Source organism: Pseudoalteromonas sp. K222D (assembly GCF_017653575.1).
GTDB lineage: Bacteria > Pseudomonadota > Gammaproteobacteria > Enterobacterales > Alteromonadaceae > Pseudoalteromonas > Pseudoalteromonas nigrifaciens.
Genome location: NZ_JAGGDL010000005.1, coordinates 1 through 57,671 on the forward strand (window position 1 = coordinate 1; position 57,671 = coordinate 57,671).

Here is a 57,671-nt window from a genome sequence, read left to right on the forward strand (position 1 = left end):
CTACTGGCTAGACAAAAACGTGTACAAATTGAACGATACCATTCAAGCCGATCACTCAATACCATTTTGACCGAAAAGTGATCGGCATCGATGGTATTGAGTGATCTTGATGGATGGTATTAGGTGATCGGCTTAGATAGTATTAGGTGATCGCGATGCATGAGAATATGCATCTCGCTTTCCTTATTTTTTTATCGACTTTTATAGCTAGATTTTTCATTTTGGCTAATTAATGTTAAAATTGTAGTGGCATAGTTAATTTTTCGGGGGGATTACCCTTCCTATTGGTTAAAATTTCTATAAAGTTTATTTTTTATGAATTTAAGAGAAGCTATACATAATAACACCTTAAGTTATATTTCCTCGTGTAACTTAAACCAATGTTACCTTTAGGGTTCTACTTGAGGCATTAGATTCTAGCGTATTTACCTCAATTCACTTAACCCCAAAGCAATAGCCTCCTGTTGAAAGCGACCTGATATATTAATTATTCGCTCATAGGCACTGGTTAAAAAATGTTCCTCTGTCGCTTCAGGTCTATTGCTCATAGCTGGCTGCTCAAAAAAGTCAGCAAAGTTATCAAAATCAAACTGAGCTTTGGAAGGTTTTTTACTTTGTTTATTAAAAGTAATATCGCTTGAATTTGTATCTACGGTGTTTTTTCCAGCAGGAGTTTCAATCTTTTCAAACTTAACTACATCAGCTTCTAATGGAACATCTTGATTAACCCTATACGCGTATTCTAAAAGCTTAGGCTTGGCAGGCATATACATTATAGCTTCTTGGTTTTTAGAGTTAGTTGCTCTTAATATGCGGCCCAATATTTGTCTAAAATGCATTTCTGTTTTTATGTTTGTAAGGTGGCAGCAAACCTGCAAACGAGGGATGTTTGTACCTTCGCTAATCATACCAACAGAAATAATCCACTTACTGTGCGCATGCCTAAACTGCTGAATAATACTTGTAGGTTCACTCTCTCGGTAGGTCACTACAACGCTATCCTCGTCAAAGTAAGTTCGCATTAACATAGAGATTTGATGGGCATGCTCAACAGATGCCGCAACAATTAACCCCGCTGCATCAGGGTTTTTCAATCTAATTGAAGTAAGCTTTTTTTGAGCTGAAGAAATTATGTATTTTATTACCTCTTCATTTTCAATAATTTCTTGATAAGAAACGCCGGAGTTGTCTAATAACGCTTTAAAGCTGTTAAATGTTTTGGTTTCAGTGTCATGTACAACTGTAATACGGCTATTATCAACAGCTACTATTAGTGGGACCCGACAAACATTATCTCCAATAGCCTCTGAAAGCCCATAAACGTAGTCACACGCGATTTTTTTGCTAGGCTGCTTATAAGATGAAAGAACAATAGGAGCAGCGTCAGAGCGCCAAGGGGTGCCTGTTAAGGCTAATGTGCATTGTGCTTTATTTTGAATGTTAAGTATTATCTGCTCACCCCATGCATTAGCATTGTCAATACTAGAGCCAGCACAATGATGAATTTCATCAAATATTACCAAAACACGATATCGTTCAAATAGCTGCCAAAAGTGAACATCTAAATACTGTAAGCTTTGATAGGTTAAAGCTCTACCTTTAGCGCCAATAAGCCCATCAAATCGTTCATTCGTTTTTAGCTGTAAGCTTTCCTTAAAGTCTTGAGAAACAATAGACGACGGGGAAAAACAAATAATCAAATCGACCATATTGCTTTTTAATAACTGGTTAGCTAATTCCGAAGCCATTAAAGTTTTACCCGCCCCAGGAGTTGCCAAGGCTAAAAAGTGCCTATCGCCATTCTGGTATTGTGTAAGCGCTAAATTAATACATTCAGCTTGCCATAGTCTTAGTTTCATATTTTATCTAATACTTCGTTTTGCTTCAGTAAGCTTTCAATCGCTCTAATTTTGCCAAGTATTCTTGTATTGTTGTCTCTAGCTTTGTTGTATTGTGGCTGTAGTTCATCTACTAGTTCGGGTGACTCCAAATAAAGCTCTTTATATGCCTCAGACTCCCCCATATTTAATAATAACTCGGCTTTATAATGATTTAACTTACCAAGCAACAGTGCGTGTTTATTATCAGCTTTTTCAGGGGTAGTAACAGGCATTGCACTAGCTAAGTGAGTAATTACCTCAACGTTAAAGCTCTCTGTTTTATTGAATCGCGTAAATCCTTTTTTATTTGATATCACCTTTTTCAACCAGCCTTTTTTAACAAGCTTGATTAATTCGGCATATATACTTCGTCTAACTGCTGTAGGCACTAAAGAAGAATCACTTTTTAATGCTAGGTACGCTGAGCGTACATCACTTGTTGTAAAGTTATCAAAATTTGGTGCAACAATAATTTGAGCTACGAGGGGGTCAAATTTCAAAGTAAATCCTAATAAACTTCTTATAATAATGGGTATTATAGGGCGTGGTGGTTAAGCGCTCAACATGAAAGTCTAATCATTTTGCCTTGAGGAAAATCAGGTGAGTGATTTAGTTAAACATTTTGGTGAAAAGCTACGAGAAAAACGCAAAGAAGCTGGCTATTCGCAAGAAGGTTTTGCCGCCTATGTCGGTATAGAGCGCGGTAATTACGGAAAAATGGAAAGAGGAAATGTTAATATTAAACTCGAAACCTTATATAAATTAGTAAACGCATTAAATTGCGAGTTTGAAGAGATACTGCCGGCAAGGCAAAAGTATAAAATTGACCTAGATTAACCAAAAACTACTTGATACTAATATATTATTAATTTTTTAATTGATTAGGGTATATTAATCACTATTCCCTCAGGAGTAAAAATAAGCTAGTGAGTTGTTTTTAGTAAAAACAAATCACTTTAAACTTACTTGCTAACAAGGGCTTAATTTACATGTTTGAACAAACCTATAAGAGACAGTAGCTTTATATCTTAGTGAATTAAAATAATCGCTAAAGTTTAGTGTCGCCGGCGTTTTACCTATGTATTATTTAATGATTGAACATATTTACTATGAATAGATACAATATGAATAAAGCTGATTCTGATATTGATTTTATGAAAATAGTTACAGGCCGAAAGATAACTTCTAACTCGAATCCACTGGATGAAATAAAAGTTATTAGTTTTGGCGTAATGCCTAGTGACGCGACTCAATTTAGAGAAATCTTGGAGTGGAATGTAATTTTGTTTGGAGAGGCCTCCGGAATAAGCGTTAGGACAATACAGCGACATCAAAAGAGCAGTAAACCTTTTGGCTTATCGACAAGCCAGACCATATTAGAGTTAGCAAGACTCTCATTGATTAGCGTTTCTTATTTTGGTAGCGTAAATAGATGGAATGATTGGTTAGTGACCCCACATATCCAATTCAATAACGATAAACCTTTTTCAGTTATAAACACCATACGTGGACGTGAGATAATTAAACGGATTGTTTGTGGTCTTGGGCAAGGTTTTGCGACATAAGCTTGAAGGCCTTTGCCATAAATAAAGCTTTCATATTGGTGAAAATAGTGTTGTTCGAAATTTAGCTTATCAGTTTGAATTATTGACAAAGATAAGCACGGAAAGTTGGCTTTATCTGCAAAAAGCATGATTTGTTATTAAAGTAGCGTGACTTTCTTTGGGTGACAAATTCTCTAATAAAAGCTATGAAATTCTCCTTCATAAGTCAAATTAAGGTTTATTTGTAGTAGCACATATCCGATCTTTCAGTTTAAAAGTACGGGTTTAGACACAGGCGGCTTTGAGCGAGAAGCAGACGGTCGGTTAAACTCGTTTTTGGACAAAAGTTACTTAGAGGTTCAGAGCTTCTATTTGTATTCGGATAATGTCTAGTAATGCAAATGGCTAGAGATCGTCATCGCTCAAATCTAACAAAGTGACTAAACTCACCGTACCACTACATATACACCTCCTAATACTTTCCTAAATTCTGTTTGCCACTACAAAATAAGTTCACTGTAAGCCATTAAGCTTTTTTATTGCCCTTACAATTAGTTAGAAGAAAATCTTTAAGTCACGTAAAATGAAAATATAAAACTATTTACTTAGCTATTTGTTAGACTTCCATATGCAACTATGAAGATAAGGATGTAACGTGAGAATCAAGATGTATCCCGCTGAGAACGGGGATGCTTTTCTAATAAGTTCAGAAAAGACGAATATCCTTATAGACGCTGGATATGCCAGAACTTTCAACTCATACATACGACAAGATCTAGAAGAGATCGCAAGTAGAGGTGCATGTTTAAATTTAGTAATCGTTACCCACATTGATGCTGATCACATTGGAGGTATCATTCGCTTTCTTCTATTAAACAGCCATTCAGAAACAAACAATATTGTTTCTGTTGAAGGTATCTGGCACAACAGCCTTCGAAGTCTTACATCATTGAACGAAACTGAATTATCACCTCAAGATTGTGAGGTCATAAATGCAATTAATAGACGAGGTCACCCCAAAGAGCTTAATGCAACGTCAAATTACGACGAAATAAGCGCACGTCAAGGCTCAACATTAGCATCTTTGATTCATGCTGGAGGGTATGTTTGGAATGGCGGCGATGGAAGTGAAAGCGTTTGTATCAATCATGTGCAACACAAGCGATTTCAGGATGGTTTAGTAAAGGTGCTAACACCATCAAAAGAACGATTGGATGGCTTAATAAAGTCATGGAAGCGGGATTTAAGACGCTATGGCTTTGTCGGTTCTATAGGTTCTAACCAGGCAATCGACGATGCTTTCGAACTTAATTTTGAGTACAGCAGTGAAGGGCAAGCTAGAGGAAAAAAACTCATATCTGCAGGACGTAAGAAAAATCTCGAAGACGCATACAAACCAGACAACTCACCGACTAACGGAAGCTCTATTGCGACTGTTATCGAACTCGATGGTCTTCGAGTATTAATGCTTGCAGACGCGTGGGCTGAGGAGGTTTTGAAAGAACTCCTTAAAATGAAGTCACAAGGTGAGTCCATGATGTTTGATGCAATTAAAATATCTCACCACGGAAGCAACTATAATACTAGCCCAGAACTACTTAGCACTGTAGATGCTCCAATGTATTTCATTTCCTCGAATGGAAGTAAACATAACCACCCTGATATTGAGCTTCTTTGGGCAATAGTCGACAGAGAAGCGAGTTTTACGAGGACTCTCTATTTTAACTACTCGACTCCAGAATCGAGAGAAATTAAAGATTTCCAAACAACTACAGGCGCTACTTTCATTGTTGAAGAAGACGCTACTAACTGGATAGAAATCACCAAGGAATAATCATGTTAGATACTGAAATGAAAGTGGCAACTTGTATGGTTGAATGTGGTGAAGAGACAGGTACAGGCTCACTAATTACATCGGAAATCGTATTAACTGCTTACCATTGCGTAGCCGAAGCAATTGAAAGTGATTCAGAAGTAAGTGTCACTTTTAATTTTAGTTCCTCCCCTTCAGTACTGAAAGCTCGTGTTATTGGACATGACGCAAAGTTAGACATTGCTTTAGTACAGTTAGAAGCTGTGTGTGAAATCTCTCCAATCAAGCTTAGTGACTTATTACCTTTAGGTGGAAACCGCTTTTATTCCTATGGATGGCCTGCTAGCAAGCTGACTATGGGACATCGGTTAGAAGGATCGATTGTTCAAACTTTCGAAAGCCTTAAGTTAGGCTCAGATATAGAAATAAGCATAGATGAACCGATATCTTTAAGCGACTATCAAGGCTTGTCTGGAGCGGCACTAGTTTGCAATGATGTTTGCGTTGGTGTTATTCGAGTTTCTGTAGAAAAAACCATCGGTGTTATATCTATATCTAGGCTATGTGACTTTTTGAACAGCTTTGGCATTGCTATTGAAACGAATAAAAAACATTCAACAAGTCAACGCTTAGCCTCTAGGAAGGCATTCACAGAACAATTCGATGATTTTATCTCTGCACAAACCGGTAGCTATATTTTCATTAACGGGGCTCATGGTATTGGTAAATCAACGTTTTGTGAGGCCTATTCACCAGAACTCCCTTCTTTAGAACACTTCGGAACATACAGCTTTACTCCAAGAAAAAGCACCAAAAATGCAACTCGATTAGCTCAACCTCAAGAGTTTTTCAACTGGCTAAACATGCAAGTTTCGATGTTCATCACAGGCACTCCTGGACGCAAAGAAACGCTCGATTACCCAGAGCTAATAAATAAAACAGAGCAGCTATTGTTACAGTTAAGTGGAACTTACTCTTCTAATGGGAAAACCGGGATATTATTTATTGACGGACTTGATGAAGTCGAACGACAAGATGCTGACACCTTAACTAAGTTCATTGGTCTATTACCTATGAAACTACCATCAGGAGTGGTAATTGTTCTTTCTGCACCAAACTATGAACAGTTTGCGACTCGATTAGGTAATAGGCTAAACCGCGAATCATGCATCTCTATACCCTCTCTCAGTGATAGTGCAGTTCAAAGTTTTTGTTATAGTGCTCTTACTGCAGAGCACTCTAACTCAACAACTGTAAGTCTGATTTGCGAACGAGTGCAAGGGCATCCACTATATCTTCGTTACTTAATCGATCTCGTGAACTCAGGTACTAGTAATGACGAACTAAAAAATTTGCCATTAATCGACGGCAGCATTCGAAAGTACTATGACTTGTTGTGGCTAAAACTGAAAGAGGATAACGACGCTGTAAACTTGCTAGCAATAGCAGTTCGTTTGCGTTGGGGGATTCCTATCAGTCACTTTATAGAGATTTTGAACCCAAATGAACAGGCCATACTTTTAGGCACTCTTGGAAGAATACAACACTTGTTGTTGAGCCCAACTGAAACAGCGATATATCACTCTTCTTTTTCTGATTTTCTTCTTGAGAAGACAGTATTACGAGAACAGGATCTCCAGTTGCGGTTAGCTGAACACTGTGAGAAGCAAATACAAAAAAAATACTGCTTGCTCAATTTGATCTACCATGGTCTTAAAGCTGAAGGCACTGACAAAGCACAAGTGGTAGCTCTATGTACTCAAAAATGGATTGACGATTGCGTGTATCAAGGCATCGAGCCTGATACTCTCCTAGAAGATCTTAAAGATGTTTTGAAAGCGGCAACAGAGCTTGGTAGCCTGGTTGAAGCGGTTCGCATCCTTTTACTTTGCCAAAGAATTCAATTCCGGTATGACACATTGTTTGCTCAATCTGCTGATTTAATGGCGAGTGCTTTGATCTCTATTGGGAAAGAACAGGAAGCTTTGCAGCATGTAAGTCGATATGGACAGTTAATTATACCGTTACAAGAGGCACTTATCGTTGCATTGAAGCTTGTAGACTCAAACAGCCATGAGAAAGCTTTAGAGTTGTTAGGTATAGTAGAGAAGTACTTAACAGAAGCTCTTGAACAGGTATCTAACGAAGATGGACTTTCTTATAGAGAGTTTCTAGATATTTATAACCTTCAAATCCAGCAATTCCTTCTAAAAATTCGCGCAGGGGATGATAACTCGCGATTATTACTTGCTAATTTCCAGTTTTATTGGATGAAAGCTATCGACAAAACTGCAAGAGATAAGGAAGCAAGCAAACTTATTCGAAGTGAAATGATAACCTACGTGCAAGCTGCATTGATGTGCTTTACTAGCAGTTATATGTCAATTTCTCAATTGCGAAAGTTTTACTCCGGACCTTTAAGTGAGATAGCAGAACCAATCGTATTTTTAGTTCCGTTATATCAGGGCCTATGCGAAAGATATGAAGTAAATTATGACCAGGAGTTACTTGACCAGGTTTTTTCTGATATAGAAACTTTAGTTTCAGATGCGTGGAATGAACAGAATAAAGTACATCCGAGTGTAGTTGATTGCTATCTATCCCTTGGTGCGCCTAAAAATATTGTTTTGGCGCTAGGAGAGCCCGCTGATGACGAACTTTTACCCATATCATTTATTGCAGATGACAATGTCACTATTGATTATTCTGAATTAGAAAATTGTATGGCAGTATGGAAGCAAAAAGCGTTTATTGAGCCTGAATTCACCTGCCCCAAGTTAATCCCCCTATCTTCAAGTTCATGGTTAAATGGGCTTAGTTCAATATGTAGTGCCATCGCTTGGTGTGATGGTGCTGCAAGGCGATTCAAAGAAATCGGCGATACAATAGGGCTAGAAACTGTCTGGAAAACTCTAAATCAAGATATTTTAAACCACTTAAGGTTCAGTCTCGCACAGCGTGTTCAATGGGAAGACGCCTATGGCTTGCCAGAGAGCATTGTTCCAAATATATATCAATCAATTACAAAATTAATTACTGAGATATATCATAGTAGAATTTGTGACTTATTGAATTTTATAGAGGAGCAATTTGACTGCCAATGCGGTATTTACTCAGAAGGCTTTAGAAATATTCTAAACCAAGTTCTAACAACAGTTGTTAGTAAGCCATTAGACGTGGAAGTAGAGGATCAAGCATTTCTATTGCTGGATCGTTGGAAAGAATACGTAACATCTAACCTAGAGAATAGATATGAGCTCGTTCCGGAGCTGTTAAGTATAATTCCACTCTATGCAAGGTTAGATGCTTCGGACCAAGCGAATAAAACTTATCAACTTGTCTTATCATTCTCCATGGGACCGAGTTGGTATAAGGAAGATCAGCTAGGTTTAAGTATTACTGCACTAGAGTCTATTGACAAAGAATACATCGTTGAACCAGAAGTCATATGTCAAATAGCAGGCCTTCTAGATGCCGCGGATGGTGAGATGACTTTCCAGCGTTTTGTTCGATACGCTAAGCGAGACTTCATTGGAGCTTTGTGTCAAAGAGGCTCCGTTCAAAGCGCTGTAGATTACTTTATTCGCCAAACCTACGGAACGCTTGAACAAATGCATCAAGAAGTTACTCGTGGAGATATAGACAGAGTTTCAACGCTAAGAGGCACTCGTTTCCCAGGAGCAGCTCTGGATGAACAAGACTCAATTCTATCTCTCATTACCCCTCTGATTCCTAAGGCTGATTGGCAGCTATGTTGGGTTCTGTTGGAGTGCTTCCAATTTGGCGATTCACGCCACAGAGACAAGTTTGCGCATGCCTATAGCCTTTTAATCAACAAGTTGGCAAATGATAATACCTATCTAGACCTAGCTCTTGATAGGGTGGAGATTATTTGTGAGTCTGAATTTGATAGTTTAAATGACCGTTCTGAGTTCATTTCATCGTTAGCCTCCAATCTAAATGAGCATGTGAAAAAAGTTTTCGCAGCTAGATTTCAGGAGAGCATCGCCCAGCTAGGTACAGACTTGACTAAAACTCCATCAAGAGAAGGCTCAAAATCTGATAATAGAGAAGCAGAAACAAAAGATTCCGATACAATTCACTTACCAGGGACTTTTGGCAGCTCTAACTCTATTGAAGAGGCTAACGTAGCCTTATCTAATGCGTCTAGACACCTTCGCCGTAGGAATAATTCCGAAGCAAAAAACGAAGTCATCTCAGCAATGAATGCGATTCAAGATGGTGGGTGGTCCATATGGAATGAGTCTACATCGGCTGTTAAGGAAGGAAGATCACTACTGCTGCAAACTGATAGCTCTGTTTCTGATTTAGTTAAGCTGCTTTCACCTTTAATCGTAGGTAAACGTTACACAGAGAGCTGGAGAATCGCAGAAAGTTTAATCACATGGTTAGCAAGTCATTGCCCTTATGACGAACAAGCCCAGCTCTTAAAACTAACGAATGAACATACTAGCTTAATGGTTGGAAGTCTAGAAGAGGCTGATACATATACGTTTCTAAAGAATGACGATGGTTTATCTGATTGCTTAGCTAAGCTAATTCTTCATGTTGTCGAACACCCTACATGGTTGAGACGCGAAAAAGCATCAGAGATGCTGATTTGGTTGTCAAAGAGCTACCCAAATTTTGTTCAATTATTTGGGGCAAAAGCTTTTTCAATGAACAGCGGCACTCATCCCGACTTAATTTGTGGTGCTCTTGAGCAAACATCTATGTCACAACAAGTATGGGAAGCTCTGGCTCAAGAGCTTGACTTTAATTCGATACAAGAAAACTGCAAACATGTCGGTAGATATTCAGTTTTAGTGCGCATTACTAGACAAGCTGCAGTGCAAGGGGCAAAGTCTGCTGAGGAGGCTTTGGGTACATTGGCGGCTCGCTTCAATGGTGAAACTAATAAAAGCACATCCGATGATGTTGAGTTACCTACATGGGCGGAATGTGTTCGATCTAACTGGCCCAAGTTGATGAAGCTGGGTGTGCTGAGTTCTTCTGTACTGGCTCAAGTAGAATCAATACTTCAAGAAACATGCTCTCCACTATCTTTAGAAGCTAGCTTAGAATTAGAGCAGTTGTTGGCTGAAGGGTATTACGGAAATGCAGAATGCCCTAACCGCTGGTCTGATAAAGTTAGCTATGCGTTTAATGTAGCCTTGCATAAGGTTGCAAAGGAACCGGAGTACAAACATATCGAAGCCATTTTCAGAAAGTATAATCCAACTCGCTTAGATAACTTAAGAATCACAAATTTTGAATCCCAAGCTATAAATTGGATACGCTCTACACAACCAGCACCGGTACATGGTGATAGTATTTACTTAGACTACTGTGAAAGAGTTTGGCACAAAGACAAACTGAGACTAGTTAGACTGACTGCGTACCTTACTGACAGTCCAGAAAATCTTCCTCTGCCTTCTGGGCGGTTCTTATCAACAGATAAGCCTTCACTAGATAAAACTTGCTTGATTGACACTTGTGCTAATGTTGAAGCTTTTCCTGCGTATTTTGGTAGTTTTACACCGGCAATACCTACCACGCACTTTATGAGGATAACTGGGGCAAGCAATTCCAATTTGAAGCGAGGTTGGTGGAAGTCAGGACGACTAAAAGAAAAATATGAAGGAGCTCCGATCCATGAGGGATGCTTCTTATCGATTGACTCGAACGCTCTCAGACTACCACATGGATTCAGTTTGATTTGGGTATTTGAGTTGGATCTAGAGCCTGTTAGACTAATTTCTTTCGGATAATATTGGAGGGATCATGAATTTTGGAACATATGATACACCAGAGACTAGGTCTGATTTCGAACTTCGATTTCACTATATGCATAATTTTATTAAACAAGGTAAGTTGTATGTGAATGCTAATGTATCTATGGAAGGAATACTCAAAGTAAGAAAGCTCCCAAATGGACGGATTGATTTTCTAAGTGTTAATGAACAAGCTCGCCTTAACGCAAACATGATGTATCATATGCGAAATTTCAAGCTAACCGACAATATTGATCCTGTTGAATAATAGATTAGCACTGAATATCATCAATAAACTGTCGCGGTCAGTTATAACGGACCACAACATAATGCTTACGCGTACCGAAAGCTCAGAAAGCTGACCAATGAAATATAATGTCTAGATATTGTGCAGAGCTCGGATAACTTCTGTTAGGGTAAGCATTCATGAATTTTGCAAGCATGAGTACTTACCCTAACTCGAATAGGGGCAGAAACGAGTTACGACTGATAGCACTAAGCCGAACTTCGGCAAAGAGCGAGTAGCGGTCATTGAAACGTTAAATTTATTCCTACTTCTTTGAGTCGGAGGCTAATTTTGTCTGATAGCATTATTAAACGCCGTTTTGGGGTGTTATGAGCCCCCAGGATTGTGTTCGATAAATTGCAATATGATCTTAATCATATTTCTTGACAACAATACGAACACAGCCTAAGATTATATATAACAACGCCCGCTACTCCTTAATTGGAAGTCAGTGGGTTTTTTTATGTCTATAAAAAAGGAAATTTTGTGGCTTACCGTGTTTATGATAAAGAATACCAGTCCCCAGAAGATCTAGTCTTCTATATGAAAACGAAAGGTTTAACTGTTGGTGACGAGCAAAGTGCCCAAAAATTCTTAGAAAATGTAAATTATTACCGTTTTAAAATCTACCTCTGGCCATTCCTAGATGCAACCTTGTCTTCATATGTCCCTCATTCAGCTTTCGAGCAAGGAGTTGAGTTATATCGATTTGATGAAGAGCTGCGCAATTTTATCTTTACTATGATTTGTAGAATTGAGATTAAGTTACGTTCAAAGCTAGATCAAGTTGTAGCTTCTCATTCAAATAACCCATATTGGTATCTAGAAAACGAGCTTTTCCTTAAGAATAAAATTTACTCTATGGATGGTGTCAGAGCAAGCTTAGCATCCTACTTTCAGCAATCTCAAGATGACTTCTCTAAACACTTTAAAGACAATTATTACAATGAGGTAAATGCTAACTTTAAGCAGTTACCACCGTTTTGGGTTCTAACAGAACTAGCTACCTTTGGGCAAGTTAGAACTGTTTATTCATCTTTAGAAAAGTCTATTTTTCAAGGGGCTCAGAATACAAATGAACTAAATACACTTGCTCATGACTTCGGAGCTCGAAATTACAAAGAGCTTAATAATTGGATTACAGCGATTAGAGATGTGAGAAACCGCTGTGCCCATCATTCTAGGGTATGGAATGCCAATCATCGACAGGCTGGCGGGGTTTTAAATAAGTTAGATCCTAAATACTTACCTACAAATAATAATAAGATCTATTTATTCTGTGTGTTGTTAAAACTAATTGATGACCGTTTGGATATGGGGTTTGACATAAAAAGAACTTTACAAAGTCTTTTCATTAAGTACCCTGCAGCTCAATTAAAATGTCATTCAGCTGGCTTCCCTCGTGATTGGCACAAAGATGATATCTGGGCTAAATAATAATAACAAATCGTTAAAGGGTGATTCTATAACGTTCGCAGGTTTCGCTTCACTCTAGGATAGCCCATGTTATTCCAAGGCTAAATGCGGCGTTAAGTTTCAAAGGAGTTTAGGTTAACGGTTATCGCTGAAGGCTTGAATCTTCCTGTATTTGTTTAGTTTTCGGTTGTCTTAATGATGTTGGTGGTTTTGGACTACATTAAAGGTCGCATGCAAACAGCATTGGAGTAAGGTCAAAGTTCGGAGAAAGAGAATAACTTTATAGAAAAAGTAGTCTCATTTGTAAATTGATTTGGTAGCTGACATAGTACAGTGACATGGGAAAATGTTTTATAACCTTTGGTTGGCCCTTAACTTAAGCATCTTATCGACATTAGTGTTAAGGAAACGCTTTTAGTAATTTGGCAAAGCTCAGCTTGCTCACGGCAAGATCCTTTTAAAATGATTTTTTGGCATTGCTTACTAGGTATTGAAAACTGGCTACAGCTTTAGTAGTTCCCTATATTTTTCTGTTTGTATGAATGTATTATTTTACTACATAAAGCGTGTAGGTTAGGGTTTAACTGCAAGCAGGGTGAAACCAAGGTAAATAACAGACAGAGAAAACCACCCGAAGGTGATTTATAAAATTTAGAATTTTATTCATGTGAAAAACATGAACAACCTCTTCTTACCCTAAAATGGGCCTGTGAGTCTAAGATAAGATTCTGGATATTCAGCTTCTGCCGAACTATTTACCCAGCCTAGACTGTATAAAGTGTAGCATTTTTGTTGAACTTTTCTAAATTCTATATCTTCTTCAAAAAAATAACCGCTCGAAGTTTGTAGAAGTTTCCATCCTAATTTTAAAAACTCATTAGCTTCATTGCAGTCATTAGTTTCAGCAACTACAGAAATGTCATGCATATTCATATTTTATCTCCCTTTTATAATGAAATGAAATCATATCATGCATTTACGTTAGTATTCTATACATCGCGACCTGCCAACCTAATCCTTATGAACCCCTCACTAGCCCAATCATTCACTGATAACAAAGACTAAAGTTAGAGGGAGCAGAGCCATGTTTTAATCGTGCATGATGTAGGTTACCACCGTCGGCTTCACGCCCTGAGGCACTCAGAAGCGTTTTTGTCCAAAAGTGAGTTTTAATCTTTGTTGTCACAATTTTTCTTTGGATAGGCACGTTGATTGAATCTAAGTTTTGATCTTTATTGTCATACATACCTTCTATTGACACGAAAGGAACGGACTGGGAAGGCAAAAAAGTTTCAAACATTATTGTCTTCCGACAGTTCGTATAGGACCGTTTGCCATGGCAACCTAAGCGCATTACATGCAAAGCTAGTAATAATTGCTCTAGATCGAAAATTAAGCCATCCATATCTTTGATAATAACGCATGGCTGCATCGATAGCTGGGAACCCTGTTTCCCCATGTAATCATGCTTCTAAACGTTTATTGTGCTCGCAATTGTCGATTTCCGCATAGATGCACGGCAAGCCACTTCTAAATGCTTTATTTACAGCATTGAACTCCATATCAACTTGATTTTCGAGCTTCTGAACAAAATGTGAATGCCAAAAAAGCCTAGATCTGAAATTTACTAAACTAAACCTCCAATGTTTTGATGTGATGGGATCTTTGGTATTAATTCCTTCAATTCTTTTATCACACTCCTGCAAGACTGTTCTTAAAGACAACGAGCCCCACGCAATTTGTGCAGATAGCCTAGATCAAGCTTCAGTTGCTCTATTCATACTACTAATGCAACCCCTGTATTTTTGACCTCAATTATTTAAAAAATCCTTAAGTATTAGGTTTCCTGACCGTTCGCTTACGTTCATGTATTCTGATGCGGAAATAGAGGGTCTGTGAGTTTCAGAATTATCATAAAACTTATCTTGAAATATATTTTTTAGTTTTTCAGGAAAACTGGCAGAAAGTTTATCTTTGTGAAATTTTGGTCGTTCTTGCATCATGTATTTTACAAAACGTTTTTCCCAATGATTTCTATCTATAGGTCCCCTAATAACACCGTTATTTGTAAATTCATGCCATTGAATACTATTGTTTTGACACCAGTTTTTAAACTCATTATCTCTCTCATATGTGTGTGTAAGAGCCGTTTCTTCATGCGAAAAAACCTCTTTAACTTCAAACCCACTTAAATTTACTCTCTGGCGGATTTGCTCTACAGCGTCAATTGGAGAGGAGCCAAAAGTTAAAAGTTTACTATTGAAGTGAGTGAGGTTTTTACTTAGTGACATAGCGCCACCACTTATTGCTTCAGCATGAAAACTACCCCAATCAGGTCCATTCATTAATAGCGGTTCAAAAAGGTACATCGGTATAACAATGCCATTCGACTCTAAAGCATTAAATAGAGCGGCATTGTCATTAAGTCTAAAATCTCTCTTGACCCACCATATAGCAACCTTTATTCATCGATGACAATTAGTATCCTGTTCTAAATCCTAACCGAGTCTATAGGTTTCAGAATGACCGAAAAATTCGTTTTTCATAGTATCCTGTAAGGAAATTTTATCATTCTTCGTCAGGATACTTATTTTAACTCTAGCCCTTATGATATAAGCGCTCCAAAAGTATCCTGTTCTTATTTTACATATTCCTTTTACTGGTTCAAAATCTAAAAAGTAATTAGCAAGAGGAAAGCTTGCTTGCTGCCAGCTTATATTTAAATGATGTGTTACAAAGCTTACAAGCATGGCGCGCATTCTAAAGTTTATATAACCTGTGGCTTTTAAACAGCGCATGCAAGCGTCAATAATTGGAATACCTGTTTGACCTTGCGCCCAGCGTTCAATATCGCTTTTTACATGTTCGTCATCACGATACGGAAATACGTGATAACCCGGATTAAGTGCTAAAAACTCCATAGAGCATTCGCTTTCAAACTTTTGCATAAAGTGGCAGTGTCAATGCAAGCGCGATACAAACGCAGCAAGTGGGCGCTTCCAGCCTCTTTTATCAGGATGTTTTGAATAATATTCGTCAAAGGCCATTTGGTACACTTGCCTAAGGCTAATGTTCCCCCAGGCTAAATACGGCGAAAGCCGAGAGCAATGTACTTGGCTTAAACTTGGGCTTGATATTCCTTTTTGATAACCTTTACCACGTTCGGCAAAAAAGCTCTGTAATACAGTGCGTGCTTGCAGCGGGCCGCCTTGTTGAAAACTGTCGTGATTTTGGGTGTAAGCGCTTGGTAATTCAGGTGCTTGGTAATTATTGAGGGTAATTGTTTTTATACTTTTCCAATTAGGAACCGCGATAGGTGCTTGCATTGTTTGCTGCCAGCGCTCGTTCCAATTATTACGATTTTTTTTGCCGCGAATTACTGCGCCTGTTTGCGACTCCTGCCAATTAATGTGGTTATGTTGGCACCACACTTTAATGGCTTTATCGCGCTCAAAGGTATTGTTTAAACCTATTTCTTGATGGCTAAAAATATTAACTATTTCAAACTGCGTCTTTAACGATTCAAGTAAGTCACCCATGTTTAAATTAAATATATAAACGCAGGCATTAAAGCGTGTCAGTTGATTATTTAACTCAACTATTGATTGATATACAAAGCGCCAATGCCGCTCATTGTAGTGTGCATCTTCAAGCATTAATGGCTCAAAGTTATAAAGTAATAGGGTAGGTAAGCCGTTACTAAATGCATTTTTTAATGGTTGATGATCGCTAAGACGTAAATCGCGTTTAAACCACACTATGTTTATTTTCATATAATTTGTTTATTGCTTTAAATGGAGATAAAAATTAGTTTGTTATTTAGCTAAGTCAGCCAAGCCTATACGTAACTACTTTGAATTAAGATTTAGTTTTAATGTATTAAAGGGAAAAGTATGTTTTTAGATCTAACCGAAAACACCAGTCAAAATGTTTACTCCTACTTAGTAGGCGCAATAAGCCCTAGACCAATTGCATGGATAAGCACATTAAATAGTGAAGGTATTGCGAATATTGCGCCTTATTCATTTTTTACTGTGGCTAGCTGCAAACCACCTGTTTTAAGCGTTACGCAAGTAAACCCAAGTGATAAAACGAATAAAGATACGCTCAGTAATTTAATGGCAACTAAAGAATGTGTGGTTAATATAGTTAGCCAAGAGCTAGTTGAAAAAATGAATCAAAGTTGTGCAAATTATCCTAGTGATATAAGTGAATTTGATGCAGCTAACATCGCCCAAGCTCCAAGTCTGTTAGTTAACGCGCCAAGTGTTGCCGGTTCAAAAGTACGGTTTGAATGTAAGTTACGCGAGGTTATTAGCATTTCCAATGAGCCTGGCGGCGGAAAAATGATGTTATTGGATGTAGTGGGTATTTGTATAAACGATAGCGTGATGAGTAATGGCTATATTGATCCCAAATTATTAAATGCAGTGGGCAAAATGGGCGGCGATTACTTTAGTACAACCAAAGATAAATTTGTGCTCAAAAGGCCACAATTGTAATTATAATGTAGATTCTTCCTTAGTTTGTGCACATTGTTTGCACTTTTACTTGTTAACTTTGTTTTATTAAACGTTAATGTAAAGGTTCAAACATTGAAAACGCACTCTAAAACAAAAACCTCGAATGTAGCTAAGTTATTCGCATTAAGTGCACTTTGCATCGCTTTAAGCGCATGTAATAGCGATTCAACAAGTGCAACTATTGAAGGCGAAATAGTCAGTAATGCAGCTCCAACAGTTAATGCGGGTATTGATCAAATAGTTAATGCGGGTGATACCGTTTATTTAAACGCTACGGTTGAAGATGATGGTGAAGTATCGGTTAGCTGGTCGCAAACATCGGGCACAATCGTTAGTTTATCTTTAAGTACTGCAACGTCAACAGAGTTTGTAGCACCTGAGGTATTAACCGACGAAGCACTGATATTTGAACTCAGTGCAGATGATGGCACTAATGATGTTGTTATAGATAGTGTAACAATTACTGTGCGTGCATCATCAGATTATACTAGCAATACCAGTGCAAAGCTTGCTAGTTGGCTAATTAACAAGGATACAACTTCTACTTATATACAAAATAATGGTGCAGTGGTTGAAGATGTGCAATCAGTTGAAGTTGTTAGCGTTGCACAAGATGATGCTGACGTTGAATACATGTACGTGCAAACCACAGATATTCCAAAATATGACGTAACGCTTACACAAGAGCAAGTAGACGCGCTAAATAACCGCCCACGTGCAGCCACCGATTTTTATAACGGTGTAACCTCAGCAGCAGTAGGGCAAACAATCTCTTTTGGTGAAGACATAGGTTATAACAGCAGCACTGAAAATTGTAATGATACAGGCGGTGCAGGCTATTGGCCTCCAGGACCTGGTTGTCCGACTGAACAAGCTGTAGAAGCGTACTTTCCAATAACACCCACCGATTTACCTGACACCGAAACCTGTGAAACTGGCCTAGGTACAGTTGGTTTAATGGTTAATGGCACCAGCATATTTAATTGGGGCGATGGTATGAGCTACGGTAATAATGTTTGGTATACGTTAGCGCCAATTGCCGAACAATACGATGTGGATGTATGTGGCGGACACGCTGCTAACGGAGAATATCATCATCATTTTTACACGAGCTGCTTAGCTGATTTACTTGAAGATGATGGCGATGCACATTCACCAATTTATGGTTTTGCAGCTGATGGCTACCCACTTTATGGCCCTTATGAAAGTAACGGGCAACTTGCATTAAGCGGTTGGGAAATGCGCGATTATGGTGCATCAACAAGCGAGGGCGGTTGTGGTACGCAAGGTGAGCGAAGCTGTACTTTAGTCAATCAATACGATATTAGCCAAGGTACACAAATAAGCGATACAGGCCCAGCTATTGGCGCAGAAGTAACAACACTTTCAGGTAATACATTAAATGCCGACGACGGTTATTATTTTGAAGATTATTACTACGCCCAAAAAACAGTAGCAGGTGCACAACTTGATGAGCATAACGGCCACGATACCAACGATGGTAAAGGTTATCACTACCACATAACACTTTCGTTAGACAGCGATGGTAAATTACAGCCTTCGTTCCCTTATCAAATTGGGCCACGTTTTAAAGGTCAATTAGCTGATAATTCAATTGGTCGCTGTGATACGGGCGAAACAATGGGTCCACCACCAAGAAGGTAAGGAGTAACTATGCGTTATTTTAAATACGCATTGATCCTAACTACTGCTGTGCTATTGAGCTTTAAGCTCTTTGCGCAGCAGGAAATGATGGATCATAGCCATATGCCTATTGCAGTACCAAACGCTGCACCCACACCGGCACTGAGCCTTAAGTTATTAAAAGATAGTATGTCGGGTTATAACTTAATTCTAGATACACAGCGTTATGATTTATCAGTGCCTCCTGAGGGCGCCATGAACATGCAACAAATGATGAGCGCGACAACAAACGAAAATACCGGTTTTTTACAAGGCCACGCTCATTTATATATTAATGGCGTTAAAATACAGCGAATTTACGGACATGCATTGCATTTACCTGCTAACTTATTTAAAAGTGGTATAAATACCGTATCGGTTACTTTAAATAATCATGGTCACATGTATTGGACCGCTCAGGGCAAAAAAATAGTTGCTACGTTGTATGTTAATGATCAAACCAAAGAGTTTATAACATACCGATTTGAAAGCTTTCCTAGCAAGGTTAAAAATACGCATTAATGAAAATTCATAATAAACTTTTTTTAATACTATTTAGTTTTACCTTTAGTGTTATTGCAGGGATGGTAATACTTATACAGTGGAGTATAGGGCAAGGCGTTATTGATTTTGTTAATGCAAAAGAGATAAAAGCATTAGAACCACTTACGCTACAACTTGCAAAGCAGTATCAAAAAACGCCCTCGTGGGAGTTAGTTATTGGCGGCGACAAAAACTTTAGAATGCTTATAGAATCGCAACTAGAAAACAGCCAGTTTTTATCTAAGTTACCAAAAAGCCCTGATCCAAGAGGGCGAATGATGCGCCGGCCACCACCATCCGAGCATATTGTTTTAGGCGCGCGCCGACCACCTCCTGAAAATATTGCTCATTATGCTTTGCTTGACGAAAATAAACAGCGAATAGTGGGCAGGTATTTAAGTAATTTAAACTATATGACTACAGCCATTACAGTGAATAATAAAGCGGTTGGTTATTTAGCTGTATCCAAAAGAGATAGCTTAGTTGATGGCTACGAACTTGATTTTTTACAGCAGCAAACAAACTACTTATGGTTTATTGCTTTAGCGGCGGTACTGCTTACATTACTGGTTACCTTTTTATTATCTCGGCATTTAGTTAGCCCAGTAAAACAAATAGCTAACGGTATGCACCGCTTAACGCAAGGCAATTACGAGACTAAGCTGACCCTAGATCGAAAAGACGAACTAGGGCAGTTAAGCGAGGATTTTAATACGCTAGCATTTACGCTCGCCAAAGACGAGCAAGTACGTAAACGCTGGCTTGCCAATATTTCTCATGAGCTTAGAACGCCAATGAGCATTTTGCTTGGTGAGCTTGAAGCTATGCTACTTGGCATACGCGAGCCAAATGCAAAAAATATAAACTCGGCCAACGACGAAGCCCTGCATTTAAAGCGCTTAATAGACGATTTGCATATGCTCAATAGCGCAGAGTTAGGGGGCATGCATTACACTATGCAAGCTACTGATATGGCATTGTTATTAAATACTATTGAGCAAAAATATCTGGTTATACTTGAGCAACATAATATAAAGCTTTACCTATTAAATGCTGCAAAAAATATAACCGTTCAAGCAGATAAAACACGCCTTTTACAGTTATTCGATAATATTTTAATGAACGCAGTGCATTACGCACAATGCTCTACTATTTCATTAACGGCGAGTAATATAAGTATTAAAGGGCAAATGTATTTACAGCTTATTATTGAAGATAATGGCGTGGGGGTTGAGCCATCGCATTTATCGCACTTATTTGAGTATTTATACCGAGTAGATAGTTCGCGAAATCGCCAAGAGGGCGGTTCGGGTTTAGGGTTATCTATTTGTCAGCACATAGTTAAAGGTCATAAAGGCGAGATTAAAGCTGAAAAATCTAGTTTAGGCGGTCTTGCTATCATTATTAAATTACCCTTATTTAAAGCTTAGAGGACACTATGCAAGAGCAAATACTGATTGTAGAAGATGAGGTTAAGCTGGCTAACTTAATAAGCGATTTTTTAACAAGCCATCATTACATAACGCATCAAATACATCATGGTAATGAAGTACTACCTTGGCTTGAAATTAACAAGCCTAGTGTGATTTTGCTCGACATAATGCTACCTGGTCAAAGCGGAATTGAATTGTGTAAAGCAATTAGGCAGTTCTCTAATGTGCCTATCATTATGGTGTCGGCAAAGGTAGAGGAGATTGACCGATTACTTGGGCTTGAATTAGGAGCCGATGATTATATTTGTAAGCCTTTTAGTTATGCGGAGCTGGTGGCGCGTGTTAAAGCTATTTTAAGGCGCTTGAATAACGTTGAGCCAAAAACCAATGTTATGCAACTTGATGAAAGCACCTACAGTGTAAAATACAAAGCAGTAAGTATTGAGCTTACCAATGTTGAGTTTCAGTTATTTAAGCCCTTGTTTAACAACCCTAACCGTATTTATTCGCGCGATAGCTTAATGGATACTATGTACGCCGATCAACGTATTGTGAGCCAGCGTACTATTGATAGTCATATAAAAAAATTGCGTAAAAAGCTGGACGAATTAACCAAAACCGACAGCGTTATTCAATCGGTTTATGGTGTTGGTTATCGCTTTGTAAATCCACAGCAGTGTAATTAACAACAAAATGTTTGATTAATTAGCATAATACGATGCGTTAACGTAAGTAATTAATAACCACTTTAGCTTTTTACTCGCATTAGCATTTTGCTATCATTTTAAATTTATGCATTAGCGATATACATTATTTTGACTTCCTCATTATTTGCACATTATTTGCATTTTTACAGCGTAATCTTTTGTTATTAATTAAACAAAAGGTTACGAGCATGAAACACTTATCATCACTTACAATTATTACACTATTGTCGGTTGCTTTTTCAGTAAATGTTGCAGCAAGAGGCAGCGATAGCAAACCACCTAAACCTGATTTTTCAAGCATGGATACCAATGGCGATGGCGTAATTAGCTATGCAGAGTTTAGCGCTAAAAAACCACCACACGGCGAAGACGCACAAACAATTTTTGACGAAATAGATTCAGATGGTAATGGCGAAATTAGTGAGCAAGAAGTAAATGATCATAAACCACCTCGTCGTAAGCGTTGAAAGGATACTGTAATGATTAATAATATTAGCAGTAATTCTGCAAGCCTGGTGCTGCAACAAAGTAGCCAAACCGCAAAGTTAACAACAGCACAAAGTGACTTTGTAAAACAAACACTCGCTGAATTCGATGCCGAAAATTTAACGGCAGAAAACGCGCTAAGTATTCAAGCTGCACTTAAAGAGCAAGGTATAGCGCCAACAAAAGAGTTGGCTGAGCTAATGGACGAGTTGGAGTTTGACGCTAAAAGCATAGGTGATGATGCTCGACCTGAAGGTCAGCGCCCGCCACCACCGCCTAAAAATTCAATTGAGCAAGTAAATACTAAAGATGTAGTTAGTTATTTAGATGAGTTGTTAGCGCAGTATTCAAGCCAGTTAAATGACGAAGATAAAAGTTCTATTTTATCGGCGGTTCAAGAAAAGTTTGCTTTATCACAAGGTGATTCGATACTGAGTGTTAAAGCGTAATTATAAATAAGGCAACACCTAAACTAAAAAATCAGCTATTACAGCTGATTTTTTAGTTTATCAATAACAGCAAGGTTAAAAGTCACTACTACTGTGGCGCTCTGCTAGTTGCTCTTCTTCAGGTCCCCATGTGCGGTTAACGCGACGACCACGTTTTACGCCAGGGCGTTTTGAAACCTGTTTAGCCCAACGTACAACATGAGTGTATGAGGCAACATCTAAAAATTCAGCTGCATCATAAATGTCGCCAAGCACTAAAGAGCCATACCAAGGCCAAATTGCGATATCGGCAATTGAGTACTCATCTCCTGCCATGTATTCGTTTGCACTTAAATGGCGGTTTAGCACGTCAAGCTGGCGCTTGGTTTCCATGGTGAAACGATCAATAGGATATTGCATTTTAGTGGGTGCATAACTATAAAAGTGGCCAAAGCCACCACCTAAGTACGGCGCTGAGCCCATTTGCCAAAATAGCCAGTTACGACATTCAGTTTTAGCTTTTAAATCTTTAGGTATAAGCACATCAAACTTTTCTGCTAGGTATTGCAGTATAGAGCCCGATTCAAAAATACGTGTTGGCGGCGTGGTTGAATGATCCATTAACGCTGGAATTTTTGAATTTGGATTAATATCTACAAAGTCAGAACCAAACTGATCACCATCACCTATGCTGATTAAATATGCGTCGTATTCTGCATCGGTTAAGCCCAGCTCTAACAGCTCTTCAAACATAATAGCGGCTTTTTGACCATTTGGTGTAGCAAGCGAATAAAGCTGAAATGCGTGCTCGCCAATAGGTAAGGTTTTGTCATGAGTTGCGCCGGCGATGGGGCGATTAATACTGGCAAATTTACCGCCACTCTCACTGTCCCATGTCCAAACTTTGGGTGGGGTGTATTGATTTTGATCACTCATAAAAATAACCTCTGTTTAAATGAAATACATATAAAAAAATATATGTATTAATAAATGTGGCCATTAAAATAAATTAAAGGCGAGTTTTTTGACTTTTAAGTTTGTCGGATTTTGCTAATTTATAGCCTAAAAACAATCCGCTCAATGCTCCAAATAAGTGGCTTTCAAACGAAATATGCAAGCGCTGTGGTAGTACACCCCAAACAAATCCGCTGTAAAGTAGGGCAACGACAACAGCAATAACAATGGATTTAAATGAACGTCTAATTACGCCATAGCAAAGTATAAAACCCCACAACCCATATATAACGCCACTTAAACCAACATGAATACTACTACGACCAAATGCCCATACTAAAAAACCACCTACTAATGCGGTAAAAATAAATACGTTATAAAAACGCTTAACGCTGTATTGGCAAATTAACCAACTTAAAACCATAAAAGGCAGCATGTTACTGGCAAAGTGCCACCAACTGCCATGTAAAAATGGCGCGCTCAGTATGCCAATTAAGCCATTAATGCTGCGCGGATAAATGCCAAAACCATTAAGATTAATGCCAGGTAAGCTATTAATTAGCTGTAAAACAAAGCAAATTGTAACAATACTAAAAATAGCGAAGCGTTTGCTTGTTAGTAATGACCGTGTGGTTGCCATATAATCGTCCTAGTTGAGCTTAATAGTTGCCAGTATAGGAATTGTATTTGCTAATGCAAAGCAATTAAAAAAGCACAGCATTAAATGCTGTGCTTTTTACTTATAAATCGTTATTAACCTAGTTTGGTTAGTAGCTTCTTAGCAGCAAGTTCTGAGCTTGCTGGGTTTTGACCGGTAATTACTAGGCCATCTTCGAGTACAAGTACACCCCAGTCATCCGTTTTTTGATAGTCGCCGCCTTTTTTAATCAGTTCGTCTTCTACTAAAAACGGCACTATGTCGGTAAGTTGTACTGCCGCTTCTTCACTGTTAGTAAAACCAGTTACTTTTTTACCAGCAACAAGTGCATTACCATCGGCATCTTTAGTATTCAAAAATACGGCACTGGCATGACAAACAGCCGCTACTGGCTTTTGCTCTTTAATAAAGCTTTCAATAAGTGCAATAGAGTCGGTGTTTTCTACTAAGTCCCATAGTGGGCCGTGGCCGCCTGGGTAAAATACCGCGTCAAAATCTGTCGAATTTACTTCACTAAGCACTTTGGTATTGGCCATTAATGCTTGTGCGGCACTGTCTGCGTCGTAGCGTTTAGTTGCATCAGTTTGAAAATCAGCAAGAGTACTTGTAGGGTCTATCGGGGGCTGGCCGCCATTTGGCGATGCAAGAGTGACTTCAACGCCTGCATCTCTAAATGCGTAATAAGGGGCTGCGAATTCTTCTACCCAAAAACCTGTCTTTTCACCTGTGTTGCCCAATTCTGCATGTGAGGTTAAAACCATAAGTATTTTTTTAGCCATTAGGATATTCCTTTTGATGATTTAAATTAGTTAACTTTGCTACCAACTACTATATGCACTAATAATGCTTTAAACAACGATGATAAATTTAACTTTATTGATTCAATAATTGATACAACAATGCAGTAAATTTAGGAGATGTTATGAAAGTGTCGTTTGAGCAGTTAAAAAGTATGGTGGTGTTTGCACAAATTGTAGAGCAGGGTAGTTTAACCGCTGCGGCTAAGCAGTTAGGATTAACGCGTGCGGTGGCAAGTTACCATTTAAAAAAATTAGAAACCCAACTTGAAATTACCCTACTAAATCGCTCAACACGCACTATGGCATTAACAGAGGCGGGAGTGGCGTATTATGAGCGCTGCAGAATAATTACTGAGCAAGCCAATGCGGCAAATCAACAAATAGAAAATATAAAAAGTGAGCCTCAGGGGCTGCTCAAAATTAGTTGTCCGGTAAATGTAGGGATGCAATTAATAGTGCCTGCTATTAATAGCTTTAAACGCCAATACCCCAAAATTAACATAGACCTACAACTTAGCGATGATGTAGTTGATATTATAAAGCATGGTTTTGATTTTGCCATTCGTGGGGTGGCGCTAAGCGACTCTAATTTACAAGCAACTAAACTCACAACAATGAGTACCTGTATTTGTGGCTCGCCAGATTACTTTGCTCATTTTGGCAAACCTAAAAACCCTGTTGAGTTAGCTCAGCATCAATGGGTGGTGTATCAATTGGGCAGTAAAACGTTAACCCTTTCAAAAGAAGGTAAAAAACACGACATTACAATGCAAGGCGGTTTAAGTACCAATAACGCTGCTGCCCGTACTGCTTTTGTTGAAGCCGGGCATGGCATAGGCCGTATTCCACTGTACGATGCGTGGTCTAAAGTGCAAGCAGGGTTGCTAGAAATTATATTAGACGATTACAAAAGCAAAGATATTGAGCTTTATGGGGTGTTTCCGCCAGGCGCAGCAGGCTCTAAAAAATTGCGGCTATTTATAGATTATTTAAAAGCCTACTTTGTAAAACAACATACTGCTTTAGGCATGCTAAAAAATATTTAACATGAACGCTGGTTAAAAGATTTATTATCCAGCGTTTGGATTAATTTAAACATCTAATTTATAAAGTGCGGTTAAATAATGCCACAGCTTGTTGATACATACTTATTGCAAGCGCTGCGTCGTATCGCTCACCTTCGTCGCGCATAAAGGCATGTTGTGCGTTTACTTCTTGCCATTGGTAATTTATACCCGTATTAACGCATTGCTGATAAATTTTAGTGCGGCCTTCTTGCGGCACATGTGGATCTTGTTTACCCCATATAAAGTGAATTTCGCCTTGTACATCAGCCATACGTTCAAATGAATTATTACCTGCTTTTGCTGGTAATGTATTACTGTGAATATCGGTTGCGTATAAACAAAATGCAGCTTTAATTTCAGGGTTTAATGCGGCTCTATATGCTAAATGCCCACCAATACATACACCCATTACACCAAGCGTACCTGTGCAATAGTTTTGTTGTTTTACAAAGTCGATCATGGCTTGGGTGTCGCTATCGTGATGCTCTAAAGGTTTAGCCCATTTGTCGGCATTACCTTTGTCTTTACCTGCGTCGTCGTAAGCGAGCACAGTGCCAATAGGATTTAACTCATGAAATACTTCAGGTACTAATACTACAAAGCCATGGCTTGCTAAAATAGCGGCGCTGCGGGCAATAGGGGCGGTTTGCTGAAAAATTTCAGAGTAAAAAATAAGTGCAGGAAACAACCCTTGCGCCTGAGGGCGGTATATAGTGGTTCGCATCAACCCTGTAGGGGTAGGCAAGTCGGCGTTATGTTGTTCGATGATCATAATTGCGCTCAGTTATATAAATTTATATGGTAACTGAGCGCGATAAAATATACGACTAGTTAAAGACTAGCAGGCATTTTATTGCAACTTGCGTAGTAGCTTACGGTTGCTGGCCAGTCGGAAAATATAGCCATTACGCCAACATCTTGCGCAAGTACATCAACTACTTTCATCATGTCGCCATCGTTATTTATTACATCAGCAATTGATTGATAATAATAGCCACCACCTTGGTTAAGTGGACCTGATCGCTCAAGGCTCCATGCAATAAGCTCTAAGCCTGCAGCTTTAGCGGCAATTGCGTATTGTGATGGCACAATATTGCTTTCTTTATCTATTTTTAACATCATCCACATAGGTGGGGCTAAAATTTTCACCCCATTAGTAACCAGTTCATCCATGCTAGGTTGCCATGTTTGTGGATTACTTGGATCGAACCCAGCATCGCTATCGCGCCCGTCAAGATAGACACTTTGATCAGCAAAATCAGGATTGTTGTTTATCCAATATTTTACGTCATCAAGATTAAATGATTGCGGGTATACTCGCGATGCCGGTATACCCATTTGCATGTATTCATCTAACATTTTTTGCGCGTATTGCTCTTGTGTCATGCTTTTAAAAGGCATGCTAACTTCTGGTGATTTAAGCTCAGGAGTCATTTTTACCCCGAGTGCTTTAAATAACGCAATACTTTGTTTATGCGTCATTAATGTGCCATTAGTTGCGTATAAGTCGGTGCGCCAATTAGGTGTGCCCTGCATATACTGCTTAGCAGTAGTTGCGTGAATATTTGCACCATCCATTTTGCCTTTAAGGGTTAAAAACTCGCTCAAGCTAATGTCGCTAGTACAGCACTTTGCAGAGGCGGTTACTGCGTTTTCAGCGTCGGCAGGGATAAATGGTTCGCTGCATTTAGCCGCTAATTCAGGAATGGCTAAAATATTGGTTGTGGTGTGTAAATCGCATTGTGAATGGCGACATACAAGCTCATTATCGTTTGTAAATGTAACATCGCACTCTACAACACCTGCGCCCATTCTTGCTGCAGCAGTGTAGGCTTCTTTAGTGTGCTCAGGATACTGCATAGACGCACCGCGATGCCCAATTGAAAAGTCGGTGCGATAAAAAGGGCCTTCACTACACGATTCTAATTGTGCTTTTAAATCACTAGCGTCCATATCATTAATTAAATAATAAGGACGCGTACCCAGTTGAGCATTGTGTTCGTTAATTAGGGTATTGCTACAGCCAGTAATAATAAAAATAAAACCGGCGACTAAAATTATTTTACCGAGCATTTAAAACCACTTTAAATTATTAAGATAATGTAAGTGTAGCGCTATTTTATGGCACTTTTATTAAAGTATTGATTCACCAATAATGCAGCTAAAATAACTCCTGCACCAATAGTTAACCTGAATAAATCGGCATCTCTGTTCCAAATAAGCACATTAACAATAATACCAGCAGGGATAAGTAAGTTATTCATTACCGCCAGCGCCCCCACATTTACTAAGGTAGCCCCTTTGTTCCAAACAAAATAACCAAACCCAGACGCTACTATTCCTAAATAAATAAGCACGGCCCATTGAGTTGTGGTTGTCGGTAATTTATCGGTATTGCCAAACAGCAGGTAGCACACTAAAGCAACGCACAAAGCGCCGATAAAAAACCAACCGAACACCGATTTGTGCTCAAGGGTACTGTTACTCATTAAGCGTTTATAGGCCACTTGGCCAATGGCAAAGCACAGGTTAGCCGCTTGGACTAATAATAAGCCAAGCAAAAAGTCGCTACTTATGCCTTCATACCTAATGGCTACCGCGCCACCAATGGCAATAATAGCAACAATAAAAAAGCGAGGGTTAAAGTGTTTTTCTAAAGCATCGTTTAGTAGGGTGATATAAAGCGGGGTCATCACTGTAAATAGTAGTACTTCAGGCACGCTTAAATATAAAAATGAGTGATAGTAAAAGCTGTACATAGCACCAAGTTGCACTGCACCAATAAGCATTAATTTTAACGCCAGTGGCTTAGGGGTATGTTTAACCTTTAAAAATGGTAAAAAAACTAATGCAGCCAGTGCAATGCGGATTAACACACTAAACCATGCATCAACTTGGCCTGCTAAATATACACCAATTAAGCTAAACGAGAACGCCCATAATAGGGTGACAGCAAACAAGTAAGCCATGGTTTTTATAACTCCAAATAAAACAACGAGTTTAACCTAGATAATAATAAAGAGTAATAGTCCACTTGATAAAACAAGTGGACTAAAAAGTAACTATTGTGAACTTACAAATTGCTTGGCTTGTAATTTTAAATGCTCTAGCGCTTTTTTATTGTAGTAGCGGTTATGGCTAATAACGCCTTGTAATGATTGCGTGTTACTAATATCAACTAACGGATTGCGCGCTAAAATAATAATATCAGCCACTTTACCCACCTCTAAACTGGTAAATTGCTGCGTTTTACCTAAAAATTTAGGCCCAGCTATTGTGGCACTTTGTAGTGTTTGTAACGGGGTTAGCCCGTAATCACTAAAAATAGCGAGTTCTTGATGCAACGACAACCCCGGATAAATATAAGAGTTTAAAAAACCGGCGTCGGTACCGGCAATAATTGATACGCCAGCTTGCTGCACCCAAGGGAGTAATTTTGCCGTTTTTATAAAGCGCTCTTTGCGTTGTGTTATTTGCTCAGGGGTATCTTTATTTGCGCGATCAACTCGCCATTGGTAGGTGGCTTTTAATCCTTTGCCTAAATAATTTAGGTACTCGTCTTGCTGATGGTCGTTTTCATCAATGTAGGCCGTAATTTGGCCGCCAATTAAGGTAGGCACAACAGCGGTATTATTTTTTGCGAGTACGCGATATTTTTTCATTGCTGTGGCTTTGTCAACATGCTCAGAAATAATTGGCAGCGCACTGGAGTAGCTCAGTACACCTGATTTTACCTGAGCAGAAATTTCTTGTTCGTTATCGGCGGCGGCTTTTAACATGTAGGTCATATGCTCAATCGCATCAAGCCCTGCGTTTGACACATCGGTTACCGAAAGCGAAAAAGGAATATGCCCCGAAATTTGATAACCGCGCTTTTTAACTTCTTTTACTGCTTGTAAGTATAACTGTGGCGTTAAAGCGCTGTCGGTAATTTTAATAAAATCGACATTCATGGCCTCAAGTTTATCAATGGCGGCGTGCATTTCTGCGCTGGTTTCTACTTCTAAGTCGCCAGGCCAAATTGAGTCTTTACCTTCGAGCTTTGGTCCTGAGGTATAAATAGTAGGGCCTATTAATGTGCCTTGATTAATTTGCTCGCGCCATTGTAATACCGATTCACTTAAATCAGCGGCTGCATCGCGCACTGTGGTTATGCCATAGGCTAAATATAACGGCAGTAACTGTTTGTTTTCTGTTATTAGTTGCTCACCGCCGCCAAAGTGTACATGCATATCCCAAAGCCCAGGCATTACATATTGACCACTGGCATCAATTTGACTCGTAGCGCTGTAACGTAAATTTAGCTCATTGCCGCCGCGGGCTACAATAGTAGAGTTTTTGATAACAATGGATTGATTAGCCGTAATTTGCCCTGTCATCATATTAATTACATTGGCGTGGTTAATAATAATGTCGGCTTGTTGTTTTTGAGTCACTTGGTTACAAGCAGCTAAAATAAGCGTGATGGGGAGTATTAATATGAGTTTCATAGCGGCACCTGAATTTTTTATTCAGATTAACATAGTTGTTTAAAGTGGTATTTTCTTTGAGTTAAAAGGTTATAAAAGTGGGTTAAGTTAATGGCAATAAAAAAGCCCGCAAGCGGGCTTTTTAAAAGGTGTAAATTAGTTAACTAATTAGTCTACTAAACCACGGCGCTTAAGAAGTGCGTCGGTAGTTGGTTTTTGACCTCTAAATTCAATGTAGCTTTGCATTAAGTCGCGGCTATTGCCTTTAGATAGGATTTCTTTACGGAACTTATCGCCATTTTTGCGCGTTAAGCCACCGTTGTTTTCCATATGGGCAAAGGCGTCGGCTGCAAATACTTCAGTCCAAAGGTACGCGTAGTAACCTGCAGAGTAACCACCGGCAAAAGTGTGGCTAAAGTAGTTTGATTTATAACGCGGTGGTACAGGGTAGTAAGCAATACCATGTTTTTCTAGCGCGCTTTGCTCAAACTCTTCTACATCAGCTATTTTTTTATCAGAACCAAATGAATGCCATTCCATATCAAGCAATGCCGCAGCTAAGTACTCAGTAGTACCAAAGCCTTGGTTGAATTTTTGTGATTCTAACATTTTGTTAAGCAAGTCTTGTGGAATTGGCTCACCAGTTTTGTAGTGCTTAGCGTAGTTAGCTAATACAGTCGGTTCAATCATCCAGTCTTCATTTGCTTGAGAAGGAAACTCAACAAAGTCACGCGCTGTTGCTGTGCCCGCTAGGCTTGGGTACTTAACATCTGAGAATAAACCATGCGCCGCATGACCAAACTCATGGAACAAAGTAGATACTTCGTCAAACGTTAATAATGTAGGCTGACCTGCTGCTGGTTTTGGAATGTTTTGCGCGTTGTAGATAACAGGTTTAGTGTTTTTTAAACCACTTTGTCCTACGTATGCACTCATCCAAGCACCGCCACGCTTACCTTCACGTGCGTATGGGTCCATGTAAAATAAACCAATTGCACTGCCATCAGCATTAAATACTTCAAAGGTAGTTACATCTTCGTGGTAAACCGGCAGATCTTTACGTTCTTTAAAGGTAATACCGTATAGTTTTTCCATAGCGAAGAATAAACCATTATGAATTACCGATTGTAATTCAAAGTAAGGTTTAACTAGGGCTGGGTCTAGGTTGTACTTTTCAGCACGTACTTTTTCAGCGTAAAAAGCCCAATCCCACGGTTTAAGTTCAAAACTTTCGCCAGAATCGTTAATTACTTTTTGAATTGCTGCAGCTTCAATTTTTGCTTTTTCAACTGCTTTAGGTGCAAGGTCATCTAAAATGCCGTAAACATTTTCAGTGGTTTGCGCCATACGCGAAGTCATTACATAAGAAGCCCAATCTTTATAGCCTAAAAGCTCTGCTTTTTGAGCGCGTAGGTTGGTTTCTTTAATAATAATAGGGCCGTTAGTTTTAGCCGCACGCTTAGTTGAAGCTGTAAACACTTGCTCGCGTAAGTCGCGGTTTTCTAGGCTACTTAAAATTGGCTGCTGCGTGGTGTTTACTAAAGTGATCATGTAACCGGTTTTGCCTGCTTTTTTAGCTGCATCGGCTAGACTTGCAATTTCGCCTTCAGAAAGACCGGCTAATTTACTTTTATCGGTAACAACAATTACGTCTTCTTTAAACGATTTTAAAACGTTTTGTGAAAATGCCGTTGAAAGCTTAGCAAGCTCAGAGTTAATTTCACGCATTTTTGCTTTTTCAGCGTCGTTTAATTTGGCACCCGCTTTAACAAACTGTTTGTAGTAAAAATCAACAAGACGCTGATCTTCTGCATTTAGTTTGCTTTTATTGTCGTAAATAGTTTGTACGCGTTTAAATAATGCGCCATTTAAGTAAATGTCGTCTGAGTGCGCTGAAAGTACAGGCGCCATTTTCTCATCGATACGTTGATATTCACTGTCAGAAATTAATCCTGATAAGTTATAAAACGCAGTAGATACGCGATTTAATAACTCACCCGACAGCTCCATTTCAACTAACGTATTTTTAAATGTAGCTGGGGCAGGGTTGTTAGCAATTGCTAATACTTGTGCTTTATGCTGAGCAATACCGGCATCGAAAGCAGCTTCGTAATCTTTAGTAGAGAACTTATTAAATTCTGGTGCCATATATTGTAATGGGCTTGATTTGAACAATACATTGTTTGCGTTAATGTTTTGCACTTGTGTAGCGCTCTCTTTTGCCATGTTGTTTGAATCGTTTGATGTACAGGCAGATAATACTAAAACACTAGCAATAGTAGTGGCGATCAATGTTTTACGCATAGTAACTCCATAAAAATATTAGCCGAAATAGGCTGTGTGAGTCGAAAAACACAGTTAACTTATCAAATTTAGAGTTATATACAATCATGTTTATCGGTATTAAGCGGGATTTAAACGCAAATTAGCGAATAATAGAGGAAAAGGTGGGTAAAAGTAGCTCTAAATATAAACGTTTGAGCTACTTAGTTAAGTAAATAAGCAAAAAAAGTATCCAAATTTTAATTGTAACCTAGTACAAATTTTTTATCAGAGCTAAAGTTTACCGGTTGCTGTTGGCCAAATTCTTGATTAATAGTTGCCAGTGCTTGTTCTTGTTGAGCGAGTAAAGATAAAATTTTATTACGGTATTCGAGGCTAGTTTCAAATAAATTAAGGTCAACCTGCGGCTGCAAGGTTGCTAGTTTTTGAGCTAAAGTTAGTTGCGTCATAATGTTATCTCCAGTGCAAGTACACTATTTATATAGCACTAAGTACCATAAAAGGTTAGTTGGTTGTATAAATTGATTTTATTCCCCTAATATTATGACGTGCTAAACTTAGCGAACCCTGAACCAGTTTTACTTTTATTTTAGACACACGTTTATAGAGCGGTATCTTCTTACTTATTTGGATAATAAATGACACTAGAACAATTAAATCAAATGCTTGCTTTTGTACTTTTTAGTTACAACGATGTGCAAATTACAGTGGTAAAAGTAATTCAGATCCCATTGATATTATTTACTATGTGGTTTGTGGTTACTCGTATTGGTAAGTTAATAAAAAAATCATTACTTAAACGTAAAATGAACCCTGATGCGGTGCTATTGTTTACGCGAATTTATTTTATTTTAAGTATCGCAATTTTAATTTTCACTTCTTTAGAGGTGTTAAATATACCGCTTACCGCTTTTGCTTTTGTATCGGGTGCTATTGCGATAGGTGTTGGTTTTGGTGCGCAAAATATCATTAATAACTTTATTAGTGGCTGGATATTAATGTGGGAGCGACCAATTCGTATTGGTGATTTTTTAGAGGTTGGCAATGCCAAGGGCGTAGTTGAAACGATAAACACTCGCTCAACCCGTATTCGCCGTAACGATGGCGTACATATGCTAGTACCAAACAGTCAATTATTAGAAAATACAGTAACTAACTGGACGCTAATTGATCGTAATGCACGTACCTCGGTTAATGTGGGTGTAATGTATGGCTCAGATGTTGAATTGGTTGAAAAACTGATGCAACAAGTGCTTGCAGATCATCCGGCAATATTACCCACCTTACCAAAAGCGGTGTTGTTAGATGACTTTGCTGAAAGCGCGATGATGTTTAGTGCTTATTTTTGGGTGTATGCAGAGTCTGAAACGATGTTGCGTCAAGTTCGCAGCGATATTCGTTTTAGTCTTTATAAGCAGTTTAAGTTAAATAATATTAAAATAGCCTTACCACAACGTATTATTCATATTGATGATAAAAAATTCAATACGCCACTGTAATTAGCACCCATTAAATATAAAGAAAAGTGGCTTAGCATTTTGGTGCTAAGCCAACTGAATTAGCGGCTTTGATTTAATTTTTTTAATTTAAGCGCTAAACCAACTATAAGCGCGCCAAATACTATAGCGTATACAGCAACTAACCAAAGCAAGGTTAAAATGCCTGCACCTGGGTTAAATACTAAGTACAGTCCAAATATTATAGAAATAAAACCACTAATAATTAAAATCCATTCGTTACTAATTTCATTACGTAACTTTTGGGCTAAAAATATTTCTACTACACCAATTGCAATCGCCCACGCAGCAACATAATAAAGTAACAATAACGCGGTAAGGTTTGGTGCAAGTAAAGTGACAAAAGCGGCAATAATACTCAGTAAGCCACCAATTAATAATAACATCCAAAAGGGATTTGATTTTTTTGATGTTATGGCAACCCAAACTCTTAATATGCCATCAAATAAAAAATAGCCAGCAAAAACTAATAACATAACTTGCAACGACGCCTCAGGTGCAAACCAGGTTATTAAACCAAACAGCATGGCTATAACACCACGAAGTAAAAGTAACGACCAGTTTTTGGTGAGTGTATTCGTAAGATTCATTTTAATCCTTAAGTAAATAGTATGAGCGCCCAAATAAGGTAGCTATTGTTATTAGCAGGGTCAAACAAGTTTAACACCAAGTCTATATAGCATAATTTTAATTTGAAACAGGTCAAATGTCCGCTATTTTTGTTTTTTAAAGGGTTTATTTTTAATTATTTTAAGAGATGTATTTTTTTGCACAAATTGTTTTTTTTATGTTTCTTTTATGCAGTAAAAGAGCGTCAGGGTGTTATAATATTAACCACTCATTCAGCCTCTTTAATTCGTTTTGCACTCTCGAGAAAGAGGTCCGCGTAGCGTATCGCGAAAAATTGCCTGAGTCCGCTATTGTAAGTGGCGCAACACATCAACCGTTGAACAAGAGTGCACTAAAAAGGTTAATCCCCGACATGAAAGCAATGAAAAGATCTACGTTAGCAACCCTAGTAAATGCAGCGTTACTCTCTGCCGTAGCAGGCACTTCATTTTCTACTATTGCTGCTGAGCAAGCGCCAGCGGTAAAGAAAAATCAATTAGAAGTTATTCAAGTTACTGCTCGTAAACGTGTAGAAAATGCACAAGAAGTACCAGTAGCTGTTTCTGCACTGCAAGGCGATAGCTTGGATGCTTACAGCTCTGCTGGTATGGATATTCGTTTTATGAATGCGAAAATCCCAAGTTTATCAATTGAGTCTTCATTTGGTCGTTCATTCCCACGCTTTTATGTACGTGGTTTAGGTAATACAGATTTCGATTTAAACGCATCACAACCGGTATCATTGGTTGTAGATGAAGTAGTACAAGAAAACGCTATTTTAAAAGGCTTTCCAGTATTTGACGTTTCACGTGTAGAAGTACTACGTGGACCACAAGGTACTTTGTTTGGTCGTAACACGCCTGCGGGCCTTGTTAAATTTGATTCAGTAAAACCAAGCCAAGAATTTGAAGGTTACGGCTCGGTATCTTACGGTAGCCGTGGCGCTGTAGATTTTGAAGGTGCGGTAGGCGGTGGTTTAACTGACCGTTTATCAACGCGTGTATCAGTACTGTGGCAAGATAAAGACGATTACATTGATAGTCGTGCTCCAGGGTTTGAACAAAAAGACGCGCTAGGCGGCTACACAGATAAAGCAGCCCGTATTCAGTTTTTATACGAAGGCGATGACTTCACTGGTTTATTTAACTACCACGTGCGTGATATGGACGGTAAACCAATTGCCTTCTTTGGTAATTCTATCAAGCCAGGTACTAACGATTTAGTTGATGGCTTTGAAAATGACGTGGTTTACCACGATGCGGCATCACGTGCGACGCAGCAAGTTGAGTCAGAAGGTGCGAGCTTAAAGCTTGAGTGGGATTTTAATAATCACACATTAACCTCTATTTCGGCGTGGGAAAGTGCAGAAATATATTCTCGTGCAGACATTGACGGCGCTTATGAGACAGGTTTTAGCTCAGCAGAAAGTGCTGATGGTATTCCAGATCATGATCAGTATACCCAAGAGTTACGCTTATCAAGCAACTTTGCTGGCGATATAAACTACCAAGTAGGTGTGTTTTACTTTGATGAAGCGCTGACAATTGAAAATTTCAGCTATGATACGTTTTCATCACCTGCAGGTAATGAAACCGGTTATGTAATACAGCAACAAGATACAAAAGCATGGGCGGTATTTGGCTCAGTTGATTACACGATTAGCGATGATTTAAAAGTAACTGCAGGTCTGCGTTATTCAGACGATGAAAAAGAATTTTCTGCAAACCGTACTCAAAGCCCAATTGGTGCTGGTCCGCTATCTAGTGGACTCATCAATGTAAGTGATGACCATATTAGCTGGGATATTTCAACAAGCTATAAAGTAAATGATGACGTAAACTGGTACACACGTATTGCTAATAGCTTCCGTGCACCTAGCTTACAAGGGCGTATTTTATATGGTAATGATGTAACTACCGCAGAAACAGAAACGGTAACCTCATACGAAACAGGTATTAAGTCAGACGTACTAGACGGTCAAGGCCGTGTTAACGCCACTGTTTTTTACTACACAATGAATGACCAACAGTTAACAGCTGTAGGTGGTGGTGCTAACTTTAACCGTTTGTTAAATGTTGATAAAACCACAGGTTATGGTTTTGAGCTAGATTCTGAGTGGGTGTTAAGTGATGAGCTAAATGCTACATTCAACTTAAGTTATAACAAAACTGAGCTTAAAGATGACACGCTTAGCATAGCAGCTCCAAGCCGCCCAACGTTGACAATTACTAACCCAGTAGTAAATGGCAAAGTATTACTCGATGGTAACAGCTTACCGCATGCTCCAGAGTGGATTTCTAACTTCACATTACGTTATACCAAAGAGCTAGCTGATGGTGAATTCTTTGCTTATGGCGATGTTTCTTATCGTAGCAAAATTAACTTTTTCTTATATGAATCAGTTGAGTTTGAAGGTAAGCCGCTTGTTGAAACTGGCTTACGTGCCGGTTACGCATGGGCAGATGGCGACTATGAATACCAAGTGTCAGCATTTGTGCGTAACTTATTTGACGAGCAACAATCTATTGGTGGCGTAGACTTCAACAATAATACTGTAATGGTTAATGAAGAGCGTTACGTTGGTGTAGAGTTTAAAGTTAACTTCTTTTAAGCTTAAACACTAATAGTAAAAATACTACAGAGCCCGCTTTTATAGCGGGCTTTTTCGTTTATATTCATTAATATTACTGCTAAAGTAGCGTTAATTGATTTGCAAAATAAAGAGATGAAAAATGGCTGGATTTTGGAACTACCGAGTGATTTTTTGTGAAGCCACAAAAGATGAAGCAGCGCAGTATCAAATACATGAAGTAGAATATAACCTTAATGGTAAAGTAACTAATTGGTCTGAAACCGGAGCAGCTCCTTTTGGTACATCGCTTGATGAATTAAAAGCTGATTCTGAGCGATTAAAAACAGCGTTTGAAAAACCTGTTTTAAAAGTGGCGCGTAAAGCGCGTGGTTATGAGTTGGTTGATGTTGAAACAGGTGAAGAAGCCACTGGTGAGCCACCGGCGGGTTTAACGGAGTAATTTATAAACATATTAAAGGCGCTTAGGCGTCTTTTTTAGCGCTGTGATAAGGAATAAAATGACTTTAAAAGCAGTATTATTTGATATGGATGGCACGTTAGTCGACTCTGAAAGCATGCACTTTGCATGTTGGAGCCAGGTACTTGCGCCATTTAATGTAAACTACGAAGAGGGTGAGTTTTGTCAGCGTTTTTCGGGGCGGCCAACGCTCGAAGCTGCAAGTGAAATAAAGCAACAGCATAACTTATCGGTTAGCAGTGACTATTTAGCCGATGAAAAATACCGTTTATTTGCACAATATGTAAAAACCAATTTACCAGCACTAATGCCTTTTGCAGAACAAGCATTAATAGCGGTTAAAAGCAGCGGCTTAAAAATGGCGTTAGTAACAGGCAGCGCTCGCCACGAAGCAGAACCAATATTAAAAGGGCTTGGCTTTTATGATCTATTTGACGCAGTAGTCACTAAAGATGATGTTATTAATCCAAAGCCAGCCGGAGATCCTTACTTATTAGCACTCAAGCAGATAAATGTAGCTGCTAAAGATGCCATTGCAGTAGAAGATACCTTTACCGGAGTAACTGCAGCAAACAACGCCGCTGTAAGTGTTGTGGCGATTGCTAATAGCCATACGCAAAACCATGACTTTAGCCAAGCCAGTTACCGTATGGATGATCTGCAAGAGTTTTGGCAATGGCTGCAATCTCAACTATAGTTTAAGCCACATTACCTTGCTTGGACGCGCTGATGTTTTATATAAAATTAATTACTTTAATCACAGCAGTACTTTTTAGCTCTATTGTGAATGCAACATTGCCCAAGGTGCTGCTTGCTAAAGTGTATGATGAAACTAAGCACAGCGATGTAAGTAACTATTTAGTTAGTGAAAAGTTTGATGGTGTAAGGGCTATTTGGACAGGCAAACAGTTTGTTACCCGACAAGGTAATGTAATAAACGCGCCTGAATGGTTTACAGCGCCCTTACCTAAAGTATGGCTTGATGGTGAACTGTGGACTAAACATCAGCACTTTGCGGTGCTCAGTGGCATTGTGCGCACTAAAACTCCCAATAATCATGATTGGCAAAGTATTACGTATCAAGTATTTGATATGCCTGATGCAAACGTGCCTTTTAGCCAGCGCTACAGCAATTACAGCCACCTTGTTGCTGGTTTAAATTCACCTCATATAAAAGCTATAAAGCAGCATCAGTTTACTAATAACCAATTATTAACTAACTATTTTAAAAATATAACAGCGCAAGGTGGCGAAGGCGTTATGCTGCATTTAGCAAGCGCAAAACATGCCGATGGGCGCAGCGATGCGCTATTAAAATTAAAGCCCTACTTAGATGCAGAGGCAATAGTGATTGCATACCTACCGGGTAAAGGTAAATACCAAGGCATGTTAGGAGCGTTAAGAGTAAAAACAGCGCAAGGGCAACTGTTTTCAATTGGCACCGGATTTAGCGATGCCGAGCGCGAAAGCCCGCCAGCATTGGGTAGCACCATTACTTATCGATTCCATGGTTTAACAAAAAATGGCTTACCTCGTTTTGCTAGTTTTTTACGCGTGAGAGAGTCACCCTAACAATTATTCAGCCCTATATGAGTATATATTTATTGCTAGGTATGCTAAATTGCGCGGCCTTTTTAGTGATGTATGGTGATATATGTTTGTTGGTTTTGATTATGGTAGTTCTAATTGTGCTATGGGTGTAATGAACGAGGGTAACGTTCAATTAGTGCCGTTAGAGCAAGGAAAACATTACCTACCTTCAACACTTTATACCCACCATAGTGCGTTGGTAGTTGACTATGTTGCCAGGCATTTACAAGGTAGCAGCGATGAGCTTGCGTTTAAAACTCAGCGCCAAGCATTGCTAAATTCATTACCACGAATTAAATCTGACTTAGATTTACACCCCACAGACGAAACCTTATTTGTTGGTCGCGAAGCAATTAGCGAGTATGTGCAATTTCCTGAAGAGGGTTATTTTGTTAAATCACCAAAATCATTTTTTGGCGCTACGGGGTTAAAACAAGGACAAATTAACTTTTTTGAAGACATTGCCACCGCAATGATTTTAAAAATAAAACAACGTGCTGAGCAATCACTAAGCAAAACGTTAACCCAAACCGTTATTGGTCGTCCGGTTAACTTTCAGGCGGTAGGCGGTGAGGAGTCAAATCAGCAAGCAATTGGTATTTTAGAGCGCGCTGCAAAACGTGCCGGCTTTAAAGAAGTCGCATTTTTATACGAGCCACTGGCGGCCGGTATTGATTACGAGAGCAACTTAACACAAAACCAAAAAGTACTGGTTATCGATATTGGTGGCGGTACCAGCGATTGCTCGTTTGTGCAAATGGGGCCAAGCTTTCGGGATAAAAGTGACCGTGACGCTGACTTTTTAGCTCACAGCGGTAAGCGTATTGGTGGAAACGATTTAGACATAGCTTTAAGTTACTATGGCTTGATGCCGCTTTTAGGCTTAGGCAGTACGTTTAAATCAGGGCTACCTTTGCCTAATCAAGCTTTTTGGCAAGCCTGTAAAATTAACGATGTAAACTTACAAAGCCAATTTTATAGTGCTAACCATCATAGAGAACTTAGCGCACAATTGCGCGATGTGAGCGCGCCAGAGCTATTTAAACGATTAATACATTTGCAGCAAAATAGGCAAGGGCATCAATTAGTACAACAAGCTGAGGCTGCTAAAATAGCATTAACTTCAGCCACTAATTATAACTGCGATCTTAGCTTTTTAGATGCGTCATTAAGTAAAGATGTTTCAGTCAGTGATTTAGCATTAGCGGTAGATGATAGCATTAGCCAAATAGTCACTTTAGCGAAGCAAGCTATAAATGATGCAGATACTACGCCCGATGTTATTTATTTAACCGGAGGTAGTGCACAGTCGCCCCTTATTAAAGCAGCGCTTAGCCAACATTTAGGCGATATTAAAATGGTTAATGGCGATCACTTTGGTAGTGTAACCGCCGGTTTAACTAAATGGGCTAGCATGCTTTACAGCTAAGCCATTAAATATTAAATATCTATTTGTCGGGTTGCTAAATACTTTTCGTAATCTGGCAAGGTGCGCTCAAGCTCAACATTCATTAATGGCGAGCTTAGGAGCATGTCAGCACTTACTTCATTACAGGCTACTGGTATGTTCCACACTGCCGCTAAGCGTAGTAGTGCTTTTACATCTGGGTCGTGGGGTTGCGATGCCAGCGGGTCCCAAAAAAACACCAGCATATGTATTTCATGCTCAGCAATTTTAGCCCCTAATTGCTGATCGCCACCCATTGGGCCGCTAAGCAATTGAATTACATCTAGCCCTGTGGTTTTATTGATTAAATGCCCTGTGGTGCCTGTGGCATATAATGTATGCTCGCTCAGTGCGTTTAGGTGTTTTATACACCATAATTTTAAAGCCGCTTTTTTACCATCGTGCGCTACTAGTGCAATATTTTTTTTAGCCGGTAGCGATTGTATTTTTTGGTCCATAAAAAATTCTTTTTATTGTTAAAGTAATAAGTTAATAGCAAGGGCAATGAAAACAATGCCGGTGATCCTATCTATCCAAGTTTGGCTATTTGGGTTATCTCTAAAAAAGCGCGCAATTTTATCGCCAAAATAAATATAAGCGCAATCAATCGGAAAAGCAAAAAGCGGATACAGCAAACCAAAAAAGGCGAGCTGAAAAGTAGCCGAAGAAAGTGCTGGATCAACAAATTGTGGAATAAACGCGATAAAAAATAATGCCACTTTAGGGTTAAGTACTTCGGTCATCATGGCTTGAAACATTACATTTTTACTTTTCTTCGTAGTCATATGTGGTTTGTCTGATTGCTCAATAGGCTCTTTTATAAAAGTGCTTTTAAGCATCATTATCCCTAAGTAGCACAAATAAGCAGCGCCTGCATATTGCACTGCACTATAAGCTACCTCAGAGGCTTTAAGTATGGCGGTTAAGCCAACAACAGCAAAAAATGTATGTACTACTCCACCGAGGGCAAAACCAAACGCACTTTGCATTCCTGCCGTACGGCCATTAGCAAAGGTTTGTGCCATTAAAAAGGCATTAGAAGGCCCTGGGGCCACCGCAATTAAAAAGCTAGCCAGTAAAAAAGAAACTAAAAAATCAGGGTTTATCATGATCAGCCTTGAGTTGGGTGTAAAGCATGTCCTTTTTTACTTATTAAAATAAGCCAAAGAGGAAGTAACAATAGTAAATGAAAGGCTATTAGCCATGGTGTAGTTAACCCTAAAAACTGTGTTGCAAACACTAATATACTCGCACCACTCATTTGCATTGCGCCAAGTAGCGCTGAAGCGGTTCCGGCTTGTTTTGCAAAGCGAGAAAGTGCCATACCAGCTGCTGAGCCTAAACTTAAAGCAAAACCAAGTGCAGCAATAAGCATAGGTAACATAAGTGCCAGCGCGGTTTGTATGGTGCTAAGCGCAAGCATTAATAACCCCGAAAAAATCAATAAACCAACCCCAAGACGCAAAGCACGCTGGCTATTATTTTTAATATACATAGGCGCTATAAAACTCGCCACAATGCTACATACCGCATTGAGTGTAAACCAAAAAGTAAAGTCAGCAACTGTACCGCCTAAGTGAGTAATTAACCAACCCGGCGCAAGTGTTACGTACACCAGTATTGCCGACATTGCGACCATACAAAGTAAGCTATTAAATAAAAATATAGGAGTGCTAATAATGGGCATAAAACGGCGTAAATCTAAAATATGGCCTTGATAGTAGCTGTCTGCTGGGCGTGTTTCTTTAAAAAATAATAAGGTTATAACTAAGCCAAAAATGGCAAAAAAAGTTAAAAATAAAAAATTCATCCGCCAGCCAAACTGCACGGTTAACCATGCCCCTAAAATGGGCGCTAATGCTGGAATAAAACAAATAATACCATTTAAATAAGTGATCATTTGCCCACTTCGCTGTGCACCGTATTTATCACGTACTATGGCAAAAGCAACCACAAAAGTGGCACATGCTCCTAATCCTTGTAAAGCACGCGCGAGCAGCAATATATTAAATGAAGGAGCGTAATAGGCTAACAAGGCAGAGCCCGCATACAGGCTAATACCAATGACAGCGACCGGTTTACGACCAAACTTATCGGCAAGGGGGCCTGCAATTAATTGCCCTAAGCCTACAGTGAGCATAAAAATAGCAACACTTTGTTGTACTTGCTGCTCTGAAACAGCAAATTGCTCAGCAATAGTTGGAAATGCAGGTAGGTAAATATCAATAGCCATAGGGCAAAAAATAACGAGTAACGCTAATATAAGTAATAAAGTTAAGTTTGGTTTAGCGGGCTGTGTTTGCATTAGTTCTCCTTTTGTCGCGTATTTTAGGGGGGGACTAATAAAAAAGAAAGGGCTTATGACCCTTAGTATCGTCGACATTGATATTTTTTAATTTAAATAACATGAACTCTGGGTAATAAATCTATCTCAAGCAGATATTTTCAGCGCTAACCGCGCTGAATTTACTTGCAATAGGTCAGCAGTTGACGCGTAAATTCGCCTTATTGTCACTGAAAACCACTGGTTAGAAAAAATAAATTTAAATATAACTATGATTCAATACGTTAGTAAATCTCTTCACCAAAGTTAAGGTTAAATAGCTAAAAGGGACTTTTAAAGACACTACCTTAAACTGGTCTGATGTGTTATTTTTGCAAAAGAATAAACGATGGAAAATAATAATGAGCAATAAATCTTCAGTTTTAACAGCATGGCGTATTGTTAAAAAGCTACCCTTTGGGCACTGGCTATTTACTAAAATAGTCTGTTTTAAAGCGCCATACTTTGGCTCGATGAAGCCTTACATACTTAATTTAAAAGCAGGACATTGTAGTGCGCGGGTTAAAAACCGGCGTAGGGTTCATAATCACATAGGTACAATACATGCAATAGCGCAGTGTAATTTGGCCGAGTTATGTGCTGGAGTGATGGTGGATGCCACGGTACCGGTTAAAACTCACCGTTGGATCCCAAAAGGTATGACGGTACGGTATTTAGCTAAAGTAGATACCGATGTAACCGCTATTGCAGAGATTGATTTACCGCACCAGTGGCTAGATAAAGAAGACTTAGTGGTGCCAGTAAAATTATATAATACCCGCAATGAACTAGTATTCACTGCAGATATTACTATGTACATTACAGCTAAAAAGTAACTAGCTTTTATTAGAGGCTTGTTTATTTACGAATGACAAGCCGATATCGTCCTCGTTAATTAATGGTTTTACATCGCTCACCGGCTTTGACTCATCATTAATGAGTGTTAAGTTTTCTTTTTCAAAGCGCTGTTTTAAATTACCTTCAATAATTGCACCAGCTTCTATACTAAGCGTATCGTGAAAAATATCACCATGCACATGAGCGTTATTTTTAATGTTAACTTCACTGGCATTTAATGAACCAATTATTTTGCCCTTAACAATCACGCTTGTCGCTTCAACAATACCCTCAACTACGCCTGTAGTGCCAATTACTAAATGAGTAGCTTTAATGTCGCCATCAATGCGGCCATCAAGTTGCACTTCACCTTGGCTTATTATTGACCCGGTAAGGCGCATATCTTCTGAAATAATAGAAGGAGCGTGATTAACGCGTTTTAATGAAGCGTTATTTGTTACTTGCTTTTTTTTACCAAACACGAGAGAGCGCCTTTGTTATTTTAAGAGGATTGACATGCTTGCCATCAATAAGCACTTCATAATGTAAGTGAGTGCTGGTACTTCTGCCGGTGCTGCCCATTAAGCCTATTACATCGTGCTTAGTGACTGCTTGGCCTTTTTTTACTTTAACTTTATTTAAATGACCAAAGCGAGTGACTAAGCCATTTTTATGTTCAAGTTCTATAAAGTTACCATAACCGCCATTGCGCCCAGCGCGCAGTACAGTACCGTCGGCAGGAGCAAATATTTCAGTTTTATGCCAGCCGGCTAAATCAACGCCCTTATGAAAGGCGCGGCGACTATTCATTGGATCTTTTCGCAATCCAAAGTTGCTAGAAATATAATACTTTGCAGCTGGCAGCGGTAAGGTATTAGGCAGTTCATTTAAAAAGTTTTCTAAATTATTTAGTAGTAATAATTTATCGGCAATAGCTAAAAATGTGCCAGGAATTTTTGCTTCATCGAATACATCTAACGGACCACCTTGAGCGGTTGTTTGCTCGCTTAATGCTAAATGTTGCGCTAATGCAGACTCTAGCCCTGCACCTTTAAGCATGGCTAAAATGGCGTTATGACGTTGGGTAATTTGACTTTCAAGCGATAAAAAATTTTGCTCGTAGTATTGATTTAGCTGTGCATAGCGAGCAGCGAATGTACTAGGGAGCGTATTTTGCCCCTGTTTACTTTGAGCGCTGTCATCGACTAAAGGTTCATGAAACTCGCTTTGCTCTTCTTCAATAGGAGATTCAAGTTCGTCACCCAGCTTTATAACATCTTTACTAAGAGAAGCAGGAAGAGATTCGATCATGCTTTGGAGTAAAGCTTGTTTTTGTTCAAGCTCAGCTAATTGTGCTATTTGTTCGTCATGGCGTGTTTTTTGCTCGCTGACTTGCTGTTGCCATTGTTTTTGCTCATCGAGTTGAGTTTGCTCAATATCTGATATTTTTGTAGTTTGTGAGTAAACCCGAAAGCTCGAAATACTTACCCAACTAAGAGTAACTAATACAAGTAATACGATAAAAACTTGCAGCCAAGGCGCCAAAACTACATGCTTAACTTCACCATTTTGGCGAATAAGTAGTTGACGAGAGGGAAAAAACTGTTCAAAAAAAGACTTTATAAATATAGGCATGACACATAAATACTGGCTATTAACCAAGCTAAGATAGCAATTTGAGTTTAAAAAGCTAGAAAAAAATTGTAACTATGACTGAATTAATAAAAAAGGACGGCAATAAATGCCATCCTTTTTAGCAAAACAATTTATTCTTTAAATTATTTTGCAGCGAGTACAGTACTCTCTACACAGCCAAAACCAATGCGTGCGTAACCTTCTTTTTCACACCAGCCACGCATAATAACGTTATCGCCGTCTTCTAAAAAGCTACGTTGTTGGCCATTGCTCAGCGTGATTTTTTCTTTACCACCACGAGAAAGCTCAAGTAACGAACCCGCTTCTTCATGGGTTGGGCCAGATTGCGTACCCGAGCCCAGCATATCACCTGGCATAAAGTTACAACCATTCACAGTATGGTGCGTTACCATTTGCGCAACTGTCCAGTATGAGTGCTTAAAGCTTGAGGTTGATACACGCGTTGGTGTATGACCTTCATCACGCATTTGCTGAGTTTGAATTTTTACATCCATTTGAATATCAAACGCGCCTTGTTCACGGTTCGCTTTAGATTCTAAATAATCCAATGGTTGTGGATCGTTTTCATCTCGTGTCCAGCTTGTTCTAAATGGTGCTAGCGCTTCAGTTGTCACTATCCAAGGAGATACCGTTGATGCAAAGTTTTTAGCTAAAAACGGCCCTAACGGCTGATATTCCCACGCTTGTAAATCACGTGCTGACCAATCGTTAAATACACAAAAGCCAAATACATGGTTTTCAGCATTTTCAATCGCTATAGCATCACCTAACGCGTTACCTTTACCTAAGTAAATACCTACTTCTAGTTCATAATCAAGGCGTTTACACGGGCCAAACGATGGTACTTCAGCATCTGGCGCTTTGGTTTGGCCTTTAGGGCGATGAAATTGTTGGCCCGATACACCAATAGATGATGAGCGACCATGATAACCAATAGGTACCCATTTATAGTTAGGTAGTAGAGGGTTGTCTGGGCGAAACAAGCTACCCACAGCAGTTGCATGGTAAATAGAGGTGTAAAAGTCGGTGTAATCACCAATGCGACACGGCAATGCAAACTCAATATCAGCCTGTGCAATAAGCGCTTCGCTTAATTTAGCCTGATGCTCAGAGCCTTCACGCAGCGCTTTAGATAATGCTAAACGCAGTGCTGACCAATATTGCTGCCCAAGGCTCATAAATTCATTTAATGTTGTGTTACTTGCAGCAGCAATGGCTGTTTGCGCATCACCACTAAAAATAGCGAGTTCATTTAGTTTTGCTAAATCGATAACCTGATCGCCAATAGCGACAGCGCCACGAAAAGCTTCGTTGCTATTTTTACGACGAACTTCAGCAAAAGGTAGATTTTGAATAGGGAAGTCGCAATCTGCAACGTTTGCAGAGGCTACCCAGCTTGTTAAATTTATATCATGGGTTTCGTTAATTAAACTCATTACATTTCCTTTGGTTTAGTTGGTCGTGCTAATCAGTATAAATATCAATTTATTAAATAAGCATATAAAGATTAAAAGCATCTATTATTAACAGCTTATATGGTGATGAATAGCACGATTTAAACAGACAGAGTAGAATTGTTACTCAATATCAGCGTAAAACGACAAAAAGCAGCGAGTTACGCTGCTTTTAAAATATAAATGCTAACTACTTATAAAACGCCACGGCGCTCTTGGTCGCGTTCAATTGATTCAAATAGTGCTTGGAAGTTACCTTCACCAAAGCCACCATCGTCAACTCGCTGAATCATTTCAATAAAAATAGGACCAAATAGGTTTTTAGAGAAAATTTGTAGTAAGTAACAGTTTTCACTTTGGCTATCTACTAGAATTTGATGCTCACGAATTTTTTCTTTGTCTTCAGCAACCCAAGGTACACGGTCAAAAATAGTATCGTAGTACTCAGGAATAATATCCAAAGTTGCAATAGTCGATTTATCAAGCTTATCAAGTGAGCTTACTAAGTCGTCAGTTAAAAATGCTAAATGCTGTACGCCAGGGCCATTGTATTCACCAAGGTATTCATCGATTTGGTTATTATCGTTGCCTTTACCTTCGTTAATAGGAATAGAGAAAGTGCCACAAGGCGATTTAAGCGCATACGAAATTAACGCTGTTTTTTGGCCTTTAATGTCGAAGTAGCGAACTTCTGTAAAACCAAATACATCTTTATAAAAGTTAGCCCATTTTTCCATGGTGCCTTTATAAACATTATTAGTTAAATGGTCGATGCGAATAAAGCCTTTATCGTCAACCACGTTTTGCTCGGCTAGATCTTCAAAGTCTTGTGCGTAAATAGAGCCTTTTTCGCCAAATTGCTCAATAAAGTAAATTAAGCTGTCGCCAATGCCATAAATTGCAGGGTAAGGTAAATCTTTATTTGCCGAGTCGGTTGCTGGTTTTGCACCGCGCTCTACCGCTGCTTCAAATGCTTTTTGTGCATTCTCTACTCGCCAACCCATAGAACAAATAGCCGGGCCATGATCTTTAGCAAACTGTGCCGAAAAGCCATCACGCTCGTTATTTAATAAAAAATGAATATCGTTTTGATTGTAATAAACAATGTCTTTACCTTTGAATTTTTTTAGCTTTGAAAAGCCAAAGTCGGTAAATACTTTATCCATGTAATCTGCATCAGGTGTCGCATACTCGGTAAATTCGATACCAACTAAACCTAAAGGGTTATTTACTTCACTCATTATCATTACTCCCGCAATTAAGCACTGCGATTATTTGTTGTCGTATTGCTGTAGATGATTAACTAAATTTGTACTTTGGGGAAGGGGGCGTTGTTATTTAGTAAACAGCGCGTGTGTAAATTTTATAGGACGGTTAGCAGTAAGTTACTTTTTTGCTGAGTGCTTTAAATACGCGTATGTATGAAAACGTTTGAATAAGTGCGGCATTTTAAGTTTTAGTTATTGATTTTGTTATGTTTTATTTTTTATAAAGAGATTTAAGCTAACTTAAATCTCTTTTTTTACTGTAGTAAAAACAAGGTTTTTTGTATTTAATTGTTTACGGTTTGCTATTGTTAAAGAACTTGCTACGTTGCTCTAACCATAAATTAGGTTTTATTGCGGGTGCAAGTTGGTAATGGCGTTCAACACTTTGATTGAGCTCTCGGGTTGTTTGCTTAAAAGTCAGCTTTTGTTGCGCGTTACCCATACTTTTTATTTCACTGCGAGTCATTGCGCGACCAGCATAAAGCAGTGCGTTTAAATAACCCGGTTCGGTTTCGTAGTTATTATCGGTTAATAATAATACGGCTTGATCGAGTGCCCAGCGTTTACCTATTTCACCGTCTCTTTTAACACCCGCAAATTCACCATCAATATACACTTCAAATACGCCATTGCTTGGTGCGGTATAAAATACAAAAGCTATACGGTGCCAGGTATCAGGCTCAGATGTGCCAAAATAACCACTGTCGCTGGTTGATGCACCTAACCCACCAATAGGATTAATAAATATGTCGGCGTCATTATTCAAATCATTTGTTGCATCGGTTTGAACTAGTGCTCTGTATATTTCTTTTGCTGCAAAAGGCCAATAAATGTCCATCACTAAAGTGTAGTCAGACACCATTCCTTGGTTTGCAAAATCCCCATTTGGCGCGGTATTTAACTCAATCTTTAGCCCTTCGTTAGGAGAGTGATCGGTAAATGCCATTACAGTTGATGCGCCATCAGCTAAATCACTAATATTAAATGCGCTAGTACTAGCAAAAGTGGTCTTTTTAGGACCCCAGCCTTTATTGTCAGGATCGAAGTAACTAAGAATTGATGGGCCTAAGTCGGCTTTAAGCGGATCGCTAACATCATCAAAGTTCCAAATAGTGATATTAGCAATGTCTTGGCAGGCATTGAGTGGCGTATTTGTATCAATATGCAAGCATTGAGTGGTTCTATGACGTGCGTATTGATCCAGAAGCCACCAAGCTTCGGCTATCGGTGCTACATCATTAAAAGTAACCCCATTAAAAAATAAATCAGGATTAAGAGCTGCCCCTTTAAAAAGTGCGACACTGTAGTTATTTGATGCTTGAATATTTTCAGGCGCTAGTAAAAACCAATCAGCTTGATTGGCTAACATAGCATTTAAATCATTGCCGCTAACCGTGACTTTATATAAAGAGTTAAAGCCTGGGGTGTTAGATGGCTGCCTTTCTACGTAGTAAGCTTTATGAAAGTCCTCTTGTGTTAGGGCGCCAGGGGTCCAACGTTTTTGCACTAACTCAGGGTTGAGTAAAGCTGCTGAAATAGTGCTGCTTGAGTGCTGAGCGGCTGCAGCGGTGACTGCTGCTAATTGCATTGCATTTAAGTAGTTTTCTGATATTGCAATTTCAGTTTGTGCATCGGGAGCATAACGGCCCATAATTGTGTCGATGGCTTGTTGTGTGGTTGTGTCTCGCTCAGTAATGGTGTCGGTTTTTACTGTTTTGTAGTCAACATTTTTGAGCGTTTTATTACTAGTGTCGAACGTTAAGTTTAAGTCGGTTATGCCCTTAGCGTAAAAGTTAGGTTGAATAACAATAGCGCCATTATCAAGGGTATTAAAGCTCTCACCGCCATGGGTATGACCGCCTAAAACCAAATCAATACCACTCACACTTTGTGCGATTTTAGTATCAAGGCCTTCACCTAAATGACTTAACATCAGCATATAATCTACTTTATCGCTGTACTGACTAACAATACTTTGTGCTATTTGTTGCCATTGCCAGCTCATTTTAAATTGTTTGATAAAATCAGGAATAGGGTCATCTTGTAGTGGTCTATCTAGCTCGTTCCACGGGACCGATGTCATACCAAATACGCCGAGTGTAATGCAGCCTACTTGTACTTTAGCAAAACCTACTGCTGCAAAATCTTGTGTTTGTTCGCCTTCGTAGCGTGTATTACTGGCAAGTACAATGGCATTATCATCCTTTGAGAAGCCTAATAATTTTTCAGGCCCCCAAGCATAGTCATGGTTACCTATTACACGAAGATCGAACTTCATTGCTTTTACGGCTTCATCGGTCGCTAAACCTTGTGATATTTGCTCAGCTACAGTGCCTTTTTCGTAATCATCTCCACCATCGGTAAATAAAGTATGAGGTGATTCGCTTAAAGCCTTTTTATGATATGCCTTAATTCGGCTAAAAAATTGCTCTTGATAACCAAATCGAGCATGTAAGTCGGCAATATGTACAAAGCGAATAGATTGCTCAGTGCTGTTTACATCACAGGTAGGGCCTATACTGGCAGTGCGTTCTTTACGCTGCATTTTTATGGCATATGTGCCTAACTGATTAACTTGAGCTGTAACAAAACCATTTAAAACACGAGAGTTCTCTATAGTTTCCCAAGTTGTAGCGTTTAAACGGGCAATATAAAGTTGGCCGCCTAATGCGTAATCGTCAGGGATTTTTAAGGAAATTGTAAAAGGATTACTTAGTGAAAGCCCTGCGGGAGTTAAGCTATGTAGATTAGAAATAATATTTTGCGTTTGTGGCGTTTCGTCTTGCTCAATACTAATATAAGTGAGCTCAGTATCAGAGTTAACACTATTGGCAGGAATTTCAATTTTAAAGTTATCGTTAATAGTGGCAGATAAGCCTGCACCAGTAATAAGTAATACGTTAGCTTGGGGAGTGGAAGGGTTATTAGGATTAGGAGTGACTTGATCGCCAGCGCCACCACAAGCAGATAAAAAACCAATGAAAAAAACAACTAAAATTACTTTATACAAAGTGAACAATTGCATCTACCCGCTATCCCTAAAAATCTAATCAGTAATCAATTGGCTAAATAATATCAGTTAACAACTAAGCAATAAAAGATTACCAAGAGGAAACTTCCCCATACTGCTATGGGGAAGTAATTAAAAGTTGGGTAATAGGTATTTAATTAACAAATATTTTAATTAAATACCTTAACTACTAGGCTTCCTCGCTTAGTCCCTGTCTTTCCCACACTTTAGATTTAAAGGTCATTAGTACTAAAATAACACCAACACCAATACTAAATAATGCTATTTGTAGGTATAAGTTAGGTATTTCATCAACATTATTTGGATCGAAGTTACCAGCAAGTAATCCTGCAATGATATTACCGATAGAATAAGTTAATACAAATACGCCCATCATTTGGCCTGTGTAGCGACGAGGCGATAACTTACTTACAGCACTTAATGCCACAGGGCTCAAACAAAGCTCACCCACAGTGTGTAAAAAGTAGGTAGTAACAAGCCAGTAAGGTGCTACTTTTAGGCCTTCAGCCGCATAATGCGCTGCCATAAACATAACTAAGAAACCTGTTGCCATTATAATTAAACCAACAGCACATTTTGCACTATAAGATGGTGAAACAAGACGCTTTGACATATTAATCCAAAGCGCTGCAAAAAATGGTGATAGCGCAATAATAAACAGCGAGTTTAATGACTGAAACCAAGTTGTAGGGATTTCAAAAGTACCAATAAGACGGTCAGTATAATCACGTGCAAATAAGTTTAATGATGAACCTGCTTGCTCAAAGCCAGACCAAAAACAGGCAGAAGCTATACATACTAAAAACAGTGCCCACATTCTTTGTTTCTCAGCATCGGTTAACTTACCTTTAAAGTAGATAAGACCAAAATAAACAAAGAAAATAATAGTGAATGCAATCGCAGTATAACCTGCAACTACCGTTGGGTTAATAATAATAGCGCCAGTCATAGCGGCGGTAGTGATTGCAGCCGCTATAATGATAAATATAGCAATACTGCCCCATGCGCGAGCAGTACCCTTAGGACCTAATGGATTAGCTGGTAGGGCACTATGCTCAGGTAAGTTTTTAAGTGAGCGCTTGTATTGCACTAAACCAATAGCCATACCAACAGCTGCAGCACCAAACGCCCAGTGCCAACCTAGATTTTCCATAAAGTAACCACAAACGTAATAACCAATTAATGAACCTAAGTTAATACCCATGTAGTAAATAGCATACCCGCCATCACGACGTTCATCAGCATCACTGTATAGTTGTCCAACCATAGCGCTGATATTTGGTTTTAGTAAGCCGGTACCCGTTGCTACAAAAATTAAACCAATAAAAAATGAGTAATCATGTGGAATAGCCAAAATAATGTGGCCACACATAATAATAATACCGCCATACCAAACAGCTTTTTGACCGCCGAATAATCTATCAGCTAGCCAACCACCAGGTAAGCCTAAAAAGTATACTGCGCCTGTGTACAAACCGTAAATAGCAGCAGCTGAAGCAACGGTGAAGGCTAAGCCTTCTTGTTGTAAACTTGCTGTCATGAATAATACGAGCATAGCTCGCATACCGTAATAACTCATTCGTTCCCACATTTCGGTGAAGAACAAGGTTGAAAGTCCTTTAGGGTGGCCAAACCAACCACTATCTGGAGCTGAACTCATATTTACTTCCTAACTTTAAGTATTGTTGTAATGGCCTTATATATTTTTGCTTTAGCTATTTAGCGCCATGTATTACACGCTAAATGCTCGACCATCAGTATTGTTTAATGCAGCTAAGGTAATGGTTTGCCGTTAAGGTAGTAAAGCTGTAGGTAAGAGTCACACCCTTATCCTAGCTACAATTGCGCATTAGTATACATAGACCTTAGTGCGAGGGGAAGTGTTAAGCTTTATGGTTTAAACACAACAAACCTTGTTAAAAGTCAGCATAAGGTATTATAGGTTTGCCTGGGAATGCTAATGTGCCGTAAACAGGATTGAAATAGTAACGTACATAAAGTTGTCCAAAGTTAGGTTCATAAAAGTCAGAGCGGTCAATTGCTAAGTAGCCTCCAAAAAACCAATGCGGGGTTACTCGGTACTCAAAACTGCCTTCTAAGTTATACGAAACACCGGCGCTAGTATCACCGTTAAAAGCAGGAACGACGCCTGTTTCAAGCTGGCTTACGAATGCTTGGGCTTGTAAGTCGGGATCGTTTGGAAAAAAGTCAATCGCGTTCGATTTAGTTTGTGAGTAAGAAATACCGGTTTTAATTCGATAAACAAAATCATCTCCCCAACGTGCGTCATAACTTAATGGTAATGAAATACCTATATAGTTTTGCGGGCTGTAATATCCGCCATGACCATAGGTTTCTTCGCTTAAATTAAACTTATAAGACCAATGCAATAAACTGACACCAGCGGTAAATTCACGCTCTTGGTTACTAATAACGCGATAGTAACTGCCACCCATTAGCCGATAACGTTGATTGTCTTTTACGTTTTGACCTTTATATAATTGAAAGTCGGCACTTGACCAAAACCCCCAATTACCACCCAAGTCGTGCGATAAATTGGCGGTTAGGCCAGTTGAGCGCACGCCACCCCAAACTTTACCTGAGTTTATATCGGTTAAACCAGCATAGGAGAGTACCGAGCTGGTAACAGGGCGTTTTTCAAATTCGAGGCTGTATCCAAAGTCGCCAAAATCGTCTGCGTAGTTTATGCCCCACACTATGTCTTCAATTAAAAAACCAAGTGGGGTAGTGCCAATATCAACACGCCAGTTTTCATTTTGCCAACCTATACCAATATCAACGCCACTTTCCTCAGGGCTTACTTCATCTAATGAACAGGTAAAAATACACAATGCACCTTGTCCATAGCGGCTACCTGCAAATTGCTCATCAAATCGTGTTGTTTGTGCGCTTATAGTTGTGGGGTCGACTTTAATAAACCCTTGGCCTTGCCAAAGCGGAAAATAAGCTTCCATAGGCATTAAGCCAGCTCCCAGCGTTGCTTCGCTTTGGGTGCTTGTTTGGCCACTAAAATTAACCCCAATGGCAATATAAGCTTGGTTTTTATTTTGTTGATTTATTAACTCACGTTTTGCGCCATTAATATACCAAGGGTCAGTGTCGTTAATACGCGCTAGGCTGCTGTATAGCTGTTCATCATTGAGAGCTTGGTTAGGCGACAGTGTTTGCTGATACCAGGTATTTGCTTGCTCGACATTGTTAAACTTATCGGCAACTTGAGCTCCTAAGTACCGAAGCTCTTGATCGTTTGGCGATTTATCAACTAATTGCTTCGCAAGATACAGCGCATCACCCGCGTAGTTAAACTCATTAAGGGATGCCATTATTTGTCGTTGTAAGTACCCCTCTTGAGAGGTGCTTTGATTTATAGCCTGTTGCGTAACCTGCTTTGCCTGATAGTCATCACCAAGCTCCCTGTAAGCGGTGGCAATAGCCATTAAAGCTTGGGGCTCAAGAGTTTGTTTATTTTTTATTTTTTGCTGATATAAAATAATTGCCGCTTCACGTTGCTCAAGTGCTAAGTTAGCATTTATAAGAGCGGTAGTTATTGCCGGCGTATTTTTATATTTTTGGTCAAGCTGGTTTAGCTTAGCGATTAAATCGCTACCGCTGTAATATTGATTTATATAATTATTATGTAATTGCACATATTGAGTGATTTCGTTTTCAGCTGCGCTCTCTGGCAATGTGTAACTTGTAAACCAGTTATGTGTTTTCTCTTCAATGCCTTGCTCTAAAAGCCATTCACCATAAAGCATATGCCAATATGGAGAAAGCAAAGGCTGTGCTATTAATGCTTTATCAATAAGTTTTATTGCATGCATTTTTTCATCAATTCTATACCAACTACTCGATAGTTTTGCTTGCATTAAAGGCGTTAAATTTTGCGCTTCTAAACTACTTAAATGATAAATTGCAGTCGCTTTGTTTTTAGCATCAAGGTGACGCTCACTTTGTGTTAATGATTCATTAAGTTGAAGTTGTTGTTCTAGCGCAACGATCCCCTCATCTCTGGATTTAAAAGGTATGTATTGTAAGGTTTTTATAGCGCCTTGGTAGTCATCAATAGAGCGTAAAAACAATGCGTGGCTATAACGCATTTGAGGATTTAACGGGAATTGCCAAAGCACATTATTAAACAAGGTACGGGCTTTTTGTGTAAGCCCTTTTTGTTGGTAGATAAATGCTAAATCGTAATACAGCCAAGATTGTTCAGGCGCGACTTCAATAGCTTGTTTTAATATGTCCTCTGCTTGTTCTAAATTTCCAAATTGCGCAAGGCTTGTTGCTTTTGCACGGTATTGGCTACTAAGAGAAATTGAATAAGATTGTTGGATTTGCCTTTTTTGCTTAATAGATAAACCATTATAGAAAGAGGTTAACGCCTGCTCATTTTGTTCAAGCTCTGCTATTTCAAGTAAGCCTAACAAGGCACTATTATTAAGAGGATCATTTTTTAAAACAGTTCGATACGTTATTGCAGCTTGTGTGTATTGGCCCTGAGCAAATTGCAGTAAACCTTTATTATAAAGAACGGTATCAGGATCTTGCTCTAAAACATGGGCTAAATTGAGTTTAAGTTCGGCCGTTTTAAATTCATTATTGTTAATAGCATCTTTAGCTTGGCGTATATAAAGCCAAAATTTTGCAGTTTTTGCTAAACCTTGTAATGTTTCGCGTTCAGCAAAGTCAGCTGTGTATTTTTGTGCGTTAGTAAAGAATTGATATGACTTTTTATTATCACCGAGTCTTAAATAAAGAATACCGAGACTTCGCATAATAGCCCCATCTTGTGGGCGACCGATTAAAGCCTTTAAAAGTAAAGGCTCGGCTTTATTTAACTTGTTTTTATTAAGTAATTCATCACCCGTAACCCAAAGTTGATAAGCCGGATCGGCAAGCAGTATTTGGCGGGCTTTTAGATCCTTTTTAAAGTCTTGATATTGCAGTTCACCTTTGCTGCTAAAGGGGTAAAGAGTAAAGTAATTCTGAAATTGTTTATCTGTTTTACTATCTATTGGCATATTAGCTAATGCACTAAGCCAAATTTCTTCTACTTCGTTGCTAAAAGACGAGGTAGAACCATACTTGCTCAATATATCAATTGCATTTTTGTCATTTGGACTTTGTCTGAGTAAATGCCTTGCGTAAGCTATTTCTACTAGAGCAATGTTAGAATAGCCTTGTAGTAGTTTCTCATAACCGTTTTTAACACTTTGCCATTGGGCACTGTCTTGCGCATACCAGTTTAAATGTTCAAGCTCATAACTAAGCTCGGGGTAGGCTGTATCAAAAAGGGTGTTATAAATTTGCCGAGCTTGAACATATTGGCCAGCTCTTGCTAGTAATTTTGCTTGTTGTACTAATGGTTTGTCGGTTGTTTCAATACGGGCAATAACTCGAAGTTGCTCAATACATGGGTGTTGTTTTGCTGCGCCATTATCAAGCTGGTTTAGTAATAAGGTTGCTTTATTAGTTGCGCCGTTAGCAAAGTAATTACGTGCTAAAGCACATTGGGTTTCAATGCGCAGTGGGGCTATAGCAACGAGCTTACGTAAGCTATCTTCAACGAGTTTTTTATTTTTTTGCCCTTTGCCAATATTTATCTGCTTTAATAGCCATGCGACAGACTGAGTGTCTATATCCTCGACTGTTTTAGCACTTAACGTTGAGCACGCTACTAAGGCATAAACTAAGCTAAACCTTAACGACATTCATCGCTCCAGTTAGGTTGCAGCGTCCCGTCTGCTAAAATTGCAAAGCGTTTATCTAAGGTACTGCTACCAAATAAATTTAATACACTATCGTAATAACGCGATTTGCTAAATGATTTATCAACCATTAACTTTTGTTGAATCGACATTGTTACAGCGTCATTGTCATTATTTGCTGTTGCTAGTAAAGGCAGTAATGCGGCATTAAAGCCAACAGGTCCTCTTTTATCTGAGTTCCCCGTTTGTGCATAGGTATTTAAAGGCACATAACCACGCTTATTTATGGTTTTAATGAAAGGAGCAAACTGTGCGACTAATTGCTTTTTGTAAGGTGCATCCTTTGCCATCATACTTGCCCACAAATAGACTCTAATTGCATTATAGCTTCCCAAGTCGGTTACTTTTTT

47 protein-coding genes, 1 pseudogene and 1 other annotated feature (1 of these 49 running past the window's edge) are annotated in these 57,671 nt (G+C 39.0%); of the genes and pseudogenes, 21 read left to right on the forward strand and 27 right to left on the reverse strand.

The window, feature by feature from the left end; genetic code table 11:
- Positions 1–425 precede the first annotated feature (425 nt).
- On the reverse strand, positions 426–1,859 hold the full coding sequence (locus tag J5X91_RS04245; RefSeq protein ID WP_208834118.1) for a DEAD/DEAH box helicase family protein: 1,434 nt from the start codon (positions 1,857–1,859) through the stop codon (positions 426–428).
- Positions 1,856–2,380, reverse strand: a complete 525-nt coding sequence (locus tag J5X91_RS04250; RefSeq protein ID WP_208834119.1) for a hypothetical protein — start codon at positions 2,378–2,380, stop codon at positions 1,856–1,858. Before J5X91_RS04250 ends, J5X91_RS04245 begins: the two co-directional genes overlap by 4 nt.
- A 100-nt stretch (positions 2,381–2,480) precedes the next feature.
- Between J5X91_RS04250 and J5X91_RS04255 the strand changes: the two genes are divergently transcribed.
- From J5X91_RS04255 to J5X91_RS04280, 6 genes are all read left to right on the forward strand, one after another.
- On the forward strand, positions 2,481–2,717 hold the full coding sequence (locus J5X91_RS04255; RefSeq protein WP_004588153.1) for a helix-turn-helix transcriptional regulator: 237 nt from the start codon (positions 2,481–2,483) through the stop codon (positions 2,715–2,717).
- 287 nt (positions 2,718–3,004) lie between these two features.
- Positions 3,005–3,445, forward strand: a complete 441-nt coding sequence (locus tag J5X91_RS04260; protein WP_208834120.1) for an antitoxin Xre/MbcA/ParS toxin-binding domain-containing protein — start codon at positions 3,005–3,007, stop codon at positions 3,443–3,445.
- Between the two features lie 634 nt (positions 3,446–4,079).
- Positions 4,080–5,258 carry an AVAST type 1 anti-phage system MBL fold metallo-hydrolase Avs1a gene (gene avs1a, locus J5X91_RS04265; RefSeq protein WP_208834121.1) on the forward strand — a complete coding sequence of 393 codons (1,179 nt, stop codon included), beginning with the start codon at positions 4,080–4,082 and terminating at the stop codon, positions 5,256–5,258.
- A gap of 2 nt (positions 5,259–5,260) precedes the next feature.
- On the forward strand, positions 5,261–11,008 hold the full coding sequence (gene avs1b, locus J5X91_RS04270) for an AVAST type 1 anti-phage system protease Avs1b (RefSeq protein WP_208834122.1): 5,748 nt from the start codon (positions 5,261–5,263) through the stop codon (positions 11,006–11,008).
- Positions 11,009–11,021: 13 nt separating this feature from the next.
- Positions 11,022–11,279, forward strand: coding sequence for an AVAST type 1 anti-phage system protein Avs1c (gene avs1c / locus J5X91_RS04275; protein WP_208834123.1), 258 nt, complete (start codon positions 11,022–11,024; stop codon positions 11,277–11,279).
- A 504-nt stretch (positions 11,280–11,783) separates the two neighbouring features.
- Complete coding sequence (locus J5X91_RS04280; RefSeq protein WP_208834124.1) at positions 11,784–12,734, forward strand: Abi family protein; 951 nt, start codon at positions 11,784–11,786, stop codon at positions 12,732–12,734.
- A 675-nt stretch (positions 12,735–13,409) separates the two neighbouring features.
- Here J5X91_RS04280 and J5X91_RS04285 read toward each other — a convergent pair.
- From J5X91_RS04285 to J5X91_RS04305, 4 genes and pseudogenes are all read right to left on the reverse strand, one after another.
- Positions 13,410–13,646, reverse strand: a complete 237-nt coding sequence (locus J5X91_RS04285; protein WP_208834125.1) for a hypothetical protein — start codon at positions 13,644–13,646, stop codon at positions 13,410–13,412.
- Between the two features lie 112 nt (positions 13,647–13,758).
- Positions 13,759–13,899 (reverse strand): hypothetical protein, encoded by a 141-nt coding sequence (locus J5X91_RS04290; RefSeq protein WP_208834126.1) that lies wholly within the window; start codon positions 13,897–13,899, stop codon positions 13,759–13,761.
- Between the two features lie 625 nt (positions 13,900–14,524).
- Positions 14,525–15,178, reverse strand: a complete 654-nt coding sequence (locus tag J5X91_RS04300; RefSeq protein ID WP_208834164.1) for a deoxyribodipyrimidine photo-lyase — start codon at positions 15,176–15,178, stop codon at positions 14,525–14,527.
- A gap of 195 nt (positions 15,179–15,373) precedes the next feature.
- Positions 15,374–16,486 (reverse strand): annotated as a pseudogene (locus tag J5X91_RS04305) (FAD-binding domain-containing protein); the annotation flags it as partial.
- Between the two features lie 120 nt (positions 16,487–16,606).
- On the opposite strand from J5X91_RS04305, the gene J5X91_RS04310 reads away from it, so the two are divergent.
- The 7 genes from J5X91_RS04310 (at position 16,607) to J5X91_RS04340 (ending at position 22,537) form a co-directional block, all read left to right on the forward strand.
- Positions 16,607–17,215, forward strand: a complete 609-nt coding sequence (locus J5X91_RS04310; RefSeq protein WP_208834128.1) for a flavin reductase family protein — start codon at positions 16,607–16,609, stop codon at positions 17,213–17,215.
- A gap of 33 nt (positions 17,216–17,248) precedes the next feature.
- The gene (locus J5X91_RS04315) at positions 17,249–18,901 is read left to right on the forward strand and encodes a YHYH protein (RefSeq protein WP_080516817.1); all 1,653 of its coding nucleotides are present in this window, start codon (positions 17,249–17,251) and stop codon (positions 18,899–18,901) included.
- Positions 18,902–18,910: 9 nt separating this feature from the next.
- Positions 18,911–19,441: a hypothetical protein gene (locus J5X91_RS04320; RefSeq protein WP_011328854.1), complete on the forward strand. Its 531-nt coding sequence runs from the start codon at positions 18,911–18,913 to the stop codon at positions 19,439–19,441.
- The gene (locus tag J5X91_RS04325; RefSeq protein WP_192532115.1) at positions 19,441–20,892 is read left to right on the forward strand and encodes an ATP-binding protein; all 1,452 of its coding nucleotides are present in this window, start codon (positions 19,441–19,443) and stop codon (positions 20,890–20,892) included. Before J5X91_RS04320 ends, J5X91_RS04325 begins: the two co-directional genes overlap by 1 nt.
- A gap of 8 nt (positions 20,893–20,900) precedes the next feature.
- Positions 20,901–21,581 carry a response regulator gene (locus tag J5X91_RS04330; protein WP_011328852.1) on the forward strand — a complete coding sequence of 227 codons (681 nt, stop codon included), beginning with the start codon at positions 20,901–20,903 and terminating at the stop codon, positions 21,579–21,581.
- A gap of 209 nt (positions 21,582–21,790) precedes the next feature.
- Entirely contained in the window at positions 21,791–22,069 is a 279-nt protein-coding gene (locus J5X91_RS04335; protein WP_011328851.1) for an EF-hand domain-containing protein, read from the forward strand.
- A 12-nt stretch (positions 22,070–22,081) separates the two neighbouring features.
- Positions 22,082–22,537, forward strand: a complete 456-nt coding sequence (locus tag J5X91_RS04340; protein WP_208834129.1) for a hypothetical protein — start codon at positions 22,082–22,084, stop codon at positions 22,535–22,537.
- 75 nt (positions 22,538–22,612) lie between these two features.
- On the opposite strand, the gene yghU is transcribed toward J5X91_RS04340, so the two are convergent.
- From yghU to J5X91_RS04355, 3 genes are all read right to left on the reverse strand, one after another.
- Positions 22,613–23,452, reverse strand: coding sequence for a glutathione-dependent disulfide-bond oxidoreductase (gene yghU / locus J5X91_RS04345; RefSeq protein ID WP_011328849.1), 840 nt, complete (start codon positions 23,450–23,452; stop codon positions 22,613–22,615).
- A gap of 73 nt (positions 23,453–23,525) precedes the next feature.
- Positions 23,526–24,110 carry a rhomboid family intramembrane serine protease gene (locus J5X91_RS04350; RefSeq protein ID WP_208834130.1) on the reverse strand — a complete coding sequence of 195 codons (585 nt, stop codon included), beginning with the start codon at positions 24,108–24,110 and terminating at the stop codon, positions 23,526–23,528.
- A gap of 113 nt (positions 24,111–24,223) precedes the next feature.
- Positions 24,224–24,907, reverse strand: a complete 684-nt coding sequence (locus tag J5X91_RS04355; protein WP_086998826.1) for a type 1 glutamine amidotransferase domain-containing protein — start codon at positions 24,905–24,907, stop codon at positions 24,224–24,226.
- 143 nt (positions 24,908–25,050) lie between these two features.
- Between J5X91_RS04355 and J5X91_RS04360 the strand changes: the two genes are divergently transcribed.
- The gene (locus J5X91_RS04360) at positions 25,051–25,974 is read left to right on the forward strand and encodes a LysR family transcriptional regulator (protein ID WP_208834131.1); all 924 of its coding nucleotides are present in this window, start codon (positions 25,051–25,053) and stop codon (positions 25,972–25,974) included.
- Between the two features lie 58 nt (positions 25,975–26,032).
- On the opposite strand, the gene J5X91_RS04365 is transcribed toward J5X91_RS04360, so the two are convergent.
- From J5X91_RS04365 to J5X91_RS04390, 6 genes are all read right to left on the reverse strand, one after another.
- The gene (locus J5X91_RS04365) at positions 26,033–26,767 is read right to left on the reverse strand and encodes a dienelactone hydrolase family protein (protein WP_011328845.1); all 735 of its coding nucleotides are present in this window, start codon (positions 26,765–26,767) and stop codon (positions 26,033–26,035) included.
- 59 nt (positions 26,768–26,826) lie between these two features.
- Positions 26,827–28,068 (reverse strand): glycerophosphodiester phosphodiesterase family protein, encoded by a 1,242-nt coding sequence (locus J5X91_RS04370; protein WP_208834132.1) that lies wholly within the window; start codon positions 28,066–28,068, stop codon positions 26,827–26,829.
- 41 nt (positions 28,069–28,109) lie between these two features.
- Positions 28,110–28,964, reverse strand: coding sequence for a carboxylate/amino acid/amine transporter (locus tag J5X91_RS04375; protein WP_208834133.1), 855 nt, complete (start codon positions 28,962–28,964; stop codon positions 28,110–28,112).
- 93 nt (positions 28,965–29,057) lie between these two features.
- Entirely contained in the window at positions 29,058–30,485 is a 1,428-nt protein-coding gene (locus tag J5X91_RS04380) for an amidohydrolase family protein (protein ID WP_208834134.1), read from the reverse strand.
- Between the two features lie 147 nt (positions 30,486–30,632).
- Positions 30,633–32,768 (reverse strand): M3 family metallopeptidase, encoded by a 2,136-nt coding sequence (locus tag J5X91_RS04385; protein ID WP_208834135.1) that lies wholly within the window; start codon positions 32,766–32,768, stop codon positions 30,633–30,635.
- Positions 32,769–32,986: 218 nt separating this feature from the next.
- On the reverse strand, positions 32,987–33,196 hold the full coding sequence (locus J5X91_RS04390) for a hypothetical protein (RefSeq protein WP_011328840.1): 210 nt from the start codon (positions 33,194–33,196) through the stop codon (positions 32,987–32,989).
- A 189-nt stretch (positions 33,197–33,385) separates the two neighbouring features.
- Here J5X91_RS04390 and J5X91_RS04395 point away from each other — a divergent pair, with 189 nt between their 5' ends.
- Positions 33,386–34,246: a mechanosensitive ion channel domain-containing protein gene (locus tag J5X91_RS04395; RefSeq protein WP_011328839.1), complete on the forward strand. Its 861-nt coding sequence runs from the start codon at positions 33,386–33,388 to the stop codon at positions 34,244–34,246.
- A gap of 59 nt (positions 34,247–34,305) precedes the next feature.
- On the opposite strand, the gene J5X91_RS04400 is transcribed toward J5X91_RS04395, so the two are convergent.
- Positions 34,306–34,854, reverse strand: coding sequence for a DUF308 domain-containing protein (locus tag J5X91_RS04400; protein WP_197108241.1), 549 nt, complete (start codon positions 34,852–34,854; stop codon positions 34,306–34,308).
- 392 nt (positions 34,855–35,246) lie between these two features.
- Here J5X91_RS04400 and J5X91_RS04405 point away from each other — a divergent pair, with 392 nt between their 5' ends.
- The 5 genes from J5X91_RS04405 to yegD all read left to right on the forward strand — a co-directional run bounded on the left by J5X91_RS04405 (position 35,247) and on the right by yegD (position 40,942).
- The gene (locus J5X91_RS04405; RefSeq protein ID WP_041454519.1) at positions 35,247–37,484 is read left to right on the forward strand and encodes a TonB-dependent receptor; all 2,238 of its coding nucleotides are present in this window, start codon (positions 35,247–35,249) and stop codon (positions 37,482–37,484) included.
- Positions 37,448–37,542, forward strand: a sequence feature (Trp leader region). Its footprint overlaps the gene before it by 37 nt.
- Positions 37,543–37,605: 63 nt before the next feature.
- The gene (locus J5X91_RS04410; protein WP_011328836.1) at positions 37,606–37,905 is read left to right on the forward strand and encodes a hypothetical protein; all 300 of its coding nucleotides are present in this window, start codon (positions 37,606–37,608) and stop codon (positions 37,903–37,905) included.
- 58 nt (positions 37,906–37,963) lie between these two features.
- Positions 37,964–38,620 carry an HAD family phosphatase gene (locus J5X91_RS04415; protein ID WP_182678363.1) on the forward strand — a complete coding sequence of 219 codons (657 nt, stop codon included), beginning with the start codon at positions 37,964–37,966 and terminating at the stop codon, positions 38,618–38,620.
- A gap of 32 nt (positions 38,621–38,652) precedes the next feature.
- A complete protein-coding gene (locus tag J5X91_RS04420; RefSeq protein ID WP_197108239.1) occupies positions 38,653–39,495 on the forward strand; it encodes a DNA ligase in 843 nt (280 codons plus the stop codon).
- Positions 39,496–39,577: 82 nt separating this feature from the next.
- Positions 39,578–40,942 carry a molecular chaperone gene (gene yegD / locus J5X91_RS04425; RefSeq protein ID WP_208834136.1) on the forward strand — a complete coding sequence of 455 codons (1,365 nt, stop codon included), beginning with the start codon at positions 39,578–39,580 and terminating at the stop codon, positions 40,940–40,942.
- Between the two features lie 11 nt (positions 40,943–40,953).
- On the opposite strand, the gene J5X91_RS04430 is transcribed toward yegD, so the two are convergent.
- Genes J5X91_RS04430 through J5X91_RS04440 form a run of 3 tightly spaced genes read right to left on the reverse strand, consistent with a single transcriptional unit; the run spans position 40,954 to position 43,265 of the window.
- Positions 40,954–41,418, reverse strand: a complete 465-nt coding sequence (locus tag J5X91_RS04430) for a methylglyoxal synthase (protein WP_011328832.1) — start codon at positions 41,416–41,418, stop codon at positions 40,954–40,956.
- An 18-nt stretch (positions 41,419–41,436) separates the two neighbouring features.
- On the reverse strand, positions 41,437–42,069 hold the full coding sequence (locus J5X91_RS04435) for a LysE family translocator (protein ID WP_208834137.1): 633 nt from the start codon (positions 42,067–42,069) through the stop codon (positions 41,437–41,439).
- A gap of 2 nt (positions 42,070–42,071) precedes the next feature.
- On the reverse strand, positions 42,072–43,265 hold the full coding sequence (locus J5X91_RS04440) for a multidrug effflux MFS transporter (protein WP_011328830.1): 1,194 nt from the start codon (positions 43,263–43,265) through the stop codon (positions 42,072–42,074).
- Between the two features lie 380 nt (positions 43,266–43,645).
- Here J5X91_RS04440 and J5X91_RS04445 point away from each other — a divergent pair, with 380 nt between their 5' ends.
- Positions 43,646–44,119, forward strand: coding sequence for a hotdog fold domain-containing protein (locus tag J5X91_RS04445; RefSeq protein ID WP_058373868.1), 474 nt, complete (start codon positions 43,646–43,648; stop codon positions 44,117–44,119).
- Here J5X91_RS04445 and J5X91_RS04450 read toward each other — a convergent pair whose 3' ends face one another.
- From J5X91_RS04450 to bcsZ, 8 genes are all read right to left on the reverse strand, one after another.
- Positions 44,120–44,602 carry a polymer-forming cytoskeletal protein gene (locus tag J5X91_RS04450; protein ID WP_011328828.1) on the reverse strand — a complete coding sequence of 161 codons (483 nt, stop codon included), beginning with the start codon at positions 44,600–44,602 and terminating at the stop codon, positions 44,120–44,122.
- Positions 44,592–45,755, reverse strand: coding sequence for a M23 family metallopeptidase (locus J5X91_RS04455; protein ID WP_197182108.1), 1,164 nt, complete (start codon positions 45,753–45,755; stop codon positions 44,592–44,594). The genes J5X91_RS04450 and J5X91_RS04455 overlap by 11 nt, the downstream gene beginning before the upstream one ends.
- A gap of 143 nt (positions 45,756–45,898) precedes the next feature.
- The gene (gene fahA / locus J5X91_RS04460; protein WP_086998865.1) at positions 45,899–47,212 is read right to left on the reverse strand and encodes a fumarylacetoacetase; all 1,314 of its coding nucleotides are present in this window, start codon (positions 47,210–47,212) and stop codon (positions 45,899–45,901) included.
- 212 nt (positions 47,213–47,424) lie between these two features.
- Positions 47,425–48,471, reverse strand: a complete 1,047-nt coding sequence (gene hppD, locus J5X91_RS04465) for a 4-hydroxyphenylpyruvate dioxygenase (RefSeq protein ID WP_011328825.1) — start codon at positions 48,469–48,471, stop codon at positions 47,425–47,427.
- Positions 48,472–48,790: 319 nt separating this feature from the next.
- Positions 48,791–51,523, reverse strand: a complete 2,733-nt coding sequence (locus J5X91_RS04470; RefSeq protein WP_208834138.1) for a metallophosphoesterase — start codon at positions 51,521–51,523, stop codon at positions 48,791–48,793.
- Between the two features lie 175 nt (positions 51,524–51,698).
- Positions 51,699–53,189 (reverse strand): peptide MFS transporter, encoded by a 1,491-nt coding sequence (locus J5X91_RS04475; protein ID WP_011328823.1) that lies wholly within the window; start codon positions 53,187–53,189, stop codon positions 51,699–51,701.
- Positions 53,190–53,445: 256 nt separating this feature from the next.
- Positions 53,446–57,264: a cellulose synthase subunit BcsC-related outer membrane protein gene (locus tag J5X91_RS04480; RefSeq protein ID WP_208834139.1), complete on the reverse strand. Its 3,819-nt coding sequence runs from the start codon at positions 57,262–57,264 to the stop codon at positions 53,446–53,448.
- A protein-coding gene (gene bcsZ / locus J5X91_RS04485) for a cellulose synthase complex periplasmic endoglucanase BcsZ (RefSeq protein ID WP_208834140.1) crosses the window boundary here: on the reverse strand, positions 57,255–57,671 show its final stretch. It continues 714 nt past the right edge of the window; the window shows 417 of its 1,131 coding nt (coding positions 715–1,131); its start codon lies beyond the right edge, outside the window — the gene reads right to left on this strand; the stop codon is at positions 57,255–57,257. Before bcsZ ends, J5X91_RS04480 begins: the two co-directional genes overlap by 10 nt.

Coding starts and splice junctions, on each gene's coding strand:
- J5X91_RS04400 (WP_197108241.1), bottom strand. CDS start 34,854: ATGAATCTTACGAATACACTCACCAAAAACTGGTCGTTACTTTTACTT.
- J5X91_RS04335 (WP_011328851.1), top strand. CDS start 21,791: ATGAAACACTTATCATCACTTACAATTATTACACTATTGTCGGTTGCT.
- yghU (WP_011328849.1), bottom strand. CDS start 23,452: ATGAGTGATCAAAATCAATACACCCCACCCAAAGTTTGGACATGGGAC.
- J5X91_RS04475 (WP_011328823.1), bottom strand. CDS start 53,189: ATGAGTTCAGCTCCAGATAGTGGTTGGTTTGGCCACCCTAAAGGACTT.
- J5X91_RS04435 (WP_208834137.1), bottom strand. CDS start 42,069: ATGATAAACCCTGATTTTTTAGTTTCTTTTTTACTGGCTAGCTTTTTA.
- J5X91_RS04365 (WP_011328845.1), bottom strand. CDS start 26,767: ATGATCATCGAACAACATAACGCCGACTTGCCTACCCCTACAGGGTTG.
- J5X91_RS04380 (WP_208834134.1), bottom strand. CDS start 30,485: ATGAAACTCATATTAATACTCCCCATCACGCTTATTTTAGCTGCTTGT.
- avs1c (WP_208834123.1), top strand. CDS start 11,022: ATGAATTTTGGAACATATGATACACCAGAGACTAGGTCTGATTTCGAA.
- J5X91_RS04340 (WP_208834129.1), top strand. CDS start 22,082: ATGATTAATAATATTAGCAGTAATTCTGCAAGCCTGGTGCTGCAACAA.
- J5X91_RS04310 (WP_208834128.1), top strand. CDS start 16,607: ATGTTTTTAGATCTAACCGAAAACACCAGTCAAAATGTTTACTCCTAC.
- J5X91_RS04360 (WP_208834131.1), top strand. CDS start 25,051: ATGAAAGTGTCGTTTGAGCAGTTAAAAAGTATGGTGGTGTTTGCACAA.
- avs1b (WP_208834122.1), top strand. CDS start 5,261: ATGTTAGATACTGAAATGAAAGTGGCAACTTGTATGGTTGAATGTGGT.
- J5X91_RS04350 (WP_208834130.1), bottom strand. CDS start 24,110: ATGGCAACCACACGGTCATTACTAACAAGCAAACGCTTCGCTATTTTT.
- fahA (WP_086998865.1), bottom strand. CDS start 47,212: ATGAGTTTAATTAACGAAACCCATGATATAAATTTAACAAGCTGGGTA.
- yegD (WP_208834136.1), top strand. CDS start 39,578: ATGTTTGTTGGTTTTGATTATGGTAGTTCTAATTGTGCTATGGGTGTA.
- J5X91_RS04355 (WP_086998826.1), bottom strand. CDS start 24,907: ATGGCTAAAAAAATACTTATGGTTTTAACCTCACATGCAGAATTGGGC.
- J5X91_RS04455 (WP_197182108.1), bottom strand. CDS start 45,755: ATGCCTATATTTATAAAGTCTTTTTTTGAACAGTTTTTTCCCTCTCGT.
- J5X91_RS04375 (WP_208834133.1), bottom strand. CDS start 28,964: ATGGCTTACTTGTTTGCTGTCACCCTATTATGGGCGTTCTCGTTTAGC.
- J5X91_RS04260 (WP_208834120.1), top strand. CDS start 3,005: ATGAATAAAGCTGATTCTGATATTGATTTTATGAAAATAGTTACAGGC.
- J5X91_RS04440 (WP_011328830.1), bottom strand. CDS start 43,265: ATGCAAACACAGCCCGCTAAACCAAACTTAACTTTATTACTTATATTA.
- J5X91_RS04385 (WP_208834135.1), bottom strand. CDS start 32,768: ATGCGTAAAACATTGATCGCCACTACTATTGCTAGTGTTTTAGTATTA.
- J5X91_RS04420 (WP_197108239.1), top strand. CDS start 38,653: ATGTTTTATATAAAATTAATTACTTTAATCACAGCAGTACTTTTTAGC.
- J5X91_RS04430 (WP_011328832.1), bottom strand. CDS start 41,418: ATGGACCAAAAAATACAATCGCTACCGGCTAAAAAAAATATTGCACTA.
- J5X91_RS04470 (WP_208834138.1), bottom strand. CDS start 51,523: ATGCAATTGTTCACTTTGTATAAAGTAATTTTAGTTGTTTTTTTCATT.
- J5X91_RS04405 (WP_041454519.1), top strand. CDS start 35,247: ATGAAAGCAATGAAAAGATCTACGTTAGCAACCCTAGTAAATGCAGCG.
- J5X91_RS04285 (WP_208834125.1), bottom strand. CDS start 13,646: ATGAATATGCATGACATTTCTGTAGTTGCTGAAACTAATGACTGCAAT.
- J5X91_RS04395 (WP_011328839.1), top strand. CDS start 33,386: ATGACACTAGAACAATTAAATCAAATGCTTGCTTTTGTACTTTTTAGT.
- J5X91_RS04390 (WP_011328840.1), bottom strand. CDS start 33,196: ATGACGCAACTAACTTTAGCTCAAAAACTAGCAACCTTGCAGCCGCAG.
- J5X91_RS04370 (WP_208834132.1), bottom strand. CDS start 28,068: ATGCTCGGTAAAATAATTTTAGTCGCCGGTTTTATTTTTATTATTACT.
- J5X91_RS04445 (WP_058373868.1), top strand. CDS start 43,646: ATGAGCAATAAATCTTCAGTTTTAACAGCATGGCGTATTGTTAAAAAG.
- J5X91_RS04410 (WP_011328836.1), top strand. CDS start 37,606: ATGGCTGGATTTTGGAACTACCGAGTGATTTTTTGTGAAGCCACAAAA.
- J5X91_RS04245 (WP_208834118.1), bottom strand. CDS start 1,859: ATGAAACTAAGACTATGGCAAGCTGAATGTATTAATTTAGCGCTTACA.
- J5X91_RS04320 (WP_011328854.1), top strand. CDS start 18,911: ATGCGTTATTTTAAATACGCATTGATCCTAACTACTGCTGTGCTATTG.
- J5X91_RS04415 (WP_182678363.1), top strand. CDS start 37,964: ATGACTTTAAAAGCAGTATTATTTGATATGGATGGCACGTTAGTCGAC.
- J5X91_RS04330 (WP_011328852.1), top strand. CDS start 20,901: ATGCAAGAGCAAATACTGATTGTAGAAGATGAGGTTAAGCTGGCTAAC.
- J5X91_RS04325 (WP_192532115.1), top strand. CDS start 19,441: ATGAAAATTCATAATAAACTTTTTTTAATACTATTTAGTTTTACCTTT.
- hppD (WP_011328825.1), bottom strand. CDS start 48,471: ATGAGTGAAGTAAATAACCCTTTAGGTTTAGTTGGTATCGAATTTACC.
- J5X91_RS04480 (WP_208834139.1), bottom strand. CDS start 57,264: ATGTCGTTAAGGTTTAGCTTAGTTTATGCCTTAGTAGCGTGCTCAACG.